Raw genomic sequence first — 57,671 nt, 5'->3', positions numbered from 1 at the left:
GGCACTGAATAAAAAGTACAACTTCAAGGTAAAATCTTACGCAACCACAGACCTGGTTCCCTCACCGGAGTGCTTCCTTTCCCGCACAAAGCCGACTCTGCTGGTAAGCTTCGGCCGTTCCGGAAATTCACCGGAGTCCCTGGGAGCCGTACAGAACGCAGAGGCAGTATGCCAGAACCTGTATCATCTGTTCGTAACCTGCAACCATGAGGGAACACTTTCCAAGCTGGCAAATGACAGACATAACTGCTATGCTATCAACCTGACACCGGAGACCCATGACCAGTCCTTTGCTATGACATCCAGCTTCTCCAATATGTACATGGCTACTTACATGGCATTCAACCTGGATCGTCTGGATGAGATCGCAGAGGCAGTGGAGAAGATCGCAGCAGCAGGCGAAGTATTCCTGGATAAGAACTGGACCATTGCAAAAACTATCGTAGATGAGTTTGATTTCAACCGTATCGTATACCTGGGAACCGCAAGCCTGAAGGGCGTGGCTCAGGAGTCCGCACTGAAGATGCTGGAGCTGACAGCAGGTGATGTGGCAACCATGTACGACACACCGCTTGGATTCCGCCATGGTCCCAAGTCCATCATTGATGATCGTACTCTGACTGTTGTTTACCTGAGCGATGACAAATATCAGAGAAATTATGAGATTGACCTTATTAAGGAAATGAGTCCCCAGAGAAAGAAGAACCGTATCGTAGCAGTGATGAATACACCTTGCAAAGAAGTGGAGGGTCTGGTAGACTATACAGTAGAGATGAATATCGGACAGAATCTTGAGAATGTATTGCTTGGTTTCAACTACGTTACATTTGCGCAGACTGTAGCAGTGCTCAAGTCTCTGTCCCTGGGTATCACTCCGGATAATCCCTGCCCCACAGGCGAAGTAAATCGTGTAGTAAAAGGCGTAACCTTGTATCCCTACACTGCAAAATAAAACCTATTTGGAGGAAAAGAACATGGTAGGATTACTGATTACCGGCCACGGCCATTTTGCCACGGGACTGGGTTCCAGTCTTCGACTGATTACCGGCAATACAGAGAACATCGAGTATGTGGATTTTGAGGCAGACCACTCCACAGAGACACTGGCGCACAATCTGAATCAGGCTTTCGATAAGCTGAAGAACTGCGACGGCGTACTGGTACTTTCAGACCTGGCAGGAGGATCCCCCTTCAAGACGGCGGTAGAGTGTAAGTTCGCAAGACCGGAGCAGGCTATCGAAGTCATCGCAGGCTCTAACCTGCCGATGCTGATCGAAGGCTCCATGTCCATGGGTATCTATGAGAATCCGCTGGATATGGCAGAGGCGCTGATTCCGACCGGAAAGGATTACATCATCCGGTTTGAACTGGCCGAGCATAACGACGACACAGAAGAGGATGGTATTTAAGTATGAGTATTAACTGGGAAGTAATCGGATGGACCTGCGTTACACTGGCATTTATCATGGGCGTGATCGCTCTGGTGCTGGCAATCATTTCTGCAAGAAACGTAAAGAAACGCCGCGGAGAACTGCAGGAAGTGCACACGGATCTGAAGATCGGCAGCCAGGTGATGTTTGCCGGCGGTATCTACGGCAAGGTAGTAGGAATCGAGGACGAGACAGTCAATGTCGAGGTAGCAAAGGGAACCGTCATCAAGATTTCCCGGTATGCGATCCAGTCTCTTGAAAACTAAAGAATAAAAAAGCAGGCGGTGTTCCGGTAAAAAGGAACATCGCCTGTTTTTTTATATTCTTTTTGTGAAAAATCAGGTTTTATAAATGGTTTTGGCGTATTCGCTGGGGGCCATATTATACTTTTGGGTAAAAGCCCGGGAAAAATAATGGATGGAATTAAAGCCCAGCATCAGCGCGATTTCACTGATGGTGTAGCGGTTCTCGCAGATCATCTGCCGGCTCTTTTCCAGCTTCAGCTCATTGATATATTTTTTAGGCGGCATGTCCATATTTTCCTTGAAGAGAATCTGCAGGGAAGAACGGGACATGGAGAATTTCTGGCAGATCTCCGCGATGGTGATGGGCTCATAGATGGTCTCGTCGATATAGGCCAGAATCCGCTCCAGCAGCTCGTCCTCGTAGTGCTGGCGTGCCGTGGTTACAGGCTTTTCCGACTTTCTGCCGATAAATTCCGACTGGAGCAGGCGGATGACCGTCTCCTGCAGCAGGCAGAGCATCAGGCTATTCATATAGGGAATCTCGGAGGTACTCTCGGAGACAAAGGCCTTGATCAGAGTATAAATCTTCTTGTCATAAGTAAAGACCTTGTTCAGAAGCAGTTCGTAGTGGCTGCTCTCCACATCGTAGACCACAGTTTCCATGTCGAAAATGATGGTTACATAGGAGCAGGAGTCGCCCTTGGCGATATTCTGTGTGTGGAACTGGCCGGGACCGTAGATCATCAGCTCCTTTTCCTTTATGGTGTAGCATGTTCCTTCCACATCAGTCAGGAGCTGTCCCCGATCCACATAAGTCAGTTCGAAATAATTATGGGATTCGCCGTTGAAAACATAGCCGGAGTTCCGAATATTATAGTAATAACCCAGAATCTCGCTGATTCGGATACGGGGCAGAATCCGCCGGAACATGTAGGCAGGAGTCAGCGCGTCCAGAGAATAATTATAATCGGAAATGGTAATCAGTTTGCAGGTAATATTGGAAGTAACTGCAACCAGATTAAAGTAAAGTCCGGGCTTCAGCTTTACATACCGGTGGATAGCAAAGGCCTCCAGTTTATTCACATCCAGAGACTCGCCCACCACCAAGGCAGCCATGCCGCTCTGCATTTCCAGGCGCACTTCGCAGTCGAAATGATAGAGCTGATTGATGCTTCGTTTGGCAATCATATGCCAGTCACGGCAGATCATGCCGGTCTTTTCCAGAGAGACAGGCTTGTCGTAAACAGATCCGAACCGTTCAAATTCGAGACTCGATGTCTTTAATTGCATATTTTACCTCCATATATGGATCTTATTATAGCTTTTTTTGTTAGAAATGTCCAGAAAAGTGTGATCCAAAAATAAAAAAAGAATAAAAAACATAAAAACAAACTAAAAACCACACGGATTCAACTAAAAACTACAAATACAAAAAGTATAAAAAGACGTATAATAAAAACACCTTGAAGGGGATTTTCGGGGTACATCATAATCAAGGAGGGGATGAAAATGCCCAATATCGTATTAACGAGAATTGACAACCGTCTGGTTCACGGACAGGTTGCCACACAGTGGTGCGGAACCATCGGAGCAAACTTAATCCTGGTAGCCAACGATGAAGTGGCTGGAAACAAGCTTCGTCAGGGCCTGATGGATATGGCAGCTCCGGCATATGCTTCCATGCGTTACTGGACCATTGAAAAAACCATCTCTACTATTCACAAAGCATCCGATAAGCAGCTGATTTTCATTGTATGTGAGAATCCGCAGGATGTACTGAAGCTGGTAGAAGGTGGTGTGCCGATTAAGAAGGTAAACATCGGCAACATGCACATGGCAGAAGGCAAGCGTCAGGTTGCAGGCTCTGTAGCCGTAGATGACGCAGATGTAGCTGCATTTGCAAAGCTTCGCGATCTGGGAGTGGAACTGGAGATTCGCCGTGTTCCGACCGAGGCAGCGGAGAACATTGAGAAGCTGTTCAAGTAAGTTACGATTCCTTATGAGGGGGAATATAAAACAGCTTTATACTATTGGAAAGGAGATTATATAAATCATGAGTTTTAATGCAATTCAGATTTTACTGGTTGCTGTTTGGTCCTTCATCGTGGCCATCGACCAGTTTGACTTATTGGAATCTCTGTACCAGCCTATCGTAACCGGAGCAGTCATCGGAGCAATCCTTGGTGACCTGCAGACAGGACTTATCGTAGGTGGTACTTATCAGCTGATGACCATCGGTAACATGCCCGTCGGAGGAGCTCAGCCCCCCAACGCCGTAATCGGTGGAATCATGGCTACCGTATTTGCTATTTCTTCTGGTCTTGATACCAGCGCAGCAGTTGGACTTGCTGTTCCCTTCGCTCTGATTGGACAGTACATGGTAACTCTGCTGTTCACCGTTATGTCTCCGCTGATGTCTTCTGCAGACAAGATGGCTGAGAAGGCTGATACAAAGGGTATCGTTCGTCTGAACTACCTGGCTATGGGCGCTCTGGGACTTCTGTTCGCTATCGTTTGTGTAGCTGGTCTGCTCGGCGGAAGCGCACTTGGCGAGACACTGACAGCTATTTCTGATAAGTATGCTTGGATCATGACAGGTCTTAGCACCGCTGGTGGAATGATGCGTTTCGTTGGATTTGCTATTCTGCTTCGTATCATGCTTTCCAACGACCTGTGGGGAATTTACTTTGCAGGTTTCACACTTGCTACTATCATCGGCTACATTCCGGACCTGAGCGGTTCTGCTCTGCTTCTGGTAGCTTTTGTTGGTATCGCAATTGCACTGTACGACTTCCAGACTCGCGTTGCTATTAAGCAGAACGCTGGAAATGGTGGAAACGGAGGTGAAGAGGATGGCATCTAATGCTACAACTTACAAGGATTTAACACCGGCTCAGCCGCTTGACAAAAAAACTCTTAATAAAATGGTATGGCGTTCTCTGAATCTGCAGGCTTCTTTCAACTATGAGAGAATGCAGGCAGCAGGATGGCTTTACTGTATCCTTCCGGGACTGGAGAAAATCCATACCGATAAGGATGACCTTTCAGCTTCTATGCAGCACAACCTGGAGTTCTTCAATACTCATCCGTTCCTGGTAACATTCGTAATGGGTATTGTACTTTCTCTGGAGCAGCAGAAGGCAGACATCAACATGATTCGTTCCGTACGTGTTGCAGCTATGGGACCCCTGGGTGGTATCGGTGACGCTCTGTTCTGGTTCACTCTGGTTCCGATTACAGCAGGTATTACAGCGAACATGGCTATCAACGGTTCTATTGCAGGACCTATCCTGTTCCTGTTAATCTTTAACATTGTTCAGATGGCTCTGCGTTTCTTCCTGATGAACTGGTCCTATGAACTTGGTTCTAAGGCTATTGAGATTCTGACCGCTAACGCAAAAGAGTTCATTCGTGCAGCATCTATGCTGGGTGTATTCGTAGTTGGTGCTCTGACATCTAACTACGGTGGAACAACTGTTGCCCTGACCATCGAGAACGGCGATAGCCCCATCGTTATCCAGAGTATTCTGGATGGCATCCTGCCGAAGCTGATTCCGCTTGGCATTACTCTTGGCCTGTACTTCCTGATTAAGAAGAAGGGCTGGACTCCGGTGGCTTGTATCGGACTTCTGCTGGTAGTAGGTATTCTGGGAGCGTTCATCGGACTCTTCTAAGGAATACAAATTACATAGTGGCTTATGCTTCTCGTAAGAGAGTGAAATAGGCAACGGTTATGATAACCTGAAATCCCAGGAGGGACGCTGTTTTCCGGCTTTGGCCGGGAGACGGCGTCCTTTCTTCCTGTAAAACAACGAAAAACCCTCCGGCTGCTGCACGGAGGGTTTTGATTTTACCCGTTATTCCTGGCCGTCCCAGCAATAGGTGCAGAGCCGGCTCTTGTCCAGTCCGGTGGCTTCTATCATGTCGTCCAGGCGGTTGAAGCGGAGGCTGGTGAAGTTCAGCTGTCTGCGGATCTCTTCCAGCATGGCTTCGTAACGGCCGGTCTCAGGGTCGGCGTATTCTTTCAGGATCTCGTCGGTGACATGGCCATTTTCCAGCTTTTCAATGACACGGCGGGAGATCAGCTCCATTTCCGAGGTGGAGCGGGAGAAGTTCAGATATTTGCAGCCGTAGAGAATGGGCGGACATGCAGGACGGATATGGACTTCTTTGGCTCCGCTGTGGTACAGAAATTCGGTGGTTTCTCCCAGCTGGGTGCCGCGGACGATGGAGTCGTCGATGAGCAGCAGGCTCTTGCCCTCGATGAGATCATGCACAGGAATCAGCTTCATTTTAGCAATGAGATTCCGCTTGCTCTGGATGGTGGGCATAAAAGAACGGGGCCAGGTGGGGGTGTACTTAATAAAGGGGCGGGAGAAGGGAATTCCCGAAGCATTGGAGTAGCCGATGGCTGCTGCCAGGCCGGAATCGGGAACGCCTGCCACGGTGTCCGGCTTCACGTTATCCCGCTTTGCCATGAGCTCGCCGCTGCGATAACGCATTTTCTCCACGCTTAAGCCTTCGTAGGTGCTGGATGGGTAACCGTAGTAGACCCACAGGAAGGTACAGATCTTCATGTCCTTTCCGGGGGTGATCAGGGTTTTATAGCCTTCGGGGGTGATCACGTCCACCTCGCCGGGACCAAGGACGTGTTCGGTGTCGTAGCCCAGATTCAGATAAGCGAAGTCCTCGAAGGACACACAGTAGGCGTCCTCTTTCTTTCCGATGACCAGAGGTGTCCGTCCCAGACGGTCGCGGGCAGCATAGATTCCTTTGGGTGTCAGGAGCAAAAAAGTTAAGGAACCATCAATGCTCTCCTGGGCGTAGCGGATGCCGTCGATGAGGTTCAGCTTCTGGTTAATGAGTGCTGCCACCAGCTCGGTGGGGTTGATATCGCCGCCGCTCATTTCCAGAAAATGCGCGTTTCCCCGGTCGAAAATCTGCTTTGTCAGCTCCTGGGCGTTATTGATGCGGCCCACGGTGGTGATGGCGAAGGTACCGTGATGGGAGCGCACCAGCAGTGGCTGGGGCTCGTAGTCCGAGATACAGCCGATGCCCAAGTTTCCCTTCATCTCCTGCATATCCCGGTCAAATTTAGTACGGAACGGGGTGTTCTCGATATTGTGAATGGCACGGTCAAAGCCGTTCTCTCCGTAGACGGCCATGCCGCCACGGCGTGTTCCCAGGTGGGAATGATAATCTGTTCCGAAAAACAGGTCAAACAAACAGTCGCTCTTGGAAGCGACACCAAAAAATCCTCCCATAGACTCTCCCTTTTTCTTCTTTAAAATATAGTAAAAATGATGTGTCTTTCTCTATAACGGTAGCACAGATCCGGCGAGAAGTCCAGAAGGAAGAGGAAAAATGCCGTAAATGTCAGTATATGAAGAAAAACCCTGTATTTACACTTTTTTTTCAATTTTTGCATTGATGAAAATACAATTTTGTAGTATACTAAGCTCGATCCTAAAAATATCATGTAAAGTGAGGAGATAATCATGGCATTAGTTACAACAACAGAGATGTTTAAGAAAGCCTATGAGGGCGGTTACGCTATCGGTGCTTTCAACGTAAACAACATGGAGATCGTTCAGGCTATTACTGAAGCAGCTGGAGAGCTGAAGTCCCCGGTTATTCTGCAGGTTTCCGCAGGCGCAAGAAAGTATGCAAACGCTACTTATCTGAGAAAGCTTGTTGAGGCAGCAGTGATCGAGAATCCGGATATTCCCATCGCTCTTCATCTGGATCACGGCGCAGACTTCGATATCTGCAAGTCCTGCGTAGACGGCGGATTTACTTCCGTTATGATCGATGCTTCCAAGTATCCGTTCCAGGAGAACATCGAGATCACAAAGAAGGTTGTTGAGTATGCACATGCTCACGGCGTAGTAGTAGAGGCAGAGCTTGGTAAGCTGGCTGGTATCGAGGATGATGTAAAGGTTTCCGCTGAGGATTCTTCTTATACACAGCCGGAAGAGGTTGAGGAGTTCGTTGACAAGACTGGTGTTGACTCTCTGGCAATCGCTATCGGTACAAGCCACGGTGCATTCAAGTTCAAGCCGGGCACAAAGCCGCAGCTTCGTTTCGACATCCTGCATGAGATCGAGAAGAAGATCCCGGGATTCCCGATCGTTCTTCATGGCGCTTCCAGCGTACCGCAGGAGTATGTAAAGATCATCAACGAGCATGGCGGAGCTCTGAAGGACGCTATCGGTGTTCCGGAAGATCAGCTGCGTGAGGCTGCAAGATCTGCAGTTTGCAAGATCAACATCGACTCTGACCTTCGTCTGGGCCTGACAGCAGGTATCCGTCAGGTAATGTCCGAGCATCCGGACTACTTCGATCCGAGACAGTATCTGACCGTAGCTCGTCAGAACGTAAAGGATGTTGTAGCTCACAAGATCCAGGACGTACTGGGAAGTGCAGGAAAGGCTTAAGTCTTATCGACGAAACCGTATATTTTGGAAAACCGCAGAGGAATCTGCGGTTTTCTTTATATCAGGGAAAATCCGCCGCTCAGTGGAAGAAAACAGACTACACTGCGGCCGGACAGGGAGGAAAAGATGTATCAGCGCATCCGAGGTGGAATCCTATTATTGATAAAGGATATTCGAAGTCTTTTACCGGCCATGGCAGGCGTGGCAGTCTACTGGATCGTGACTCATCTTCTGTTTAACCGGTTCTGTCCTACGCAGATTCTTTTTAACTTTCCCTGTCCGGGCTGCGGGATGACCCGCGCTCTGATGCTGGTGCTGTCGGGACAGTTCGGGGAAGCCTGGCGGCTGCAGCCGCCGGTGTACGGGTGGATTCTGGGCGGCGCGGGCTTCTGTGTGGATCGGTATCTGATTCATGTGGAAAAAAGAAGCGCCGGAGCGGCAAAGCTGTGGATAGTCTATTTTGTTCTGCTGCTGCTGTGGGGTATGGCGCTTTATGGCCTGCGGCTGTTCACCGGAATTCCGGTGGAGCTGATGGATCCGGGACGGACGCTGTACAGGCTTCTGACAAAAGTTTAATATTTTCTGAAGAGCGTTGCGCGGGAATACAGATGATGATAAACTAAAAGCGGGTTTTATAGTAGCTCATTATAATTTTATTAACCATGAGGAGGAGCATCGTATGGATGAAATGTACAACGGAAACGATCAGAACGGAATGGGAGATTCCTATCAGCAGCCTGTTCAGGAGCAGCTTCAGTATCAGTATCAGCAGCCCCAGACGGATCTGGAGGAACCGGTAAGCATGGGAGAGTGGCTGATTACCATGCTGATTCTTATGATTCCCTGTGTGAATCTTGTGATGATGTTTGTATGGGCCTTCAGCAGTAAGGAGAAAAAGAGTAAGTCCAATTATTTCAAGGCGTCTCTGATTTTCGCGGCAGTGATTCTGGTTCTGTATATCATTATTATTGCGATTTTTGGAGCAGCCTTTGCAAGCGCCATATCAGGGGCGGCTTACTACTAAGGAGCGGAGCTGGGAGTCCATTTTCCCAGACGGTATGCCCGCCAGGAGATAAGAAAGTTCAGGAGCCAGCCCAGCGGAATGGCATACCAGACATAGGCGGGACCGAGGCGCGGAGCCGTCAGGGCGGCGAAGGCCACCCGGAAGGTGAGATTGACCAGGTTTGCCAGGGTGAAAGACCCCATATCAGCAGCACCCCGGAGAATCCCGTCGGTGCAGAGCTTCAGGCCCAGCAGGGCAAAGAAAAAGCCCAGGAACCGCAGATATCCCACGCCGGTGGAAAGAGCGGCGGAGGTTCCTTCGGATCCGAGAAAACAGCGGATCAGGAAGGGCGCAAAAAATTCCAGAAAGAGACAGAGGAGTACGGCGATGCCGGCTGTCAGGCGCAGAGACGCGTGATAGCCTTGCCGTACTCTTTTTTTCGCGCGATCCAGGGAATCCGGGTCTGGTTCCGGCTGACCGGAACGGGAGACAGAGCCGGGAGCAGACAGGGCAGCGCCCAGATTCTGGGCTGTGTAGGAAGACATGGCTGTTCCCAGGGCGGACAGAGGGACGATGCAGAGACTCTCCACCCGGGAAGCAGCAGAGTATCCGGCCAATACCTGGGCTCCGAAAGGATTGATAACGGACTGGGTCAAAAGAGTCCCGATGGAGACGGTGGACTGTTGAAAGATAGAGGGCAGAGCCACTTTGCAGATTTCCTGAAATTCTCCGGGACTGAACAGAGGAAGGGGACCGACGACGTCCCGGGTGCAGGAGCGGAGCACCTGCAGAAAGAGAAGAAAGGACAGCAGGACAGAGAATCCCTGGGAAAACAGGGTTGCCCAGGCAGCTCCGGCGACGCCCAGGTGAAAACCGCAGACCAGCGTCAGATCCAGGGTAATATTCAGAAGAGAAGAAAAGAGCAGCAGGTACAGCGGAATCCGGGAGCGGCCCAGGGCATGGAACAGAGCGGAGAGCACATTATAAAGAAAGAGAAAGGGCAGTCCCAGAAAATAAATCTGCAGGTAAGAGGCCGCCATGGGAAGCAGCTCAGGAGGCGTCCGAAGCAGCTCCAGGAGGCTCCGATGCAGGAAAAAGCCCACTACAGACAGAAACAGACTGAGATTCAGAAAGGAAAGCAGAATTGTGGAGACCGTCAGGCGCATGCGTCCGTATTCCCGGGCGCCGAACCAGCGGCCCACCAGAACCGCTGAGCCTGTACCGCCGCCGATGGCGATACAGATAAATACATGGGTCAGAGCTCCGGAAGCGCCCACTGCAGCCAGGGCATTTTCACTGACAAAACGCCCCAGGATGACGGAATCTGCGATGGTATAGAACTGCTGAAACAGATTTCCAAGCATAATGGGCAGGGAAAAGGCGCAGATGGCGGAGATGGGGCGATCCGTAATAAGATATTCCCGGCTGCGCGTCCGGGATGAAGTGCGGTTTTTCATAGGGCAGCTTCCTTTCCGGGGAGGTTTGAATACTATAAAGAAACTGTAATAATTCCGGTGATATTATGTCTGCATGGATATGGGAAATGCTGATACTGGTGACGGCGTTGTCTGTGGATACCTTTGCCGCCGGTTTTGTATATGGAGTAAGCGGAGTGAAGGTTCCCGGGGTATCGGTCTGGATTCTGACCGGGGTGTCGGGACTTCTGTTTGTGGCGGCTCTGTTTGTGGGCGGAGCGGCAGGCAGGCTGCTGCCTGAACATCTGGCCCGGGTGGGAGGATGTCTGTTTCTGACTGTTCTTGGGCTCTGGAAGCTGGCGGCTCCCTTCGGCCGCAGGGAAGCGGAGCGGGCGGACAGAAACCAGGATCGACGGGTTTCTCCGGCGGAGGCCGCCGTCCTGGGGGCGATGCTTTCCGCCGATGGCCTGGCGGCCGGAGTGGGATCAGGCTTTCTTTCCGGAAAAATAAGCTTTCTCCGGGTGGGCGCCTTTGGCCTGGGGAGCTCCGTGGCGGCCGGGATGGGTGCCTTCCTTTTGGGAAAATGGTGCGGTCGTAGTCTGTCCTGTCGCTTTCAGACGAACCTGTGCTGGATCAGCGGTGCGCTTCTGCTGCTTCTGGCTGTGATAAAGCTGTTTTAAAGGGTAGACGGAACAGCAGAAGCTCATGGGCCAGCAGGGGCGTGGCAGAGAGCAGAATGAGCCGTCCCCATTCTGCTATGGAAAGACGGCAGGTGCCAAAGGCGGTCACAAAGCAGGGAATTTCCGTGACCAGTACCTGCAGGCTGATGCCGATACAAAAGGCTGTCACCATGAGCCCATTGGTAAAGGGAGGTGTTCGGAAAATACTGGTTTCCACATCCCGCATGCCGATGGCGTGGAAGAGCTGGGAGATACCCAGAACTGTAAAAGCATAGGTCTGACAGCGGGTCAGCAGCTCCGGCGACTGCAGAAGAAGCCGCAGGTGGCTCGGCGTCAGCGGAAGTTCCCGGGACAACAGCAGAGAAACAGGAAGCTGCAGAAAGGCTGCGGTACTGATCAAAGCGATTAAAAAGCCGTAGAGCAGGGTACAGGCCAGGCCGCCCCCGGCAAAAAGATTCTCATTTCGGGGACGGGGCGGCCGGTGCATAAAATGTTCCGGGTCGCCCGGATCCACGCCCAGAGCCAGAGCGGGCAGAGAATCCGTGATCAGGTTAATCCACAGGATATGGGCGGGCTTCAGGGGAGAACCAAAGTTCAGTAAAATGGCGGTCAGCATGGTCAGAATCTCTCCGAAATTGGAGGAGAGCAGAAAAAGGACTGCCTTTTTAATATTTTCATAAATACCGCGGCCTTCGGCAATAGCCCGGGTGATGGTTGCGAAGTTGTCGTCGGTCAGGATGAGATCGGCGGCATTCTTGGCCACATCGGTTCCGGTGATGCCCATGGCTACGCCCACATCAGCTGCCTTCAGAGAGGGAGCGTCATTGACGCCGTCTCCGGTCATGGCCACGATCTCCCCGGCGGCTTTCAGCGCGCGGACGATGCGGACCTTATGCTCGGGGGACACCTGGGCGAAGACCTTCAAATGACGGACAGCATGAGAAAACTCTTTATCGGAAAGGACGTCGATGCCGGGCCCGCTGATACAGTCTGAGGGACGGGAGGCAATCCCAAGCTCCCGGGCAATGACCAGGGCTGTGTCGCTGCGGTCTCCGGTGATCATTAGGGTGCGGACACCTGCCTGGCGAAAGGACTCTACAGCTCTGGCAGCTTCCGGGCGTACGGGATCCATCATTCCGGCCAGCCCCAGAAAGGTCAGATTCTGTTCCGAGGGCCGGGTATCCCCGGTACGCATGGCCAGAGCCAGCACTCGGAGGGCCCGGGCAGAGAGTGTGTAGAGTGCCTCTTCAATGCGTCGTCTGCCGGATAGGCTGAGAGGACGGATCTGACCCATTTCCCAGATGGTATTGCAGCGCTTCAGGATCACATCCGGGGAACCCTTGGTATAGGAAATAGTGCCGTCGTTCTTTTTATGAAGAGTGGTCATCATTTTGCGGCCGGAATCAAAGGCCAGCTCGCCGATGCGGGGGCGTGTCTGTTCCAGCCCGGGGCGTGTCAACTCATAGCGACGGGCCAGATCCAGGAGAGCCAGCTCCGTGGGGTCACCAATACGGCTGTCCCCGTCGGAGACAGCGTCATTGCAGAGGGTAAAGCCCTCCAGAAAGACCTGACTGCGTTCTGGATCCAGTCGGGAGGCCTCCCGGAACTGGCCGTCGGTCCAGCAGGCTGTGACGGTCATGCGGTTCTGGGTCAGGGTGCCGGTCTTGTCAGAGCAGACCACACTGACACAGCCCAGAGTCTCCACACTGGGGAGCCGCTTGACGATGGTATTGACCTTTACCATCCTGGAGACACTGAGGGCCAGTACCATGGTCACAACTGTGGGAAGCCCTTCGGGAACGGCAGCCACAGCCAGGGAAATGGCCGTAATCAGCATTTCCATCAGATCCCGTTTCTGGAGAACGGCGATAACAAAAAGAAGGGCGCAGAGGATCACGGAAAGGATCCCCAGGATGCGGCCCAGGTCAGCCAGACGCCGCTGGAGAGGTGTGGTTTCGCTGGGAGCTTCACTGATAAGACCGGCGATCCGGCCGATTTCCGTATCCATACCGATGGCGGTGACGATCCCTTCGCCCCGACCATAGGTGACGGAGGTGGACATAAAGGCCTGATTGTGGTCTTTTAGATCCTTTTCCACGGGCATGGATTCCCCGGTCAGGGCTGATTCCTCCACCTTCAGGCTGCTGACGGAAATCAGTCGGAGATCCGCGGGAACCTGCCGCCCGGCGTCCAGGCAGACCACATCCCCGGGAATCAGATCTCGGGCGGGGATCTCATGCAGGTGCCCGTTTTCCCGGATGAGAGCCGTGGGACTGGTCAGTTGCTTCAGTGCGTCCAGGGCCCGCTGGGCCTTTCCCTGCTGAATCATGCCCACCGTGCTGTTCAGAAGAATGACCACGCCAATGATGGCTGCATCGTAGACTTCCCCCAGAAGCAGGGAAACGGCCGCGGCCATCATCAGAATAAAGATCAGGGGATCGTTCAGCTGTTCCAGAAAGATCTCCACAGGCGTCTTCCGGCGGCCTTCTATCAGAACATTTTGTCCGCGCGCAGGTGCAGCGGAGCTGGCAGAATATTTCATAGGGCAAGCATCCTTTCCTGTTTGTCTTAGGATATGAAAAAAAGGACAAAGGTATACCTAATTTCGGGGGTTGTCAAGGGTGGGGTGATCGCCTATAATGTAATAGAAACAGTTCAGGCATACTGCTGTGCAGCCAGATTTTATGCTTGCGTAAGAATCTGGCTGCACAGCAGTATGCACTAAGCGCCACGATATGAGCAAAAATAAGCTGTATAGCAGCGGAGTGCTCCGCATATATGCGCGAAATTACGCGAAAGCGGTAACGTTTTTTTGCAAAGGCGCGACTGAACGTACGTCATAATAAAAACAGGAGGATATACGGATTGAACAGAGAAATGGTTATCGTTCTCGACTTCGGCGGCCAGTACAATCAGCTGGTGGCGCGCCGTGTCAGAGAATGTAATGTATACTGCGAAATTTACTCTTACAAGACCGATATCGAGAAGATCAAATCCATGAATCCCAAGGGAATCATCCTGACGGGAGGACCGAACAGCTGCTACGAGCCGGATTCACCGACTTACACGGACGAGCTGTTCAAGCTTGGTATTCCGGTTCTGGGTCTGTGCTACGGCGCTCAGCTCATGAGCCATGTGCTCGGCGGCAAGGTAGAGCGCGCGGACGTAAGAGAGTACGGTAAGACCGAGGTACTCATCGATAAGGCAGCATCTAAGGTATTTGAGGGCGTGAGCCCGAAGACCATCTGCTGGATGAGCCATTTTGACTATATCTCAAAGGTGGCGCCCGGCTTCGAAATCACAGCCCATACCGCAGACTGCCCGGTGGCAGCCGCTGAAAACGAAGCTGAGAAGCTCTACGCCATCCAGTTCCACCCGGAGGTACTGCATACCGCCGAAGGCACAAAGATGATCAACAACTTTGTAAAGAATGTCTGCCAGTGTGCAGGCGACTGGAAGATGGATGCCTTTGTAGAGAACACGATTCAGGATATTCGCGTGAAGGTCGGCGACGGCCGCGTACTGCTGGCTCTGTCCGGCGGCGTGGATTCCTCCGTGGCAGCAGGACTTCTGTCCAGAGCCATCGGCAAGCAGCTGACCTGCGTGTTCGTGGATCACGGTCTTCTTCGTAAAAATGAGGGAGACGAGGTAGAGCAGATTTTTGGCCCCAACGGCCAGTTTGATCTGAACTTTATCCGTGTCAATGCCCAGGAGCGCTACTACAACAAGCTGGCAGGTGTGACCGAGCCGGAGGCAAAGCGTAAGATTATCGGCGAGGAATTCATCCGTATTTTCGAGGAAGAGGCGAAGAAGATCGGAGCTGTGGACTTCCTGGCCCAGGGAACCATCTACCCGGACGTGGTAGAGAGCGGTCTCGGCGGAGAATCCGCCGTCATCAAGTCCCACCACAATGTGGGCGGGCTTCCGGATTTCGTTGATTTCAAGGAAATCATCGAGCCCTTGCGCGACCTGTTCAAGGACGAGGTCCGCAAAGCGGGTCTGGAGCTTGGCCTTCCGGAGAGCCTGGTATTCCGTCAGCCCTTCCCGGGTCCCGGTCTGGGTATCCGTATCATCGGCGAGGTCAACGCCGAGAAGGTACGTATCGTCCAGGACGCTGACTTCATCTACCGGGATGAGGTAGATAAGGCGGCTGCGGCCTACAAGAAGGAGCATGGTGAGAACCCGAAGTGGTTGCCGAATCAGTACTTCGCGGCTCTGACCAATATGCGTTCCGTAGGCGTTATGGGTGACGAGAGAACCTATGATTATGCCGTAGCGTTAAGAGCGGTGAATACCATTGATTTTATGACCGCAGAAGCAGCGGAGATTCCCTTCGCAGTGCTGCAGAGCGTCATGAGCAGAATTATCAATGAAGTGCGGGGAGTGAACAGAGTATTCTATGATCTGACCAGCAAGCCGCCCGGGACGATCGAGTTTGAATAAATCGAGTTGCTTAAAAAAGCCAGTGTTTATGCGGGTTTCAGCGATTTCGATTAGTCTTTTGATAACAAATTGATAACAGTCATAGCAAGTGCCATTATTCTTGTTATCCAGTGGTTTATGGGTAACGGAACAATTAACAGGTGGCTTGCAGACTAAAGTTCGGAGCTTGGCTCTGAACAAATTCCATATTATAAACTAAGCCCTTAGCTGTGGTTAATAACCATAGTTAAGGGCTTTTTTGTCGTTGCCAAAGCATCTGTAGGGAGCTGCCAGTGGCAGGTCCTGTAGGTGCTTATTTATCTTTCAAGTGGTCTTTGAATGCTTCCACGAGAGCGTCACTTAATTCCTGTGATGGAACTTTTGCCCAACGCTGTGTGGTGTCGAACTCTGGATAATGGTAACGCCAGTTATCGTATTCTTCTCTGTTGATTTCTTCGGAAGATAGCTTGTCTGCCTGTTCTTTCCAAGCATACAGCATTTTGAGGAGTTCATATGCTTCTCTGCCTTTGTCCTTGTTGACCTTTAAGCATACCTCTCCGTCTGCTTCACTGACAGTAAGACCGTAAATATCTTCAAGGGTAAACAGAGTGTGCATAAGACCGATATAGCTGTCTATGTCAGGAACATCAAGAGCCTGTGGAGAAACATCAAGCACCTGTGCCAATGCATTTGTAAGGTCTGCTTTCGGTTTGCGTGTACCAGTTTCGTACTGTGCCAAACGCACATCAGCACTCTTTTCTGGAAAACCGATTGCTGTACCGAGATACTTTTGTGTCATACCACGCATTAGTCTGAAAAAATGTATTCTTTCGCTGATAGCCATAATGATACGCTCCTTTTATATTTAGTGAAATAAGTATAGCAGAAATGTTTAGTGGAAGTCAAGAAAAACCGAAACAAAAATGTTTAATATTTTCTTTGCAACCACTTGACAATAGCAAATATGTTTAGTAAAATAAATTACGAATTAAACAAATATGCTTAATGCGACAACTGAATGACCGTCCGAAAAGCCAAACCGCCAAGACCTCGTCGGAGCAAGTTCCGTATCGTTCGCTTGTGTGCAAGCACAAAAGCTCATTCGCTGCACTGCTCCTCCTCTTCCCCAAAAGTCTCCGACTTTTCGGGAACCCCTATACGAGCGAGCGCCTGATGTACTGCGGTGCATTGGGACAGCACAGCGCCTGCCGACAAGCAGGAGTGCCTGTTGGAACTTTAACACGGAGAAAGCGGCAAGCAAAAAATTATTTTAAGAAAGGAAGAAAAAGGATATGGAAAACAGATTTATCCGAGCCGAAGATGTGGCTCAGGAACTAAACGTATCAAAACCTTATGCATATAAACTCATCAGACAATTAAATGAGGAATTGAAAGCAAAGGGCTTTATTACGATTGCAGGGCGTGTAAATCGCCAGTATTTTTACGAAAGGCTCTACGGAGCAGGAAAGGGGGAAATGTAAATGCCGGTATTTAAGAATGAAGATAACGGTACTTGGTATGTGATGGCAAGGTATGTGAACTGGAAAGGGGAACGCAAGCAGAAATGCAAGCGTGGCTTTGCTACCAAACGAGAAGCACAGGAATGGGAAAGAATGTTCAAATTGCAGACTTCTTCAGACCTTGATATGAGTTTTGAAGCCTTTACGGAGCTTTATATCAATGATGTGAAGAACCGTTTGAAGGAAAACACGTGGCTTACCAAAGAGCATATCATACGCACAAAGATACTTCCGTATTTCGGGAAACTGAAAATCAGCGAGATTTCCACAAAGGAGATTATTACTTGGCAGAATGAAATGCTTGCCTATCGTGATGAGAAGAAAAAGCCTTATTCACAGACGTATCTGAAAACGCTGCACAATCAGTTGTCCGCCATTTTCAATCACGCTGTCCGCTACTATGAACTGCGTTCCAATCCTGCGGCAAAGGTGGGAAATATGGGACGTGAGGAACACAAGGAAATGCTGTTCTGGACAAAGGAAGAATACAAGAAATTCTCTTTTGAGATGATGGACAAGCCTGTTTCCTTTTATGCGTTTGAAATGCTTTACTGGTGCGGTATCCGAGAGGGCGAGCTGTTAGCTTTGACTCCGGCAGATTTCAACTTTGATAAGGAAACAGTCACAATCAATAAATCCTATCAGCGTTTGAAAGGGCAGGATGTGATTACTTCTCCGAAAACGAAAAAGAGCAACCGCACGATTAAAATGCCGAAGTTTCTGTGTGAGGAAATGAAAGAATATCTCGGTATGCTTTACGGATTGAAGAAGAAAGACCGTATCTTTACGGTGACGAAAAGCTATCTTCATCACGAGATGGACAGAGGGGCAAAGGCGGCAGGCGTGAAGCGTATCCGCATTCACGATCTCCGTCACAGCCACATTTCACTCTTGATTGATATGGGCTTTTCTGCGGTGGCGATTGCTGACCGAGTTGGTCACGAAAGTATTGATATTACTTATCAGTACGCACACCTCTTTCCGTCAAAGCAGATTGAGATGGCAGAAAAATTAGATGATTTAGGGAAAGGAGATTTTGAAAATGTCAGCTAAGAACAGAGATAACAAAAATCGTTGGAGGAATATCACAGTAGGGTTTCGAGTATCGCCCGAAGAAAACGAACTCATTAACAGAGCTGTAGCTCTATCAGGATTGCCAAAACAGGAGTATTGTTACCGCCGTTGCTTAAATCAGGATGTGGTGGTACAGGGCAATCCGAGAGTGTATAAGGCGTTGAAAACGGAATTTGCCACAGTCCTTGCGGAACTGAAAAGGATTGAAGCAGGAAAAGGTGTGGATGATGAACTGCTGAGTGTAATAGAACTGATTTCCATTATTCTCGGCGGTTTGAAAGGAGAGGATGCGAATGGAGAATAAAAAAGAAATGACTATTCCAAATGTATCTGCGGCAACAGATGCGGAACAGTCACTTTCCAAATGTACTGACAATAGTATAGTCAATCAGGATACGGATTTCAAGGGGTACGAGCAATCTTTTGAAGAAATGCAAAGGGAAATACTCAGACAGTTAGACCCTTCCTATCTGAAAACAGTATCAATGACAACGCTGTATGATACGGTGTTTGAGGTTCAGACACCACTTATCGACGGTCTGCTCCAAAGGGGAACTTACCTTTTCGTAGGTTCCCCGAAAGTGGGAAAGAGCTTTATGATGGCACAGCTTGCCTATCATATCAGCACAGGCACACCGCTTTGGGAGTATAAGGTGCGTAAGGCAACGGTGCTTTATTTTGCCCTTGAAGATGATTACCCACGTTTGCAGAAGCGATTGTTTCAGATGTTCGGTGCAAAGGAGACAGGCAATCTGTATTTCGCAACGGAATGTAAAACGGTCAATGGCGGACTGGAAGAACAGATAAGAGGGTTTATGAGGGAACACCCAGACACAGGCTTGATTATCATAGACACCTTAAAGCGTGTGCGTGAAGCAGGCGGAGCAGATTACAGCTACGCAAGTGATTATGATGTTGTGGCAAGGCTGAAAGCGTTGGCAGACAGTTACAAGGTTTCAATGCTTATTGTTCATCATACACGCAAACAAAAATCGGAAGATATATTCGATATGATTTCAGGCACGAATGGTCTGATGGGTGCGGCAGACGGTGCATTTGTTCTCAGTAAGGACAAGCGTACTTCCAACAATGCCACACTTGATGTTGCTGGCAGAGACCAGCAGGATATGAAAATCCATCTTGTAAGGGACAGCGAGCGATTGGTGTGGAACTTTGCAAAATCGGAAACGGAGATGTGGAAAGAACCGCCCGAACCTCTGCTTGAGAAGATAGCGGATACGCTCTTTTCGGAAAGTGACAGATGGGAAGGAACTGCTTCGGAACTTTGCGAAAGGCTTGCGGTGGATATAAAGCCGAATGTACTTTCTTTAAGGCTCAGTATCAACGCAAGCAGGCTGTTTCGTGATTACGGTATCCGTTATCAGAACAGCCGCACACACGACGGAAGAAAGGTTTCACTTTGGAAAGAAACCGAGCAGACGGCGTGACAAACGGTGTCAAAGGTGTCAATGTTTTTGAGAGCAGCACGCTGTGAAAAACATTGTCACCATCGTCACACTTTGACACCGGATAAAGTTTAGGGGAGTGTGCAGAGAGTGCCTTTTCAAAGGCGGCTCTTTGGTCTCGCCTGCTGGCTCGGTCGGTTCGCAGGCGTGTGTGCCACCGGCACACGCTCACCCCTCGGAGAGCCTTCGGAGAACGCAAAACCTGTTTACAGGTCGCATTTTTGATGGGTGTACCCGTCAAAAGTGCTTTTGCGTTACTTTTGACAAAAGTAACAAAACCTGAGAATGTTGAAATTTACAGATGGGAGATGAAAAAATGCAGAGAACGATAAGTGCAATGGTCGGTAAAGGCTCGGTCAATCACAATAGCCGAAAGTTCCGAGCAGAAAATGTAGACGGAACTCGTACTCATCTCAATATCGACTACTGCAATGAAAATATAAAGACAGTTTATCACGAATTGTTTGATGAAGCATTGGAAAGATACAATGCCAAGCAGATAAGGTCAGACCGAAAGATAAAAGATTATTATGAAAAAATCCGAAGTTCCAAGCAGGAAAAACCGTTCCACGAAATCATTTTACAGGTGGGCGGTAAGGGAAATATGAACGCCGATACGGAAAACGGAGAACTGGCAAAGCAGATTTTAGATGAATACTATCAGGGTTTTCAGGAGCGAAATCCACAGCTTCGGGTGTTCTCGGCTCATCTGCATATGGATGAAGCTACACCACATCTGCACATAGATTTTGTACCTTTTACCACAGGCAGCAAGCGTGGACTTGATACAAGAGTGTCACTAAAGCAGGCTCTTGCAACGCAAGGTTTTAAGGGCGGCAGTCGTGGCGATACGGAGTGGTCGCAATGGATACAGTCCGAAAAAGAACAGCTTGCGGCGGTGATGGAACGTTATGGGATTGAGTGGGAACATTTAGGCACACACGAAAAACATCTTTCTGTTTTGGATTATAAAAAGCAGGAAAGAGAAAAAGAAGTGGCGGCATTAGGTGCGAAAATCGAGCAGAAACAGATTGAATTTGATGTGTTGTCGGAACGAGTATTGAACTATGATAAGGCAAAAGACGAGCTGTCAAATCTTGAAATAGAGCTTGATACTGCACCGAAATATCAGTTGCCAGAACCAGAGAAATTTATGACTGCAAAGGCATATAAAACCAAAATGGCAGAGCCGGTTGTAAGGAAATTGAAGCAACTTGTCAAAACGGTGCTTGCCCGCTGCTTTGAGGGGTGGGACAACTATCATAGGCTGAATACAGCGAATGCACAGTTATACCGCACCAATCAGCGTTTGGAGAAAGTCAATGAAAGATTGACCGAAGAAAACAAAATCCTAAAAGCAGAAAATAAAGATTACAGCCTGCTCCGTAAGGTTTTTGGTCGCAAACAGATAGATGATTTGTTGGAGCAGGCAAGAACAGTTAAAGGTCGCAAGCGTGATAATACACGATCACGATAGACAAAAATCACAGGAGGAAAAGGAAAATGACAAAGACAATTTTTGAAGAAATGGGCGGAACTTATAGACAGGTGGGTGATTATTTATTGCCGAACATCACAGTACCAGCCGAAGAAGAAATAGAGCCGATTGGTTTATGGGGGAAACGACATGCAAGGCATTTAAAGGAACACTATAAAGTGTTATATATGAACCTGCTGACAAGCGGAAAGCTGCATAGTTATCTTGCAGAAGTCGATAAGCAAGCAGAGGATATGTTTCTTCGACTGGTAAAGGAATATGCCGACAGACAAGATGTGACGGAACAATTAAAGAAAGATAATCCCTACGAATGGATTGGAAGAATGAATAATATTCAGGCTTGTGTGAGGGAAGTTGTAGGAACGGAGTTGATTTACACATAAGCGTTTTACGGTATGGTGCTCCTGCGTTTGCTGGAGTGCTGTGGTTGTGGTTGTAAAGAGGTTGTGAAAGATTGAATTTCGTAATGGTTGGATGTATAATTAGGAAGTGAAAATTTTAATTTGCACTTCCATAAGGTGAAATGTATTGACAAAAAAAATACAGTATGATAGTATTGCCATTAGAAGAAAGAAAGGCACATTTTGTGTAAGGTGAGGAAATGATTAATAGATAATTTGATTTAAGTAAGACACATATAGTTATTGAGCCTGTAGAGAATAGGTTTGTTTTGTGTACGCTTAAGTTGGATTATCGCAAGAGGCATTTCCTTTGTTTTCCTTTTGGAAAAGAAATAAGGGGCTATTTAGCGAGTCTATTTTTGCGTATGCAAAAAAGACTCGTTTTTGTGTGTTCAAAATAATAATTGGCTCAGACTTCGAAAAGGAGAAACTTTAATGTTGCAGATAAAAAAATTAAATTTAACACATAAAAAAGACCTGAGAATAATTCTTAATGATTTCAACCTTGTGCTAAATGATGGAGATAAGGCAGTTATTATTGGAGAAGAGGGAAATGGGAAATCGACATTAATGAAGTGGATATACAATCCGTCGCTTGTAGAAAACTATATAGAAGCAGATGGGGAAAGGATAATGGGACACGAACGTCTTGGTTATCTTCCGCAGGAGATGCTCGATGAAGATAAGGAAAAAACAATATACGAATATTTTTCTGAAGAGGAAATATTCTGGGAGAAAACGCCTAAAGAATTGTCTGTTATTGCGGGAAAATTTGGAATGAAAAATGATTTTTTCTACAGTAACCAGACAATGGGTAGTCTTTCAGGAGGCGAAAAAGTCAAGACACAACTTATGAGGCTTTTCATTCGCGATGTTTCTGTGCTGTTGTTGGACGAACCTTCCAATGACATCGACATTGCGACGCTTACATTACTGGAAAAAATCATAAATGACTGGAAGCACATTGTGCTTTTTATTTCACACGATGAAACGCTGATAGAGCGTACTGCCAACATGGTGATACATATCGAGCAGATTATACGAAAAACAAAGGCGAGATATACCGTGGCAAAGCTTCCCTATAGACGCTATGTGGAAGAACGGCTTCATAAATTTGAAATCCAAAAACAGCGGGCACTGAGTGACCGTAGGGAGAAAAAGATTCGCGATGAAAAATATCAAAGAGTTATGCAGAGTGTACAAGGTGCATTAAGAAGTTGTACCAGACAAGCACCGTCTGTTGCCAAAAACTTAAAGGACAAAATGCATACGGTTAAGGCAATGGAACGAAGATTTGAAAAAGAAGATGAAAATATGACTCAGATGCCGGAACAGGAAGAAGCAATCTTTGTCAAATTAGGGGATGAAAACTCACACATTCCCGCAGGAAAAACGGTCATAGAATATGAACTTTCAAAGCTTGTGACTCCGGATGGCAAAAGAATTTTAGCAGAAGGAATTCATTTAAAAATAAAAGGTTCAGAAAAAATCTGTATGATAGGAGCCAACGGGGCAGGAAAAACGACTCTTCTAAAAAAGATAGCGGAAGAACTCCTAAATCGGAATGACATTAAAGCAGAATATATGCCTCAAACTTATGAAGACCTGCTGGATTTGGATGTTACACCGGTTGATTACCTTGATAAAACAGGAGATAAAGAAGAGCGTACAAGAATTAGAACATACCTTGGTTCACTTAAATACACACCAGATGAAATGGAGCATCCGATTCGGGAGTTATCAGGCGGACAAAAGGCGAAAGTGCTTCTCTTGAGGATGAGCTTAAGTGGTGCAAATGTTCTTATTCTGGATGAACCGACAAGAAATTTTTCACCATTGTCCGGTCCGGTAATAAGAAAAATGCTCCGAGAATTTCCGGGGGCTGTCATTAGCATTTCTCACGATAGAAAGTATATTGAAGAGGTGTGCGATAAAATATATCAGCTAAATCCTAATGGATTACAGCTAATTGGTGATTGATAACAAAAAGGATGAAAGACTGACAAATTTCAGGCTTTTAGTGAGTTGGAAAGCATACAAAGATTTGAATTTGGAGGATAGATTATGGTACGTACAGAAGATGCATGTGAAATTATAAAATATGCTTTGCAAAACGAAATTAAAGTATATTTAGATGGCGGATGGGGTGTTGATGCACTTCTTAAAAGAGAATCAAGAATACACAATGATATTGATTTGTTTGTTGAACTGAAACATTATCATGATTATATTTATGTGATTAAGCAGCATGGATTTGAGGAAGTAAATACTGATTATACAACGGATGGTCATACTGTCTGGAAAGATGATAAACAAAGAATCATTGATTTACATTGTTTTGAATTTACAGATGACGGAATTGTTTATGAGGGAGATATATTTCCATCAAAAACTTTTTCCGGTATTGGAAAAGTTGGAGATATAACTGTTTCTTGTATTGAACCATTGAGTCAGGTAATGCTTCATTTGGGATATGAACACGATAAAAATGATGTGCATGATGTGATGCTGTTGTGTGAAACATTTCAAATAGCAATACCAGATGAATATAAGGAAAAGTAAAATTTCAGTTTTGTGTTGAATCTCTAAGCAAAATAGCTTATAATTTGACATGCTACATATAGTTATTATCCACAGTTATCGAGTAGGTGTTATCAATGCCGATAACAAAATGATAACATTAGCTCGTATAGGCAGGATAATATGGATATATCAAATAATCAAAAGAACGAGAAACATTACAGAGAATAATTCCTAAACAAAAAGCGTTAGTCTTTGTAGAGTTCGAATAACGGATTAAAATGCCGAAAGCCTGTATTTATGCGGGTTTCCGGCATTTGTTTTATCAAATGGCTCTAGTTTGGCTCTATTTGTGGGCGGAGTAATATATAATTATTGCAGAACAGATGCAAACAGCCATAGCAGAGAACAGCCGGACGGCACTTGACCAGAATGAATATGAAAGAAGATATGCCGACCTTGCAGAAAGGTACAATACCATCAAATCAGAGTATGACAAGATTTCAGAACAGATTGAAAGCAAAAAGGCTCAGAGAGAATTATTCAAGGGATTCATCCGGGCATTGGAAAAGCAGGGTGCTGTGTTAGAAGAATTCGATGAGGGACTTTGGAGCAGTCTGGTGCAGGAAGTGGTGGTAAAGTCAAAGGATGATATACTATTCATCTTTAAGAACGGATTTAAGATAAAGACGAGATAAATTAAATCCTGATTTGACACATATTGTAATAGAAGAAAAAATCCAGAAATTTGATTATAAAAGGTCAGATTCGTCAGTAACCATCGGGCTTGGCGGGTTTGATCTTTTATATTGCAGAAATATGACATAAAATGGATATGCTAATCTGCCGATATAAGGTATAATAGGTGTGTATTATTGAGATTGAAGATATAATACTAGGAGAAATGCCTATGAGAGAATTGAGTAGTATCAGAATATTTCCATTATCTATGTTTGATTTTGAAACAGAATATATTGCAAAGTTAGAGATTGCAAATGGGTTGGAAAGTGGTAATCTTATTTCAAATTTATATTTTAATTCATATTCGATAATGGATGTTTGTAGAAAAAATCTATTTTTGTTTCAGTATAAAGGGAAAATTATAGGAAAGGCGATTGTCGACTTAAAATGGGAAGAAAGAGGATGGGGAAGAGAAGCCTTTTATTACCTAGAGGACATTATGGTCTTTGAAGACCCAATTACAAAATTTGATATTCAGAAAATTTGGAAAGATTTTAAGAAGTTTAACTCTGTTGCACAAAATGTTCCAGAGATGTATATGGATGCAATAAACAAATTATGTGAAGAAAGGGAAAAAGCACACATTCCCATATTGGGAAGTAACGAATCGTTTGTTATTAATAAGGCGGAAGGAAACAGGATTGAGTTTTATACCACAAGATATGAGAGGGTTTTAAAATATAGAGAAGCGGCAATAAAAATACACGGAACGAAATGTCAAATTTGTGGTTTTGATTTTAAGAATAAGTATGGATACATTGGGGAAAATTATATCGAGGTACATCATAAAAAGCCATTATTCTCGCTAGACGAAAAATTGATTCCTAATCCAGAAACGGATCTTGTAACAATATGTTCCAATTGTCATAGGATGATTCATAGAAAGAAAAATGACATAATAACACCAGAGAAACTAAAGAAAATAATAGAAGAGCAAAATATTAATAATATAAAAAGCACGTAAGAGATGTCAGGTGCAGGTGAATATAAAAATTTTATTATAAAAGGTCAGATTCGTCAGTAACCATCGGGCTTGACGGGCTTGATCTTTTATATTGCCAAAATATGACATAAAATGGATATTCGAATCCACCGATATAAAGTATAATAGTCAATGATTGATGGCATAAAATGAAAGGTAAAGAGACAAATGGTTGAAAATATTCTTGGAAAAAATATAAAACATATGAGAACGCTACATGGAGAAACTTTAGATGAATTGGGAAACGTTATTCGTGCATCAAAAAGTACGGTTCAAGGATATGAGAAGGGAAGACGTATACCAGATATTGCTACCATAAAAATAATTGCCGAATATTACGGAAAAACAGTTGATGAGATGATTAATAATAAATTATATGAATATGCAGAATTTGATTCCACTAAAGCAGTAAATATGGATGAAATGATAGATGCATTTTTATATATACTGCCTGTTATTGAGACTGATGAAGCCTGCAAGAACGAATCATTTTTGAAGGGTGTTACTGAAATAAAAAACATGATAGATGCATTTCGACATGGTACAGAAGTACAAGGCTTAATTATTTCAGAAATTGTTGATTACTTTATATCAGCAGTAGAGGATAACGTCATTGAGGCTGCTGCTAATATTATTTGGTGCGTATTTTTCATATGGACACAGCAGTACACAGATTTAGAGAAAATGCGAAAACTTCAAACCCGTATATGTAATGGGGAAACTGACTTAAAAGAGTTAAGATATGAATATCAAAAAGATGCAAAAAAGACATCAGCAAAAAAGAAAGACTTTATTTGTGAAATTGATAATTTGCTAATTGAACTGATTAGTGAACTTAAATTAACTGAGCAATGGTCACAACTTGGTGATTATTATTTAGCATTGAGATATGTTTTAGGATTAATTGATACAGGATATTCGGATGAGATGAACCAAATTATAGGAACGCAGATGCTCATAGCCTTTTCTCAAGTAGGAAATAAATATTCTTTAGATTTTTTTGAAACAAGCGACAGTATGTGATCTTTTTATGTATGCAATTTGCGGACTTTGTTTTGTTGATTACTTTTCTGATTGGGATTATGCTTTTCTTAACAAAACAAGAAAGGTGGTTCATATGAAGGAAGATATTATTAAATTTGGAACACAAGAAGTAGGTAAGGAATTATGCAAAAATGCGAGTATTCATTTTTCACTTGAGGGTTGGCCGTGTGCAGTAGCCTTTATTGGTTTGGGGGTTGCATATGTTATGACTATTAAGATTAAGTGCGATGCACAGACAAAACAGTTAAATAATACTGATGCAAAAAGAATAGAAAAAGTGGCATAAATGTGATGTGTTTTGAGTGTATTTACAAAGGGGGTTCAAATGAACCCCCTTTTGAACACCCCTAGGGAAATAATAGTTAAATTGTATCAAGTTCAGTGTTCCAACGAACCAATACTCCTGTGGGTATTATCCGTATTGTGACATATGCTACTGTACATTATCAAAGAACTAAAATACTAATAAAAAGCATTGTAAGTAATAAAGATGGGTGGCGTTTATGTGTAAGCATAAAGTTCATTTGTATGAAACAAAATCCCGAAGGAATTATATATACTCTTGCATAAGCATTAGTTCTTATGTTAGGATACTATCTAAGGAAAGTACCCATGACAGGGCGTTAAGCGTCCGGGGGGGGACGCTTGTTTAGCGCCGACCGGAGCGGAGCGTAGAGGTAGCCTCCCGAGTTTTATGATACCGGGCAACCGGAATACATAGGAAGGGGTGCTAGGTGCCAGTGGCACCTGTTTAGCACCGACCGAAACGGAGTGTAGACGTGGCGCCGATGACGGCTTATGAGATCATTTCGATTTTTAGCATTGCTGATGTCCTTTGGAAGCTTGATTGTAGCGTTGCTTGCCTTTCTCGATAAGAGAAACGAGAGTATGAGAAAATCTCTGTAAATAAGATTCTTCTATGATAATTAAGAGCGATAAGCTTGTGAATCAGGCTTGTCATTCTTGCTTTATATATAACAGTTGCTTACGGGCATGTCAAGAGCAGGCGGTTTCCCGCCTGTCTTCTTAACCCTTCTTTTGCTTACTCGGGTAAGCGTCCTTCGTACATAATGCCCAGTTCTCCATAAACCTGAGCCCAATCACGGATGGTGGTAGTCCATTTTTTCGTAGCCTCAAAAGTAGCCAGATACAAGGCCTTTAACAGGGCGGTATCGCTTGGAAATACGCTTCTCTGACGGTTCAGCTTCCGGTATGTGGAGTTTAGTGATTCGATCGCATTGGTTGTATAAATGACCTTCCGGACAGTGGTTGAAAATTTAAAAATTGGAGAAACAGCATCCCAGTTGTCTTTCCAGCGTTTCATGGAATTCGGGTATTTCGGAGTCCATTTTTCAGTTACACGTTCCAAGGCAGCCAGAGCCTTCTGCTCATCAGCGGCCTGATAGATGGTTTTTAAATCTGCAGCAAAGGCTTTTCTGTCCTTGTCCGGAACGTATTTCAGGGTGTTTCTTACCTGATGGACAATACACCTCTGGTATTCTGTTTTGGGAAACGCAGCTGAAATCGCTTCTTTAATGCCTGTAAGGCCATCGGCACAGATGATCAGGATATCTTTTACTCCGCGATTTTTCAGTTCGTTCAGGACTGACAGCCAGTATTTCGCACTTTCATTGTCACCAATCGTAATCGTCAGGACTTCCTTTTTCCCCTCCGCATTAATGCCAAGTATAACATAGGCTGCAAGCTTACGAATGACTCCATTATCCCGCACAGAATAGTGGATCGCATCGATGTAAAGGATTGGATATACCTCATCCAATGGGCGGTTCTGCCAATCTTCAATCTGAGGAAGTATCTTATCCGTCACATCGGATATGAAACTTTCTGATGTTTCAAAACCATAGATATCTTCAATCGTTTCCGAGATCTGGCGAGTGGTCATTCCTTTGGCATACATAGAGATGATCTTCTGATCAATATCAGAAATATCTTTCTGACGCTTTTTCACCACCTGTGGTTCAAAGGTCGATTTCCGATCCTGTGGGACCTCGATTTCCATAGAGCCATATCGGCTGTTTACCTGCTTGCGTTTATAACCGTTACGATAATCATCATTGTCAGAACGCTGGGATTTCTCATATCCAAGATGGTCATCCATTTCAGCCTAAATCATTTCTTTAATGGTGCCGCCCAGAAGATCTTTGAGTGCATCCTGGATATCTTCTGCGGTCTCGATATCGTATTCTTCGAGAAGCTGGCGGATGATGTTCCTTTTTCCTTCAGTCATTTCAACTCTGTGAACTGGTTTCTTTTGTTTTGCCATAGTAAAAGGCCCTCCTAATGATATTTATTGTATCATAGAAGGACCTTACTTAGGTTATTTTACAGAAAAAGTTTCATAGGCTCAAAACCATCATTCCGCTCAGACAGATATCAATTTACTGTAGTAATGCCGAACCTGAACTACGATGTCCCTCAAGATGTCCCTCAAGATGTCCCTCAAGATGTCCCTCAAGACAAGTTAGATGTTCAGATTGTGGACTTAATCCGTAAGGACAGAAAAATAAGTACAGAAAAGATGGCAATTGTATTAGGTGTAAGTTCTAAAACAATTAAACGCCATATAAAGAAAATGAATAATGTATGTTATGTTGGACGTGGTTTTAGCGGACACTGGGAAATCACGGATGATGAGTAATTCGTCACAAAAGACAATATGGATGACATTGTTAGCGGATGAGAAAGTGTTTCTTTCAGAAGCAGATAAGCTGTAACAGTGAAAGTTGGTGATATTATGCCTGATAAACTCACGAATAGTAAATTATATTTGTTTTTGTATACAATGAAAGAGTATCAAAGGTTTTCCGGGGAACTCTGTAGTCATGAATTAACAGCTGATTATGATGCTGAATCATATGTTCAGATTAATACCAAATTGATTTTACTACGCAAGTATGGAAGTAAAGGAGAACCTGTATTTATCGAAGAAATCTTGGATGAAATGAAGAAAACATATCCGCATAAAAGCGAAGAGGCAAGCAAGATTTTAAACGAATATCATGAAATCATTAATATGCAAATTGAACAGATATTGGCAGACGGAACAAAACTTAATCTATATCAAACAATAGAGGATGTTATGTATGGTTTATATTTGCATGCGGATGCGAATAGAATTCAAAGATTAGTGCAAACAGATGAACAGTTACGTTTTACCTGTATAAGGAAGTATGTTGAAGACTTTGAAAAAGTGTTATTTAAAATAATCAAATGTCTCAGGGAATGTGGGTTGGATGTAGAAGAAATACATAAAGAACATGCTAGCATAATTGCGTTTGGAAATCAGAGCGAAAGTCAGAATGTTGTTAATTCGCCATTTTGGTCAAATATGTATGGACACGATGCTGATGACGAAGAATTAAAACAGATATATGGACAATTAGTATCTGAGGATATTGAAATTTTAATTCGATGCAATATTTTTTTGGAAGAATTAAAAAAAGACGTTATTTCTGTAGATTTATTGGACAAATTAATTTTTCCATCTACGAAAAAGGATTGGAAAGATTATTCTGAAGCAAGAGAATTCTTTTTAGGAATAAAGAATCCTGGAATTAGTTCCAAGGTACGTTATAATGAACAACATACAATGGCATATGTTAGAATTCATCCTAATGTTGAAGATGCTTTTGTAATAAATTCGCCACATATCATAAAAGATATTTATGAAATATCGTTGGTTAAAGATCATGGTATGGTAGAATGGAAGATATATTCGTTGGGCGGTCACTTAGATTCTTACATAATTGAGAAATAGGAAATATTGATAATGGATTTGAATAAAGTACAAGTGGCTGCATTGCGTTTGATGCAATCAGATGCACGCTTTTTATATACTTTGGTGGATATACATAAAAATGCAGAAAATATAACCAGTAATTACATAATGATGTGTCAACCATATATAGGTATTTTTGTGGATGGAGCTGAGCAATGGTGCAAAAAAGTTGGATTAGTCCCACCTTCTTTTACTGCAGAAGAAAAAGTGTATTATACAGCACTAAGGCAAGGACACAAATTATTTGAAAAGAAGTATTTGGATTATTCTAAGATGCTGAATGAAAAATTCAAAGAGAGTGATAAATATTATTATGATAAAAGAACAACAATAGAGAAAATTCTTGGTTATTATAATGTTGGAACGGACTTGTGCAATGGCGAATTTTGTGGAAATACAATTATATGTGCATTACATACACCCATTAAAACGATTGGAAATGAGCAGGTTGGAAATATGATAAAGGGAATGAGCGTTATAGCGGGGAAGCTATCAGCGTATTTGGGTTGCACTGAGAATTTACCATATAAGTATAATGATTGCTTAAATGTTACTTATAAAGATTTCCATTTTTACAAGGATTGTCCTCTAAAACTGAGGACAAGTTTAGGGTTTGAATTATTCACCATTCTCTGTATTGTAAATTATGTAACAGTATTTATTGAAAAATATTTCATTGAAGAAATACCTCAAAAGTTTAAATTTGCTTATTTGCAGTATTATTACTTGTGTGATTTTATAAAGGAATTTAGCGTGGCAAATAATATTGGAATAGGATTGAATAGTTCCCTGAAAAATAGGGGTATTCGGAACTGTCTTGCACATTACGGTTTAGGTCAGTTTCTGAGTGAAGATGATGTTATTGAGGATGATGTACTAAAAGGATTAACATATAAGGCATTTGGTATGGATTACAATTCAACAAAAGAACACTTATTTGAGTATTTAAGGGAACTGACGGAACAAATTAAATATGTGATTTTTTAGTTATCCTCATTCAACTATAAATGGTGCAATCCTGTTCGAAAAAATGTGCGCTGAGAAAGCTATAGAAACTAATATTATTACAAATGGACGAAAGCTTTCTTTGGGATAGAGGATATTGGAGACATGTGTTGTTTGTTGCTACAGAGAGTAAAACAACTTGAATTTAAAGAAGAAAAACAGAGCTTTTGGAAATTTAATATAGTTATGGTGTGATTGAAAAGGAGAGTTATGTTTTGAATGAATTTGAACAGATATATAATATTAAGATGGAAATTGATCAGAATATAAGTAAGCATAGGTTATTTTTGTTAAGCAAAGAGGATGCTATAAATACTGTATTTGAAAAATTAGGAGTTTTATTTAGACTGATATTATCTGCATCTCATAATAATGTTATGGAATATATCAAGGAAAAAGTAAAAACTAATGCAGTAAATATAAGCGAAATTGACTTTATACAAGAATCTCTAAAATGGATATGCAGATGGTCATCTAAATATTGTGCTGAACAGAGTGAAAATAAAGTAAAAATATCGGCAGAAGAAATTTATGAATTGATGGGGATGGCATATTCATATGAACAATTTTATAGAATGTGGCAATTACATAATAAACAGATTGTAAAATTCAGGCAATTTGGCAATAAGTTAGAGTTTACGTATTGTAACGAAGAAACATATATGGTGCATGTTGCATATGATACATACATTAGAAAACAAGATGAGTATAAAGAACTGCAAAATGTATTAGCTTCTAGTTGTAAAAAAAAGGATTTGGAATTGATCGAACAGGTACATAAATCAGATTTTGAGTTAGGAATAAATTTTATATTTGATGGATTTGATTTAAATGATTATGAAATATTTTCTACAGCATTAAGTAATTATATTATGATGAAAATTACAAATAGTAATCTTATTATTCCAGGGATAGAGGGAATAATCAAGTTAAGAAAGGAAGAGTGGATCGAATTAATTGGTTCATTATGTGATTTGGGAAGGAAAAAAATTGTTAGTATCATTGAGTTCTTCACATATAATTATGAAGATATAAATGCAGATTTATCATTAACATATTTTTTGCCATCTAAAGATAATTTTTTGTTATTATCAGAAGGAATATTTAATATTCAGAGACCGGCGGTGAATGCCTTGAGAATACTTGCTAAAAGACAAAATAAAGCATATGAGAAAGAGCAGAACAGATTTGAAGATATTCAAAAGAAAAAATAATTGATAAAATAAATAGTAAATATTTAGTTGCTAAAAATATAACTAGAGAACAACAAATTAGACCTGGAATGGATGCTATAGTATATGATAAAGAAAAAAAGCATTTACAGGTTATAGAATTGAAATATAAGCTTCCGATTGAATCAACAAGTGATTTAATAAATTTAGATGCTATGCTAAACAAGGCATATAATCAGATAAAAATAGCTGAGGAAATGGTAGAAGAAAACAAAACTTTCATTTTAGAGGAATACTTTGGTGAGAGTTTCAAAGGAATTATTCCTGATTTTGTTGATTATTTTGTTATAACAAATTATTCAGTAGGAACAGGCAGAAACTGTATTTTGCCATCGCCAATTATTTTAGAAAGTCATTATTTAAGTATGATGAAGTTGAATAACGGAATGTATAATGTTCATTATGCTTTGTCTGATAATGGAAAAGGGTATATACAGCATGTTGAAAAAAGATATGCGAGATATTTGTTGAGTGGATATAAAATTATGGTTCCGGAGTATTTATTCAAAATAAATGCCCCAAGGCTATAAATAGCCCTTAGGGAGGGGTTTAACTAAACCAATTCATAGCATCCACATAATCCTGCAATCCGCTTTCCTTCAATGCCAGTTTGGCGTATAGCAGAGGCGTTTCCTCTGCCAGCCAGTATAGATATACAATATCAGTCAGATCATCAAAGATAACGGAGGAATTACATTCCTTGCAAGGGATAACGAGAATGGAGTTCTCTCCAGTATTGACGATAATAGAGTCTGTGGCAGGTTCATACATACCGAACCGGAAATTAAGATTGTTATTCATGGCAGTCTCCTTCCCCCAGATACTTTGCACCATCCAGCAGGTCGATAATAGCTGTTAGCATATTAGTGTATTCGATCTGTAATTCATTAATGGCTTCCGATGAAGGAAGAGTATCGGGAGTGCAGTCTGATGAGGTAAATGCCTTTTGCATTTCAAGTAATTGCAGATAAAATGCATTCACAGTTTGCACCAGAGGATAGATGGTTTCTTTCTTGCCAACAACACAGAGGCGGTTATAGATGCAGGAACGGATGAAGTAATCTTTCTTCATCATTCCGCTGGCAAGAATCAGGGCTTCGATTTGTTTTCGTTCAGCGTCAGTAATTCTAAAGCTGATAGTTGGATTTTTATGTTGATTGCTCATGGTTATGCTCCTTTCGATTTTGCTGTGGCAGCAGGCGTAATAGATAACTTGACAGCCACAGGAATTTATTCGTTGTGAGTAATAAAAAAAGTAGATTATATCAAGCCGATGGAAAACTTTAGGTGCAGATACTGCAACTAATTTGCTACTAAAAGTATTAAAAACAATGTGAAAAGAGCGATATTATGCGAAATAGAAGTGCCCAAAATGCAGGAAATATCAGCATTTATGAGTTGTCGATAAAAACCTCGGGAAGAGTTTGAATAACGGATTAAAATGCCGAAAGCCAGTATTTATGCGGGTTTTCGGCATTTGTTTTATCAAATGGCTCTAGTTTGGCTCTATTTGTGGGGAGAGTAATATATAATAGAATTTATATTTTATATAGTGAATTGAGTTGGGTTAAGTGAATTTCCAAACAGAATGGTTGGATGGCACATGATGAAGAATATGATGCAATTATGGGCGGTATAAAGGACAAAAAAGAAAAGCAAATTTAATAGTAAAAGTTTGGATTTGTTGGCTGTAATTGAAAAAAATATATACTCTTGCAGAAGTATTAGTTCTTATGTTAGGATACTATCTAAGGAAAGTACCCATGACAGGGTGGTAGCCTCCCGAGTTTTATGATACCGGTCTACCGGAATACATAGGAAGGGAGGTGGCGCCGATGACGGCTTATGAGATCATTTCGACTTTCATTGGGATATTAGCATTGCTGATGTCACATCTTAAGACAGGCGGCTGGCCGCCTGTCTTAGACTATGTTTTTACTTATTCTGGAAGTCGTCCTTCGTACATGATACTCAACTCCCCATAGACCTGGCCCCAGTCCCGGATGGTAGTTGTCCATTTCTTAGTAGCCTCGAAAGTGGCCAGATATAAGGCTTTTAACAGCGCTGTATCACTTGGAAATACGCTTCTCTGGCGATTCAGTTTCCGGTATGTGGAGTTCAGTGATTCTATCGCATTTGTTGTATAAATGACCTTCCGGACAGTGGTTGAAAACTTAAAAATTGGAGAAACAGCATCCCAGTTGTCCTTCCAGCGTTTCATGGAATTCGGATATTTCGGACTCCATTTTTCTGTCACACGGTCTAAAGCAGCCAGAGCCTTCTGCTCATCAGCAGCCTGATAGATGGTTTTTAAATCTGTAGCGAAAGCTTTCCTGTCTTTATCCGGAACGTATTTCAGCGTATTTCTTACCTGATGGACAATACACCTCTGATATTCTGTCTTTGGAAATGCCGCCGAAATCGCTTCCTTAATGCCTGTAAGGCCGTCTGCACAGATAATCAGGATATCTTTAACCCCTCGATTTTTTAGTTCATTTAAGACAGAAAGCCAGTATTTCGCACTTTCATTGTCACCAATCGTGATGGTCAATACTTCCTTTTTGCCCTCTGTGTTAATCCCCAGAATTACATAGGCTGCAAGTTTACGAATCACTCCGTTGTCCCGCACAGAATAGTGGATAGCATCAATGTAAAGAATCGGATATACGTCATCCAGCGGCCGATTCTGCCAGTCTTCAATCTGCGGAAGTATCTTATCTGTTACATCAGAAATAAAACTTTCAGACGTTTCAAAGCCATAGATATCTTCAATTGTTTCCGAAATTTGACGTGTAGTCATTCCTTTGGCATACATGGAGATAATCTTCTGGTCAATGTCGGAGATATCTTTCTGCCGTTTTTTGACAACCTGTGGTTCAAAGGTTGATTTTCGATCCTGTGGTACTTCGATTTCCATAGAACCATACCGGCTGTTTACCTGCTTGCGCTTATAGCCGTTTCGATAATCGTCGTTGTCAGAACGCTCGGATTTCTCATATCCGAGATGATCATCCATTTCTGCCTCCATCATTTCCTTGATGGTGCCACCAAGGAGATCTTTAAGAGCATCCTGGATATCTTCAGCAGTCTCAATGTCGTATTCTTCGAGAAGCTGACGAATGATATTTCTTTTTCCATCGGTCATTTGTACTCTGTGTACAGGTTTCTTTTGTCTTGCCATAATAAAAGGCCCTCCTAATGATATTTATTTTATCATAGAAGGACCTTGTGATGGTTATTTTACAGAAAAAGTTTCATAGACTCGCAAGCTGATTTGACCATAAACTTAAAATTTTTACGACTCTTCATTTTAGAGTCCACTCCATTACATATTCTTTTTCGCCAGTGAATTCATCCAGCCGTTCAGACTGAATTGTGAATCCTTCTCTTTGATAAAAAGACATTGCCCTGCCATTTTTCTGATACACGCTTAGCTGTAATCTGACTTTTTTGTTCTTGATATAATCCAGCAAAGCTTTGCCTATACCATGGGACTGCATTTTGCTGGAAACAAAAATACCTTCTATATATTTATCCTGTACACCTACAAAGCCTTGAATTATTTTATTATCTTCATACACATAAACTTCTGCCTGTGGCAGCATTTTCTTCACGGCTTCATAATTACCGATCCAATATTGTTCAGAAATAAAATCATGTGCTTCCAGATTCGTCTTTAACCATATATCCGCAACCCTATTTATATCTACTTTCTGCAGCCTTCTAATCATAACAATTATCCTCCATCAAATTCGTATGCTGCCCATTTCCTTTCGCTAAGGGCGTCGCCCTCTGAGACGTCAGCACATTAGTCGCCCCGCGTACATCCATCCCATTATCATCCGGGGTATGCCAGCCCGATAGATGTAGGGAAAACCGCCTGGTCAGCGGATCTTCCGGTCTTTCCGGTGGTGCTGCATATTGGAGAATAGGAGGCATAAAGTCCTTGAGCGGCGTAAATGCGTCCTCCAGGCCGATGCGCGTTGCCGACCTTGTTATTGAATCCGAGAAATTCCGTATATCTCCACGGTTTCGTGATATTTCCCTCCTCAAACATTTGGAAGTGTCTTTTAAGAGCTTCGCGGTGCGGTTAATGTTGCCGTGCTGATTTACCGGGGGATTGCTGGCCAGATTAAAAAATCCCCTGATGGCAGGTGCGAAGACTGTCATATTTCGTCATTTGAAGACCGCGCTCGGCGCCGATCCAGAGGAATACGGGAAGCCGTTGCGCACATGGGCGTAGATGATACAGCGCCCGCCGCAGTTGTTTCGCCCGGCGGTGGGAATGATTTTGATTTCACGCATGGGATGCAGGACCTTTCTCCGAAAAACATCTAACAGAGAGTATAACATAATCGGAAAAGATTCGCGACAGGAAATCAGAATCCCTGGGAAAAAATATATAATATATTAAACCTATTGACATAGTAGGAATATAAGTATATGATAAAAAAATACAAATTTAAAAGAACGGAACAGGTGAAAAATATGAGCGATATTTCCAGAGAAGAGGCATTTACCTTATTAAAAAAGTACAATCAGGATCCCTTTCACATCCAGCATGCGCTGACCGTAGAAGCCGTGATGAAATGGTACGCGCGGGAGCTGGGCTACGGCGCTGAAGAAGAGCACTGGGGCATTGTAGGTCTGTTGCACGACATTGATTTTGAATTGTATCCGGCGGAGCATTGTCTGAAAGCGCCGGAGCTTCTGCGGGAGGGCGGCGTGTCGGAGGATATTATTCATGCGGTCGTTTCCCATGGTTATGGTATCACCATCGAGTGCGGCGTCACCCTGGATGTGGAGCCGGTACATGAGATGGAAAAGGTGCTGTACGCGGCGGACGAGCTGACCGGTCTTATCTGGGCGGCTGCATTGATGCGTCCTTCTAAGAGTACCAGGGATATGGAATTGAAATCCCTGAAGAAGAAATACAAGAGTAAGGGCTTCGCCGTAGGCTGCTCCAGAGAGGTCATCGAGCGGGGGGCGGAGCAGCTTGGCTGGCCGCTGGAAAAGCTGCTGACCATGACGCTTCAGGCCATGTCCGACAGCGAGGACGAGATCAACCGGGAACTGGAAGCGGAGTAGAAGCCGGATCAGATACAGACATGAGGAGAGCAGGATATGGCATACGCAATTGACACACGATGTATTCACGGAGAGGAACACGGAAATCCGGATTACAATCACGCAATCAGTTATCCGATTTACCAGACGGCTTCCTTTTCCCATCTGACGCCTGGGCACAATCCCAACGGTTTTGATTATTCCCGGGAATCCAATCCCACAAGGGCGTACCTGGAGGAGACGCTAAGTTCTCTGGAGGGCGCTCGGGATACCATTGCTTTTTCATCCGGAATGGCGGCGATTTCCGCAGTGTTTGAGTATTTTCGACCGGGTGACCATATCATCTGCGGGGAAGATCTGTACGGAGGCGCGGTAAGACTCATCGAGCAGGTTTGCCGGAAAAATGGCTACGAGGTGGAATTTGCGGATACCACGGATCCGGATGTGCTGAAAGCGGCATTGAAGGAAAATACGAAGGCAATTTATTTTGAGACGCCGACAAATCCGATGATGCGGATCACGGATATTGCGGCGGTGGCAGAGCTTGCGCATCGGGCGGGGGCGCTGGTGATCGTGGACAATACCTTTATGACGCCTTATTTTCAAAATCCTCTGAAAGAGGGCGCGGATGTGGTCGTACATTCCGGCACCAAATATCTTGCCGGGCATAACGATTCGGTCTGCGGCTTCCTGTGCAGTGGAAGTGCTGAGCTGGCCGACCGGTTCCGGCTTCTGTCGAAGACCACAGGTGCGGCTCTGGGCCCATTTGAAAGCTGGCTTTGCCTGCGGGGACTGAAAACACTGGCCCTCCGTATGGAGCGTCATAAAAGCAACGCGGAGGCGGTCAGCCGGTGGCTGCGGGAGCAGAGTATGGTTACCAATGTGTATTATGCGGGAAGCGGCATGATTTCCTTTACGGTAACGTCTCCGGAAATCGCGGTGGCGATTCTGAAAAATATTCGTCTGATTACCTTTGCAGAAAGCCTGGGCGGAACGGAAAGTCTGTTGACCTATCCGGCAGTGCAGACCCATCCGGATGTGCCTCGGAAACAGAGGGAGAAGCTTGGAATTACCGATACGTTGCTCCGGCTGTCCGTGGGAATCGAGAACCCGGACGATATCATAGCGGATCTGAGACAGGCGTTTGAAAATACGGAAAAGTAAAGGAAAAAAATATGGCGGAGAGAAACCTGAATTTTGATGAAAAAATAAACCGAAAGGGCACGAAATGCCTGAAATATGATTTCGCGGTGAAGCGGGGATATCCCGAGGATGTGCTGCCTTTATGGGTGGCGGATATGGATTTCCGGACCACCTCTTATGTGGAAGACGCGCTTACCGAGCTGGCGCACCATAATATCTATGGCTATACGAATACCCAGATCGGAGACGGTTTTTTCGAGGCCGTGTCAGGCTGGATGAAACGGCACCACGACTGGGAGATCCGGCCGGAATGGCACGTGAAGACGCCGGGCGTGTGCGTGGCTATCGCAAATGCCATTCGGGCAGTGACGGAGCCGGACGACGCTGTGCTGATTAACCAGCCGGTTTATTATCCTTTCAGTAATATTATTCTGCAAAACGGAAGAAAACGGGTCAGCTCCGATCTGGTGTGTGGAGAAGATGGCAGCTATACCATTGATTTTCAGGATTTTGAGCAGAAAATTGTAGAGAATCAGGTGAAGCTTTTCATTCTGTGCAACCCGCACAATCCAGTGGGACGGGTGTGGACGAAGGAGGAGCTGCTGCGCATCGGAACCATTTGTCGGGAGCATCAGGTGCTGGTGTTCAGCGATGAGATTCATTTCGATTTTATCTGGAGCGGGGAGCATCACGTTTTTCAGGAAGTGGATCCCGCCTTCCGGGAGTTTACGATGACGGCGACGGCCCCCAGCAAAACCTTCAATCTGGCCGGGCTGCAGCAGTCGAATATTTTTATTCCCAATGAGAAAATCCGGAAAGCTTTTATCCGTCAGTATCAGGTGTCCGGTCTGGACGAGCCCAATACCTTTGGAATCGCGGCAACACAGGCTGCCTATAATCACGGCGACGAATGGTATGAGGCCATGAAAAAATATGTTTGGGAAAATATCTGTTACGCGAAAGAGTTTATTGATGAGCGTATCCCAGATGTTAAGATGAATCTGCCGGAAGGAACCTATCTGTTCTGGCTGGATTTCCGAAAGCTGGGGCTCAGTGCGGACGAGCTGGAGGATTTGATTATCCACAAAGCCGGTCTGTGGCTGGACAGTGGCCGAATCTTCGGAAAGTCTGGCGAGGGTTTCCAGAGAATCAATGCGGCGTGTCCGAGAAGTACGATTCAGGAGGCGCTGGAGAGGATAGAAAAGGTATTATAGAGAAAAACGCTGAAGAGACGATAAAATCGTATCCCTGTACCTGCTTCGGGACGAAGCTGCCGTTTCCTATACGGCAGAAAAATATGGCTCCAGGCTGCAGACGATGGCGCAGCGGATCAGGGGCGATTCGGCGATGATATAATGAGCGCAAATGAGGAGTAGAGATACATGAACCAGCAATTCATCCAGGCGGTCCAGTTCGACTGGAACCGAATCGATCCGGACAGCTATTTAAACCATATCGAAGCATTTCAAGGCATAGAACGCCTGGATTTTCAAAGTCCGATTACCTTTTTCGTGGGTGAGAACGGCAGTGGAAAGTCCACGCTATTAGAAGCTATTGCGGTGGCCCATGGCTTTAACTCGGAGGGCGGGACGAAAAATTATACCTTTTCTACCCATGATACCCACTCGGAGCTCTGCGACGCTATCCGGCTGATAAAAGGATATCGGAAGGAGAAAATCGGCTACTTTCTGCGGGCGGAAAGCTTCTACAATGTGGCGACCCAGGAAGAATCCTATGCCGATCCGCTGCATCCATCCGCCAGGTATCACGAAAAATCCCACGGTGAGAGCTTTCTGGCGCTGGCCCAGAATTATCTGAGGCCAAATGGCCTGTATCTGTTCGACGAGCCCGAAGCGGCCCTGTCGCCCCAGCGGCAGCTCACACTTTTGATGGAAATACACCGCTGCGCGAAAAGCGGCAGTCAGTTCCTGATCGTGACCCATTCGCCCATACTGCTGGGCATCCCGGGCGCGGATATTTACTGCTTTGACGACGGGGCGATTCATCCCTGCACCTACGAGGAGACCGAGAGCTTTCAGGTCACCGAAATGTTTGTCAACAACCGGGAGGTTCTGTTGCGGAGACTGTTGGGAGAAGAAAATTAAAAGGGTAAGAAAAACCTTATGGAGTTTTAAAATAATAAATGAAACTCTATAAGGTTTTTTTTTACAATTTTCATTGGATAATAAGGATTCTTTTGGTATGATATCTATAAAGGACAATACTCATACGTGGAGGAGAAGAGTATGAATGCAGTATGTCGTGATATCTTTAAAGCAATACATGAAAATAAATGGTTAAGTATCGAGTATAAAAATAAACAGGAAGAAATTACGAAGTACTGGATAGGAATTATTGATGTAAATCCGATAAAGCGGATCCTGCATGTAGAAGGACTCCATTTGGGGCAATTTTCTACAGCGAGGCTTAATATTTATATTGATTCCATAGTATCTTCCAATGTGATAGAAGGGTCTTATTTTGAGGTAAAAGAACGCCTGAAAGAAGATATCCAGTTAAATCAACAAAAATATGAATCATTATTTCATCAGATATCGAATTTGAAAATTTTGAATTATTATATTGATTGTAACAAACTGGATTCCATCCCATACAAAACCGAATACAGTCTAATTGATCATTTTGATGGAGATTGTATCAGGAAAGGAGATTATCATCTGACCCAGGAGCAATTCCGGGAGATTGTAACAAATTTTCAATATGGAAGTGCGAATAACACAAAGAAACGTATCAGACAGATTGCGTTAAATGTATTAAGTGTGCCGATGAAACAGGGATTATATGTTCTTGCATATCGGGAAATGCGTTTGGACGTGGTTAACAGGTGTTTAAAGCCATCGGAAGAAATTACGATTTGTACAGAGTTCACGGTAGATGGAGCGACGCAGAGTATACGAAAGTTTTTAGATGCGGATGATTATGAGCTTTTGAATGAGTTCGAAGAGAATCAAGAAGTTATCAAGGATAGAATTACGGAATGTAATTCACATATTAAAGGCGTAGATGATATGCCGTATTTAATTGCAATTGGACGAGATATTATTCTGGATCTTCAAGAGGAATACAGAGCAATTGATGATATGTTTCAAAGTGGAAAAGTATCGGCGCCAATTAAAGCTTTTTTTGGAAATTTAGTACAGGAGCCCGCAAGCAGAAAAGTCTTTCCGATTGCTTTATTAAATAAGCAGATTAATCTGGATCAATTATTGGCGATTCATAATGCCATGAAGTATCCGTTAGCATATATTCAGGGGCCTCCGGGAACAGGAAAGACAAACACGATTGTAAATACTTTAGTTACAGCTTTCTTTAATGAACAGACGGTGTTGTTTGTATCCTATAATAACCATCCTATTGATGGTGTGTGTGAAAAGCTTCAACATATTTCAAATGGAAAGAGAGGGACGATTCCATTTCCGATTATTCGATTGGGGAGTGATGACAGAGTAGCAGCCGCGTTAGACTATATTAAAAAGCTGTATGAAAACACGAAGAATATTAATATATTTGAGGGAACTCTGGAAAAAAGAAAAACGGACAGAGTTGCGAGAACACGAAGATTGACGGCGTTGCTGCAGGAGTATGAGGAACGGCTGAAATTGCTTGAAACAAAGGAAGCGATTCTCAGTCTGATGGAATCCAATAAGCATTTGACTTTTCAGACACAGTTACAGGGGATTCAATTAGTACAGGTTAACAATAAAATTGAGAAGACGAAAGATTTCACAGATGAAGAAGCGCTTGAGTTAGTATTAGAAGATGAAGAAGCTTTTAAAAGTTATTTATATTATACTTCCGCAAAGTGTATAAAACGTTTGCAGGAACCGAAGAATGCGGATCTTTTGGCTATTGTGAGGATGGAAGATAAGGAGAAAAAGGTTAAGGCCTTTAATAGTTATCTGAGAAAAGATGATAATTTAAAAAAATTTCAAAAGATTTTTCCAATTATTGCCACAACATCGATTTCGGCACACAAAGTGGGAGAACCAGGAGTACATTTTGATATGGTGGTCATGGATGAGGCGAGTCAGGGGAATATTGCCACATCCCTGGTGCCGATCATACGAAGTGAAAGCTTGATGCTTGTGGGAGATCCCCAGCAGTTAAACCCGGTAATTTTACTGAATCCTGTAAATAATCAGAGGCTTCGAAAGATGTATCAGATAACAGATGAATATGATTACATCAAGAACTCCATTTATAAAGTGTTTCTGGCCTGTGATTCTGTTAGCAGAGAAATTCTTTTGAGCCATCATTACAGATGTAATAAGCAGATTATTCAGTTTAACAATAAAAAGTATTATAATGGAAAGTTGAAAATTTGCAGTCAAAGCAAAGAAGACAAACCATTGATTTTCCAGGACGTTCCTGGGAATAGTACTTATTATAAAAATACAGCACCGGCGGAAGCAGATGAGATTGTTCAATATGCGTCATTGCATAAGGATAAGAGTATTGGGGTGATTACTCCATTTGCGAACCAAAAAGAACTGATTAATCAAAAGCTGAGAGACAGCAGTTTAGACAATGTGGTGTGTGGGACAGTTCATGCCTTTCAAGGAGATGAGAAGGATGTTGTATTGTTTTCGCTGGCTCTTACGGATAAGACCAGTCAGGGAACTTATGGCTGGTTGAAAAATAATAAGGAATTACTTAATGTAGCAGTTTCAAGGGCGAAAGATAAGTTGATCATTTTTTCAAGCAGTAAAGAACTAGAGCGGTTGCATAACAATTCAAATGATGATGATCTGTATGAATTGGTTCAGTATGTGAAGCATAATGGAGTGTCAACAGTTACTCCAAAAACAAATGCATCTCGCGCATTGGGAATCAAACCATACAGTACAGAAACAGAGCAGGCTTTCCTGGAAAATTTGAATCATGCACTGGATAATGTTTTGAACACAAATCAAAAATGTGTTGTTCAAAAAGAAGTAAGTATTGCTCACGTATTTCAGGATAATAGTACTTATAATGATTTATTTTATACGGGCCGCTTCGATTTTGTGGTTTATGAGAGACAGCCACGAAGTAAGATAGATATCCCGGTTTTGGCAATCGAGCTGGATGGAAGAGAACATCAGGAAAAAAAGATTGTAATGGAACGCGATAGAAAAAAGGAAGAAATCTGTCGGGAACATGGATTTGAGCTAATCCGTGTCGAAAACACGTATGCCAGAAGGTATCAATATATGAAAAATATCCTGATGCGGTATTTTGCCAGTGTAAAGTAATTTTTGTGCAGACGATCAGAGAAGACAGTTATGAACATAAATCAGGCCAGACGCATTCTCTCCATCACCGCGGAGGAGGACAGGTTGTATTTTTGCTTGATTCCTCTGTTGAAGAAAAAATGACCAGCGTCTGGATGAAGGTAAAGAATGGCAAAGTGCAGCTTGACTTCCATTTGGAAAAGAATGCGGAAACCTATCGGATTCCGAATTGAAATCCGCAGATAGCGGAATTGTTCGGAAAAGCATAAAAAGCGAAAAAACACGAAGGAAAATATGTATGAGAAAAGCATATTATCATCTTCCGGGGCTGTTTGAATTTTACGAGCTGTATCAGGTGTTCCTGCCATTGTATCGGGAACACCGGGAATGGTTCTATGACTGGTGCGGGATAGGATCCATCTATGGCGCTCCGGCGGATTGTATCTGGGGCGGAGGCCGGGCCGGATTCGGGGAGGCAGAGCCGGGGGAGGTACTGGAACTGATGCGGGAATACGGGATTTCAGCCCGGCTGACATTCAGTAATTCGTTGCTTCAGGAAGAGCATCTTTCAGATAAAAAATGCAATGCTCTTTGCACCCTGTTTGAGCAGCAGGGGACAGGGAAAAAGGGCGCAGTGCAAAACGGCGTGATTCTTCATTCGGATTTGCTGCTGAATTATCTGAAGAAAACGTATCCGGGACTTTATTTTGTCTCTTCCACCACGAAGGTTCTGACCGATTTTCAGAAGTGCCGGGAAGAAATCAGGCGGCCGGATTTCTGCTATGTGGTGCCGGACTTCCGGTTGAATCAGCAAATAGAAAAGTGGAAAACGCTGCCGCAGCCGGAGAAAGACAAAGTAGAATTTCTCTGTAACGAATGCTGCTGGTCTGGCTGTCAGGATCGGAAACGCTGCTATGAAGCGGTCAGCCGCAAAAATCTCGGAGAAAATATAGAACACGAATGTCAGGCACCGGACGCAGGGGAAGGTTATCGCTTCTCGAAGGCGATGAAAAATTCCGGCTTTATCGGGATTGATGAAATTCAGGCTGTTTACCTGCCTGTGGGCTTTTCCCAGTTTAAAATCGAAGGCCGTAGTCTGGGCAGCGCCCTGATTCTGGAATTCCTGCTTTATTATATGACGAAGCCGGAATATCAGCTGCAGGTCCGGGAAAAGATTTATCTGGATAATATGTTGGATTTATTTTAAAGGAGCAGAACATGATAAAAGCAATGGTATTTGATGTGGACGACACGCTGTATGATTTGTCGGTGCCTTTTCGGAGGACGGCGGAGGAAGTATTTCCGGGGGAAAAACTGGATTTATACGGAGCTTTTCTGGCCAGCCGGAAATATGGCGATCAGGTTTATGCCCAGTCCTTCCGGGGAGAGATGTCCCTGAGAGACATGTACATTTATCGGTATCAGAATGCCTTTGCAGATTTTGGAAAAAAGATTGATGCAGAGACTGCGTTGAAATTTCAGACGGTGTATGAGAGAAAACAGCAGGAGATCTGTATGACAGAGGGCATGGAGCGGATGCTGGAGTGCCTGGGGAAAAAGGTGAAGCTTGGAATCATCACAAACGGCCCGGGACAGCACCAGTGGGACAAGGTTCACGCCCTGGGAGCGGAACGATGGATCCCGACGGAGCATATTCTTATATCCGGCGAGGAGGGAGTCGCCAAACCGGATAAAGAAATTTTTGAGCGTGCAGAGAAAAGACTGGGCCTCCGGCCGGAGGAGCTCTGCTATGTGGGAGATTCCTACGGAAATGATATTCTGGGAGCGAAGAGAGCAGGCTGGAAAGCGGTCTGGTATAACCACAGAGGCCATCAGACCGGGAAGGAAGTAACACCGGACGCGGTGGTCGATACGGAAACAGAACTGGCAGAGCTACTGGGGCGGATGGCCAATGGGGGCTGAGAAAAAGCAACCTTGTGTTTTCTCCCGCCTTTCTGTATAATGGAACTGAAACGCAGGCGGATAAGGAGGAGTTTTTATGTATTCATTCAACAGCCGCGTCCGCTACAGCGAGGTGGGCGAGGATAAGAAGCTGACATTGAACGGAGTCATCAATTATTTTCAGGACTGCAGTACCTTTCAGTCGGAGATGCTGAATAATGGCGTGGAGCGTCTGGAGCAGCTGCACCGGGTCTGGGTGCTGTCTTCCTGGCAGATCGTGATTGACCGGTATCCGAAGCTTTGCGAGGAGATCGAGATCGGAACCTGGCCCTATTATTTCAAAAATTTTGCAGGCTACCGTAACTTTGTCATGCGGGATAAGGAAGGAAAGCTTATCGCCCATGCCAACAGCCTCTGGAGCTTCTTGGACACGGATACGGGACTTCCCACCCGGGTGCCGGAGGATATCGAGCGGGCTTATGTGTTGGAAGATAAGCTGGATATGAAGTATGCTTCCCGGAAGGTTCCTATGCCGAAAAATGGCGAGACGGGCGAACCCTTCCCGGTGCAGAAGCATCATCTGGATACCAATCATCACGTAAATAACGGTCAGTACATCCAGATGGCACGGGAGTATGTGCCCGAGGATTTTCCCATTCACCAGATGCGGGCCGAGTATAAGAAATCGGCGCTGCTGGGCGACATGATTTACCCGGTGGTAGCCCTGGAGGATGAGCGCTATACCGTGGGCCTGTGCGACGAGCTGGGACGGCCCTACGCAGTCGTGGAATTATCGTAAGAGAGGATAAAAATGATTGAATTAGGAAAAAAACAGGAATTAACCGTAATAAAAAGAGTTGAATTCGGCGTCTACCTCGGCGAGCAGGAGGGAGCGGAGGAGCGCGTACTGCTGCCGAAGAAGCAGGTGCCGGAGGGAACGGAAGTGGGTTCGAAGCTGACAGCCTTTGTATACAAGGATTCCAAGGATCGCCTGATTTCCACTACAAATGAACCGAAGCTGGAGCTGGGCGGCCTGGCTGTTCTGAAGGTGGCTCAGGTGGGGAAAATCGGCGCTTTTCTGGACTGGGGCCTGGAGAAGGATTTATTACTGCCCTTCCGGGAGCAGACCCGGCGGGTACATGAGGGCCAGGAGGTGCTGGTGGCGCTCTACATCGACAAGAGTAGCCGTCTCTGCGCGACCATGAATGTCTATGAATATCTGGAACTTCATTCTCCCTATAAAAAGGACGATCGGGTCAAGGGAACCGTCTATGAAATCAGCGAAGAGTTCGGCGCCTTTGTGGCGGTGGACAACCGCTATTCCGGCCTGATTCCCAGAAAGGATTTCCACGGCGGAGCGAAAATCGGCGATGTGGTGGAGGCCCGGGTCACCGGTGTTCATGAGGACGGCAAGCTGAACTTAAGTCTCAGGGAAAAAGCATACCTGCAGATGGACGCAGACGCAGAAACGGTGCTGAATGTCATCGATGAATTCGATGGCGTCCTGCCTTTTACGGACAAAGCTTCACCGGAAGTCATCGAGCGGGAGCTGCATCTGAGCAAAAATGCGTTCAAAAGAGCCGTAGGCAGACTCTTAAAAGAGGGTAAAATCGAGATAACGGAGAAAAGCATCCGCCGCAAAGTGTAAAAAATGTTAAAATTTATTTAAAAACAAAAATAGTGCTTTCCAAAGTAACTGTTTGCGGTTATAATAGGAGAGAAAAGAAAGGGGTGAATCAGAATGAAAGTACAGAATATTACCGATATCGATAAGTTCTTCAAGGTAGTAGACAGCTGCAAGGGAAAAGTTGAGCTGGTTACAGGCGAGGGAGACAGACTGAACCTGAAGTCAAAGCTTTCCCAGTATGTATCTATGGCGAACATCTTCTCCAACGGAGAGATTCCTGAGCTTGAGATCATCGCATACGAGAAGGAAGACATCGACAAATTAGTTTCATTTATGATTAATGGTTAAAAATTAAAACGAGGTACTTGTTCCGCTGGAACGAATACCTCGTTTTTTTTATGCAATAGGAAATTCCGTCGGAATCTCCTATTACATAAAAGCCCTCCGGGCAGGATTCTATTTTAGTTTTTTAATTTCAATCCGGGCAGTTTTTATGGTATAAAATCAACAGCCCCTTCAACAACAAATCGTCATCCGGAATAATCTCATGCCGACACAAGGGCGTAATCACTCCGGCCAGTCCGCCGGTGGCCACCACTGTACAGGTTTCACCTAACTCCTCGTTGATCCGGTCAATCAGTCCGTCCAGAGCTCCGGCGTTCCCGTAGAGGATGCCGCTCTTCATGGAATCCACCGTATTGCTTCCGATGAGCTTCTTCGGCTTCTCCAGGGAGATATAGGGTAACTGTGCCGCTTTGCCGGAGAGGGCATTCAGGGAGACGGCCACGCCCGGCAGAATCATTTTACCGATGTAGGCCTTGTCCCGGTTGATGACGGAGACTGTGGTGGCGGTGCCCATGTCGATGATAATCTGGGGCACCGGATAGCTGTGGACGCCTGCCACAGCTCCCACGATCAGGTCGCTGCCCTGCTGGGCCGGGTCGTCCACGGCCAGCTTGATGCCGGTTTTGATGCCGGGTCCCACCACCAGCATGCGGGCGCCGGTGAACTTTTCAGCCGCCAGCTTCACCGTATTGGTTACAGAAGGAACCACAGAGGAAAGGATGCCGCCCAGGATCTGGGAGGGCTTTATCTCATGGAGATCCAGCATTTCCCGCATGATGGTGGCGTATTCCAAGGCTGTGGATTCCTGCTCCGTGGAAAAACGCTCCAGAAAGAGAAGCTGGTCTTTATGAAAACAGCCCATGACAATATTCGTATTTCCGATATCGATGGTAAGAATCATGTGTTCCTCCTGAATCCGTTTCGTAAGCCCGTGGCAGCAGGTACTTCAGGCTGTAATATAGGTTTAGTCCCGGTTAATCAGGCCCGCCTTCAGAAGCGCGAAGCCCACCGCTCCGGTGATAATCGTTGATGAAATCATTTCGCACACCGCATTGATTCCCACAAAGCCGCATACGAAAAGAATAATATTTTTACCGCCGATGAGGCCCTGCATATATTCGGTATTGCCGAACAGGACAACCAGTGCGGTCATGAAAAACAGAGTATTTAAAAATGCGGAGAAGAAGCCGGTCACGAAGCAGCCTACGCGTGCGTTGGAAGCCTTCTTTACACCGCGGAAGATATAACCCAGCAGAAGTCCGTCCAGGAGACGGGGAATAAAACGCTGGATAAATGCCAGTACGGGATTGATGCCGAAGAGTACGACACCCATGGAGCTTACACCGCCCACACCAATGCACTGTAAAAAGCTGGTCAGTCCAAATACGGCTCCCGCGGCAGCTCCGCCTGCAGGTCCCAGGGTAATGGCAGCCAGTGCGACAGGGATCACATTGAACGAGATAGCCAGAGGCCCGATGTTCAGGTATCCCAGAGGCGTATAAGCCATCAGAAGTAAGATGCCGGTCAGCAGTCCGAGAACGGTTAGCTGCCGTGTTTTGGTAGATGTTTTCATATTCAATTTTCCTCCTTGTTATTATTCCGCATACGCGGATACAATACAATTACGGGGTAATGATAGCATAGGGAAATCCGTAATTCAAGCAAATAAAAAGTTCGGGGGCCTTTGTATTGAAAAAAATGCGAAATTCCCCTATAATCAAGGGGAATAAACTGGGAGGAAACGCGATGACATTTGATAAGAACACCTTAAAAGGAAAGACCGCGGTGCTGGCGGTGACCGGCAGTATCGCTGCATATAAAATCGTAAATCTGGCGCGGATGCTGAAGAAACTGGGCGCCAATGTACAGGTATTGATGACGAAAAACGCCACGGAATTCATCACACCGCTGACCTTCGAACAGCTTACCGGCAATAAATGCCTCATTGACACCTTTGACCGGAATTTCCAGTACAGCGTGGAGCATGTGGCGCTGGCAAAGCAGGCGGACGTGGTGCTGGTGGCTCCGGCCTCTGCCAACGTGATCGGCAAGATCGCGAACGGCATTGCCGACGATATGCTGACTACTACGGTCATGGCCTGCCCCTGCAAGAAAATCATTTCCCCGGCCATGAACCACAACATGTACCACAACCCCATCGTCCAGGATAATCTGGAGAAGCTGGCCCGCTTCGGCTATGAGATCATTCCGCCGGAGACCGGCATGTTGGCCAATGGGGACAGCGGAGACGGCCGGATGCCAGATGAAAAGCTGTTGTTGGAATATATTCTGAAGGAAATCGCCTGCAAGAAGGATCTGGCAGGGAAGAAGGTGCTGGTGACCGCGGGAGCCACCCGGGAAGCCATCGATCCGGTACGCTTTATCACCAATCATTCTACCGGGAAAATGGGCTTTTCCCTGGCCCACGCAGCCATGCTCCGGGGCGCAGAGGTGACGCTGGTGGCAGCTCATACGGAGGCGGAGGCGCCCCTGCTGGTGAATGTGGTGCGTGTAACTTCAGCACAGGATATGTTCGAGGCCGTGAAAGAGCGTGCGGAGGAGTCTGATGTGATTATCAAGGCCGCTGCAGTGGCGGATTATACGCCGGTGACCGCCGCAGACCATAAGATAAAGAAGGCTGAGGGCGGACTTTCCATCGAGCTGACCAGAACCCGGGACATCCTGAAATATCTGGGTGAGCATAAGCGGGGAGGCCAGGTGCTCTGCGGCTTCGCCATGGAGACGGAAGACCTGTTACAGAACGCGAAGAAGAAGCTGGAAAGTAAGAACTGCGATCTCATCTGCGCCAACAGCCTGAGAAAAGCAGGCGCGGGCTTCGGCGGCGATACCAACTGCGTGACTGTATTGACGAAGGATGGAGAGCGGGAGCTTCCGTTGCTTTCTAAGGAAGAGACAGCCCATGAGATCTTAAACGAGATCTGTAAAAAACTGGGATAAGGAGACTTCATGTCATTTGTACATTTGCACACCCATACAGAATACAGCCTTCTGGATGGGTCCAATAAGATAAAAGAATATGTGGCCCGGGTAAAGGAGCTGGGCATGACTGCGGCGGCCATCACAGACCACGGAGCCATGTTTGGCGTCATCGATTTCTACCGGGCGGCCCGGGCGGAGGGCATCAAGCCGATTCTCGGCTGCGAGGTCTATGTGGCCCCCAACTCCCGTTTCGACAAGGAGACCACCGGCGGCGACGACCGCTATTACCATCTGGTACTGCTGGCTGAAAACAATCAGGGCTACGCCAATCTTATGAAAATCGTGTCCCGGGGCTACGTGGAGGGCTTCTATTATAAGCCCCGTGTGGACATGGAGGTATTGCAGGAGTTCCACGAGGGAATCATCGCCCTGTCCGCCTGCCTGGCGGGCGAGGTGCCCCGGTATATCCAGAAGGGACTCTATGAAGAAGCGAAAAAGTCTGCTTTAAAATATGAAACAGTCTTCGGAAAAGGAAATTATTTCCTGGAGCTGCAGGATCACGGCATTCCGGAACAGAAGACCGTCAATCAGGCGCTGCTGCGTATGAGCCAGGAACTGGATATCCCGCTGGTGGCTACCAACGACTGTCATTATACCTATGCTCAGGACGTGAAGCCCCATGATATCCTCCTCTGTATCCAGACCGGCAAGAAGCTGGCGGACGAGGACCGTATGCGCTACGAGGGCGGCCAGTATTACGTGAAGTCCCCTGAAGAGATGGAGGCTCTGTTCCCCTATGCGAAAGAGGCGCTGGAAAATACAGGGAAAATCGCGAAGCGCTGTAATGTGGAGATTGAATTCGGCGTTACCAAGCTTCCCAAATACGATGTGCCGGAGGGCTATACCTCCTGGGAATATCTGAATAAGCTCTGCTTTGACGGACTGGCAGAACGCTACCCGGACGATGACGGTACCATGCGGGATCGTCTGACCTATGAGCTGGGCGTGATCAAAAATATGGGCTACGTGGATTATTTCCTGATTGTCTGGGACTTTATCCATTATGCCAGGGAGCATGGAATCGCAGTGGGACCGGGACGTGGATCCGCGGCCGGAAGCATTGTTTCCTATACCATGGGGATTACGAACATCGACCCCATGCGCTACCAGCTCCTGTTCGAGCGTTTCCTGAACCCGGAGCGTGTGTCCATGCCCGATATCGACGTGGATTTCTGCTTCGAGCGGCGCCAGGAAGTCATTGACTACGTGGTACGGAAATACGGCAAGGACCGGGTGGTGCAGATCGTCACTTTCGGTACTATGGCTGCCCGGGGTGTCATCCGGGATGTGGGCCGTGTCATGGATCTGCCCTATAATTTCGTGGATTCCATTGCGAAGATGGTGCCACAGGAGCTGAATATCACTCTGGAAAAGGCCCTGAAAATGAATCCGGAGCTCCGGAAAAGCTACGAAAACGACCCCCAGGTTCAGGAGCTGATCGATATGTCCATGCGTCTGGAGGGACTTCCCAGACACACCTCTATGCACGCGGCGGGCGTCGTCATCAGTCAGAAAGCCGTGGACGAATATGTGCCCCTGTCCCGGGCTTCTGACGGCTCCATTACTACTCAGTTTGTCATGACGACCCTGGAGGAGCTGGGCCTGCTGAAGATGGATTTCCTGGGACTGCGTACCCTGACGGTGATCCAGGACGCGGCCCGTATGGCGTCCGAGCGGATCGGACAGACTATCGACATCGATAAAATCAATTATGACGACCCGGCGGTCTATGCTTCCCTGGGAACCGGCAAGACTGACGGCGTGTTCCAGCTGGAAAGCAGCGGCATGAAGGGATTCATGAAGGAGCTGAAGCCAAAGAGCATGGAGGACGTCATCGCTGGTATCTCCCTGTACCGCCCGGGCCCCATGGATTTCATTCCCCAGTATATCAAGGGCAAGGATCACCCGGAGAGCATCACCTACGACTGCTCCCAGCTGGAGGAGATCCTGAAGCCCACCTACGGCTGTATCGTTTACCAGGAGCAGGTTATGCAGATCGTGCAGAAGCTGGCCGGCTATACTCTGGGACGAAGCGATCTGGTGCGCCGCGCCATGTCCAAGAAAAAGGCGGCGGTGATGGAGAAGGAGCGTCAGAATTTCGTCTTCGGAAACCCGGAGGAGGGCGTGCCCGGCTGTATTGCTAATGGCATTCCCGAGCAGACAGCCCAGAAGATCTATGATGAAATGATTGATTTTGCCAAGTACGCCTTTAACAAGTCCCACGCGGCGGCTTACGCGGTGGTGGCCTATCAGACGGCCTGGCTGAAATACTATTATCCGGTGGAATTCATGGCAGCGCTGATGACCTCGGTCATTGATAATTCGGGCAAGGTATCCGAGTACATCCTGACCTGCAGACAGATGGGCATCGACATCCTGCCTCCGGATATCAACGAGGGAGAGGCCCGGTTTTCCGTATCCGACGGCGCCATCCGCTTTGCGCTCTGTGCCATTAAGAGCATCGGCCGTCCGGTGGTGGATGCCATTATTGAGGAGCGCAGACTGGGCGGACAGTTCAAGAGCCTGACAGACTTCATCGAACGTATGGGCGGCAAGGATGTGAACAAGCGGGCGGTGGAGAATCTGATCAAAGCCGGAGCCATGGACAGCCTGGGCGGCAATCGGCAGCAGTTTATTCTGGCCTATGCAGGCATCATGGACAGCGTGGCCCAGAGCCAGAAGACCATGATGACCGGCCAGCTTTCCCTGTTCGACCTGGTGGGCGAGGAGGAAAAGGCCAGCTTCCGGGCCAAGCTGCCGGACGTGGAGGAGTATTCCAAGGAGCTTCTGCTTTCCTTTGAAAAAGAGGTGCTGGGCGTCTATGTCAGCGGCCATCCTCTGGAGGAATACGAGGACCGCTGGAAGAAAAACATCACGGCGGTGACTACGGATTTCCAACTGGATGAGGAGACCGGAAACAGCAAGGTCTACGATGGCCAGCCGGTGGTCGTGGGCGGCATGATTACCGGAAAGACTATCAAATATACGAAGAATAACAAGGTCATGGCATTCCTTCAGATAGAGGATCTGCTGGGAACCGTGGAGGTGGTGGTGTTCCCCAACGTATACGAGAAGAATTCTCAGAGCCTTACGGAGGATGCCAAGATCTTCATCAGCGGCCACGTGGACGCAGGAGACGACCGGGCGGCCAAGCTGATCTGTGACCGGATCATTCCCTTTGACGCGGGAAAGAGGGAGCTGTGGATCCAGTTTCCCGATCAGGCGTCCTGCCTGGCCCGGGAGCCGGAACTTCTGAATATGCTGGCAGACAGCGACGGCAGGGATCCGGTGGTACTCTACGCGGCGGCGGAGAAGCGTGTGAAGCGTCTGCCAGCCGGAAAAAATGTGAACGCGGACCCGGATCTGGTGGCAAAGGTGGAGCAAAGCTTCGGTAAAGGAAATGTAAAAGTTGTGGAGAAACGTATTGAAAATATCAGTCGAATGAAGTAGAATCGTAACTAAATCAGGATTACAGAAAGGTGCCCGGAGCAGAAAACCGGACAGACACGAGGAGGAATCATCATGGCAAAAGAGATCAAAACCATCGGAGTACTGACAAGCGGCGGAGACGCGCCGGGAATGAATGCGGCTGTGCGGGCCGTGGTACGGAAGGCTTTGGTAAACGGCAAGCAGGTAAAGGGAATTCTGAAGGGCTATACGGGACTTCTGGATGAAGAGATTATCGATCTGTCTGCAAATGATGTGTCCAATACCATCGAGCGGGGCGGCACCATGCTGTTCACCTCCCGCTGCAAGGAATTCATGACCGAGGAAGGACAGAAGAGGGGCGCGGAGATCTGCAGAAAGCACGGTATTGACGGTATCGTGGTCATCGGCGGAGACGGTTCCTTCCGGGGAGCCCAGAAGCTGGCGGCCCTGGGTATCAATACCATCGGAGTGCCGGGAACCATCGACCTGGATATCTCCTGTACCGAGTACACCATCGGCTTTGACACTGCTGTAAATACGGCTATGGAAGCCATTGATAAGGTGCGTGATACATCCACCTCCCATGAGCGCTGCAGTATCATCGAGGTCATGGGCCGGAACGCAGGATACATTGCCCTGTGGTGTGGTATCGCCAATGGAGCGGAGGACATTCTGCTTCCGGAGAACTACGACTACGATGAGCAGAAGATCATTAACAATATCATTGCCAACCGAAAGCGGGGCAAGAAGCATCATATCATCGTAAATGCCGAGGGCGTGGGACATTCCACCAGTATGGCCCGACGGATTGAGGCAGCCACCGGCATTGAGACCAGGGCCACCATTCTGGGCCACATGCAGCGAGGCGGAAGTCCTACCTGCAAGGATCGTGTATACGCATCCATGATGGGAGCCATGGCGGCAGACCTGCTCTGCGACGGCAAGACTAACCGGGTAGTGGGATACCAGCACGGCCGGTTCCAGGATTTCGATATCGACGAGGCCCTTGCCATGGTAAAGGGTATCGACCCGTATCAGTATCAGGTGGCGAAGGATCTGTCCAAGCACTGTTAGGAGTTTACAGGATATGATTACAAGTACGGCGAACCAGCAGGTAAAACTGCTGGTTCAGTTGAATAAAAAGAGAAAGCTCCGGGACGAGCGGGGCGTCTTTGTGGTGGAAGGGCCGAAAATGTTTTGGGAGGCGCCGAAAGAGCGCATTGAAAAGGCATATTTTTCGGAGACTTTCTTTGAGAAACATAAGGAGATGCTGACAAAGCAGATTCAGGCAGAGGGACTGGAGTATGAGATAATACAGGATCACATCTTCAAGGCAGCCAGCGATACCCAGACGCCCCAGGGCGTACTCTGCATCGTGCGGCAGCAGGCCAGCGACCTTTCAGAGCTTCTGAAGAGGGAAAAACCGTTGCTGCTGCTCCTGGAAAATCTGCAGGATCCAGGGAATCTGGGAACGATCTTAAGAACCGCGGAGGGCGCGGGAGTCACCGGTGTCATCTTAAGTAAGGGCTGCGTGGATCTCTATAATCCCAAGACCATCCGTTCTACCATGGGTTCCGTGTACCGGGTTCCGACCCTGTATACAGAGAACCTCTGTGAGACGGTGGAGCTTCTGAAAGCCCATGGAATCCGTTCCTATGCGGCCCACCTGAAGGGTGTGAATTTCTACGATCAGGAGAATTACCGGGACGGTACGGCCTTCCTCATCGGAAATGAGGGCAACGGCCTGACTGATGAGCTGACGGAACAGGCGGACACGCTGATCCGGATTCCTATGGAAGGGAAGCTTGAGTCCCTGAACGCGGGCGTGGCTTCGGCTATTCTGATGTATGAGGCATATCGACAGAGACGATAGAAGAGTCTAAAAAGAGACGAGTTCTGCGGAACCCGTCTCCTACTGTTTTATAATCTAATTATGAGGCCTGAATATTGGATAAAGCTGATTTCAGGGTTGTATACTTCTTCTCCGGCACAGGAAGTATGGTTCCGTCTGTGAGCTCCAGCTCAAAGCGGCGGATCCGGGTGATGTAACTCAGATTTACCACATAGCTCTGATGGCAGCGCAGAAAGTGGTCCGGCAGCCGTTTTTCGATATCAGAAAGGGCGTCTGTGACCTCGATATTGCGCTCCAGCGTATGGAGAATCGTGTGATGGGAGTGGGTCTCCGCGTAAAGAAGATTGGACGGCCGCAGATAAACCAGGGAGTGGTCAGCGCAGTGAAAGGACATCCTGAGAGAACGTTGTTCTCCTGCCAGGATCATGGTGGGGAAAGTCTCCTGGAAATGTATGGGGTAGATGGTATCCCGGTCATCATAGGCGATACTGTTGGAAATATAACAGATCCGGATACGGGGGGCGTTATTTTCCATGCACCAGGTAAATTGGACCCGCTGATGGACCTGGTTGGAGCTTCCGTCGGGCCAGATGGTGTCCACCCGGAAAAAGACCATGATTTCGCAGACCTGACGGCTTCCTACGGTCAGCGGAAGAATGGTCAGATCGTGGAGACAAAACCGAAGCTCATGATTTTCCTGGGCAAAGGCTTCCAGAATGGCTTTTCTGGTGCGGAGTATCTGCTTCTGGGCAGGGCCGATCCAGAGGGCGTCCTCATGAAAGGCTTCCAGGAAGGGCGTAATGTTGTTCTGATAGTATTCTGTGATGATATAGGCGGTATGTTCGGCCACCTTGGATATATTCATGAAAGGCCTCCTTGCGGCAAATTTGATACAAGTGATATTTTCCGAAAAACAAGTGATATAAGATTATTATATTGTATTTTTCACCAAGAGACAATATATTAATGAATAACACTTGATGAGAGCGGTGCTCTTATATTCTCCGAAAGACGGCTGTCCCGCGCAGGGGCAGCCGTCTTTCGTTTGCGCGCCATGGGTGCGCTCCAACGGGTGGAAAGTCCCGGAGTTACCAGTTTATGTTTCGCTTTTTCAGGCGCAGATATACGTACTCCCGGAAAAGGGTGTACAAAACGGAG

At 46.0% G+C, this 57,671-nt stretch carries 55 protein-coding genes and 1 pseudogene (2 of these 56 only partly in view); 42 read left to right on the top strand and 14 right to left on the bottom strand.

The features are described 5' to 3' along the window. The 3 genes in view from H8S44_RS01385 to yajC are tightly spaced (at most 22 nt apart) and all read left to right on the top strand, a layout consistent with a single transcriptional unit that may run on beyond the window. Positions 1–952: the 3' portion of an SIS domain-containing protein gene (locus H8S44_RS01385; RefSeq protein ID WP_186872844.1), read on the top strand. The gene continues 227 nt to the left of window position 1, outside the view; the window shows 952 of its 1,179 coding nt (coding positions 228–1,179); its start codon lies off the left edge, out of view; its stop codon occupies positions 950–952. Between the two features lie 22 nt (positions 953–974). Continuing rightward, entirely contained in the window at positions 975–1,409 is a 435-nt protein-coding gene (locus tag H8S44_RS01380; protein ID WP_186872845.1) for a PTS sugar transporter subunit IIA domain-containing protein, read from the top strand. 2 nt (positions 1,410–1,411) lie between these two features. Further along, complete coding sequence (gene yajC, locus H8S44_RS01375) at positions 1,412–1,696, top strand: preprotein translocase subunit YajC (RefSeq protein WP_186872846.1); 285 nt, start codon at positions 1,412–1,414, stop codon at positions 1,694–1,696. Between the two features lie 72 nt (positions 1,697–1,768). Here yajC and H8S44_RS01370 read toward each other — a convergent pair whose 3' ends face one another. Continuing rightward, the gene (locus H8S44_RS01370; RefSeq protein ID WP_186872847.1) at positions 1,769–2,965 is read right to left on the bottom strand and encodes a helix-turn-helix transcriptional regulator; all 1,197 of its coding nucleotides are present in this window, start codon (positions 2,963–2,965) and stop codon (positions 1,769–1,771) included. A gap of 219 nt (positions 2,966–3,184) precedes the next feature. Here H8S44_RS01370 and agaV point away from each other — a divergent pair, with 219 nt between their 5' ends. From agaV to H8S44_RS01355, 3 genes are all read left to right on the top strand, one after another. Further along, on the top strand, positions 3,185–3,661 hold the full coding sequence (agaV, locus tag H8S44_RS01365) for a PTS N-acetylgalactosamine transporter subunit IIB (RefSeq protein WP_186872848.1): 477 nt from the start codon (positions 3,185–3,187) through the stop codon (positions 3,659–3,661). Positions 3,662–3,728: 67 nt separating this feature from the next. Then, complete coding sequence (locus tag H8S44_RS01360) at positions 3,729–4,538, top strand: PTS mannose/fructose/sorbose/N-acetylgalactosamine transporter subunit IIC (protein WP_186872849.1); 810 nt, start codon at positions 3,729–3,731, stop codon at positions 4,536–4,538. Further along, positions 4,528–5,349 carry a PTS system mannose/fructose/sorbose family transporter subunit IID gene (locus H8S44_RS01355; RefSeq protein ID WP_186997520.1) on the top strand — a complete coding sequence of 274 codons (822 nt, stop codon included), beginning with the start codon at positions 4,528–4,530 and terminating at the stop codon, positions 5,347–5,349. The genes H8S44_RS01360 and H8S44_RS01355 overlap by 11 nt, the downstream gene beginning before the upstream one ends. A 183-nt stretch (positions 5,350–5,532) precedes the next feature. On the opposite strand, the gene H8S44_RS01350 is transcribed toward H8S44_RS01355, so the two are convergent. Then, complete coding sequence (locus tag H8S44_RS01350) at positions 5,533–6,939, bottom strand: amidophosphoribosyltransferase (protein ID WP_186872851.1); 1,407 nt, start codon at positions 6,937–6,939, stop codon at positions 5,533–5,535. Positions 6,940–7,173: 234 nt separating this feature from the next. Here H8S44_RS01350 and fba point away from each other — a divergent pair, with 234 nt between their 5' ends. The 3 genes from fba (at position 7,174) to H8S44_RS16275 (ending at position 9,136) form a co-directional block, all read left to right on the top strand. Next, positions 7,174–8,112 (top strand): class II fructose-1,6-bisphosphate aldolase, encoded by a 939-nt coding sequence (gene fba, locus H8S44_RS01345; RefSeq protein WP_186872852.1) that lies wholly within the window; start codon positions 7,174–7,176, stop codon positions 8,110–8,112. A gap of 126 nt (positions 8,113–8,238) precedes the next feature. Next, on the top strand, positions 8,239–8,688 hold the full coding sequence (locus H8S44_RS01340) for a DUF2752 domain-containing protein (RefSeq protein ID WP_186872853.1): 450 nt from the start codon (positions 8,239–8,241) through the stop codon (positions 8,686–8,688). Between the two features lie 103 nt (positions 8,689–8,791). Next, a complete protein-coding gene (locus H8S44_RS16275; protein ID WP_243167439.1) occupies positions 8,792–9,136 on the top strand; it encodes a hypothetical protein in 345 nt (114 codons plus the stop codon). Here the strand turns inward: H8S44_RS16275 and H8S44_RS01330 are convergent. Beyond that, positions 9,133–10,572, bottom strand: coding sequence for an MATE family efflux transporter (locus tag H8S44_RS01330; RefSeq protein WP_186872854.1), 1,440 nt, complete (start codon positions 10,570–10,572; stop codon positions 9,133–9,135). The two genes, H8S44_RS16275 and H8S44_RS01330, sit on opposite strands and share 4 nt — an antisense overlap. 65 nt (positions 10,573–10,637) lie before the next feature. Between H8S44_RS01330 and H8S44_RS01325 the strand changes: the two genes are divergently transcribed. After that, positions 10,638–11,210, top strand: a complete 573-nt coding sequence (locus H8S44_RS01325) for an MntP/YtaF family protein (RefSeq protein ID WP_186872855.1) — start codon at positions 10,638–10,640, stop codon at positions 11,208–11,210. Here H8S44_RS01325 and H8S44_RS01320 read toward each other — a convergent pair. Continuing rightward, positions 11,164–13,752 carry a cation-translocating P-type ATPase gene (locus H8S44_RS01320; RefSeq protein ID WP_186872856.1) on the bottom strand — a complete coding sequence of 863 codons (2,589 nt, stop codon included), beginning with the start codon at positions 13,750–13,752 and terminating at the stop codon, positions 11,164–11,166. The two genes, H8S44_RS01325 and H8S44_RS01320, sit on opposite strands and share 47 nt — an antisense overlap. Before the next feature lie 323 nt (positions 13,753–14,075). Here H8S44_RS01320 and guaA point away from each other — a divergent pair, with 323 nt between their 5' ends. Continuing rightward, a complete protein-coding gene (gene guaA / locus H8S44_RS01315) occupies positions 14,076–15,653 on the top strand; it encodes a glutamine-hydrolyzing GMP synthase (RefSeq protein WP_186872857.1) in 1,578 nt (525 codons plus the stop codon). Between the two features lie 292 nt (positions 15,654–15,945). Here the strand turns inward: guaA and H8S44_RS01310 are convergent, their stop codons facing one another. Continuing rightward, the gene (locus H8S44_RS01310; protein WP_009247529.1) at positions 15,946–16,476 is read right to left on the bottom strand and encodes a helix-turn-helix domain-containing protein; all 531 of its coding nucleotides are present in this window, start codon (positions 16,474–16,476) and stop codon (positions 15,946–15,948) included. 448 nt (positions 16,477–16,924) lie between these two features. Here H8S44_RS01310 and H8S44_RS01305 point away from each other — a divergent pair, with 448 nt between their 5' ends. The 12 genes from H8S44_RS01305 to H8S44_RS01250 all read left to right on the top strand — a co-directional run bounded on the left by H8S44_RS01305 (position 16,925) and on the right by H8S44_RS01250 (position 27,164). Continuing rightward, complete coding sequence (locus H8S44_RS01305; RefSeq protein WP_009247528.1) at positions 16,925–17,113, top strand: helix-turn-helix domain-containing protein; 189 nt, start codon at positions 16,925–16,927, stop codon at positions 17,111–17,113. Continuing rightward, positions 17,114–18,205 (top strand): site-specific integrase, encoded by a 1,092-nt coding sequence (locus H8S44_RS01300; RefSeq protein WP_009247527.1) that lies wholly within the window; start codon positions 17,114–17,116, stop codon positions 18,203–18,205. It abuts the gene before it with no gap. Next, positions 18,195–18,530 carry a plasmid mobilization protein gene (locus H8S44_RS01295; RefSeq protein WP_009247526.1) on the top strand — a complete coding sequence of 112 codons (336 nt, stop codon included), beginning with the start codon at positions 18,195–18,197 and terminating at the stop codon, positions 18,528–18,530. Before H8S44_RS01300 ends, H8S44_RS01295 begins: the two co-directional genes overlap by 11 nt. After that, positions 18,520–19,674 carry an AAA family ATPase gene (locus tag H8S44_RS01290; protein ID WP_009247525.1) on the top strand — a complete coding sequence of 385 codons (1,155 nt, stop codon included), beginning with the start codon at positions 18,520–18,522 and terminating at the stop codon, positions 19,672–19,674. The genes H8S44_RS01295 and H8S44_RS01290 overlap by 11 nt, the downstream gene beginning before the upstream one ends. Positions 19,675–20,029: 355 nt before the next feature. Continuing rightward, complete coding sequence (locus tag H8S44_RS01285) at positions 20,030–21,169, top strand: plasmid recombination protein (RefSeq protein ID WP_019190307.1); 1,140 nt, start codon at positions 20,030–20,032, stop codon at positions 21,167–21,169. 26 nt (positions 21,170–21,195) lie between these two features. Further along, positions 21,196–21,573, top strand: coding sequence for a TnpV protein (locus H8S44_RS01280; RefSeq protein ID WP_009247523.1), 378 nt, complete (start codon positions 21,196–21,198; stop codon positions 21,571–21,573). Between the two features lie 453 nt (positions 21,574–22,026). Continuing rightward, a complete protein-coding gene (locus H8S44_RS01275) occupies positions 22,027–23,571 on the top strand; it encodes an ATP-binding cassette domain-containing protein (RefSeq protein WP_009247522.1) in 1,545 nt (514 codons plus the stop codon). 84 nt (positions 23,572–23,655) lie between these two features. Then, positions 23,656–24,153: a nucleotidyltransferase domain-containing protein gene (locus H8S44_RS01270; RefSeq protein WP_009247521.1), complete on the top strand. Its 498-nt coding sequence runs from the start codon at positions 23,656–23,658 to the stop codon at positions 24,151–24,153. Between the two features lie 344 nt (positions 24,154–24,497). Continuing rightward, positions 24,498–24,809 (top strand): hypothetical protein, encoded by a 312-nt coding sequence (locus H8S44_RS01265; protein WP_186872858.1) that lies wholly within the window; start codon positions 24,498–24,500, stop codon positions 24,807–24,809. A 212-nt stretch (positions 24,810–25,021) separates the two neighbouring features. Further along, positions 25,022–25,816 (top strand): HNH endonuclease, encoded by a 795-nt coding sequence (locus H8S44_RS01260; protein WP_186872859.1) that lies wholly within the window; start codon positions 25,022–25,024, stop codon positions 25,814–25,816. 186 nt (positions 25,817–26,002) lie between these two features. Continuing rightward, complete coding sequence (locus tag H8S44_RS01255) at positions 26,003–26,857, top strand: helix-turn-helix domain-containing protein (RefSeq protein WP_186872860.1); 855 nt, start codon at positions 26,003–26,005, stop codon at positions 26,855–26,857. Positions 26,858–26,951: 94 nt separating this feature from the next. Further along, positions 26,952–27,164: a hypothetical protein gene (locus H8S44_RS01250; protein WP_186872861.1), complete on the top strand. Its 213-nt coding sequence runs from the start codon at positions 26,952–26,954 to the stop codon at positions 27,162–27,164. A gap of 756 nt (positions 27,165–27,920) precedes the next feature. Here the strand turns inward: H8S44_RS01250 and H8S44_RS01245 are convergent. Then, positions 27,921–29,162, bottom strand: a pseudogene (locus H8S44_RS01245) (IS256 family transposase). 126 nt (positions 29,163–29,288) lie between these two features. On the opposite strand from H8S44_RS01245, the gene H8S44_RS16955 reads away from it, so the two are divergent. From H8S44_RS16955 to H8S44_RS01220, 5 genes are all read left to right on the top strand, one after another. Then, positions 29,289–29,537 carry an AsnC family protein gene (locus H8S44_RS16955; RefSeq protein ID WP_186872862.1) on the top strand — a complete coding sequence of 83 codons (249 nt, stop codon included), beginning with the start codon at positions 29,289–29,291 and terminating at the stop codon, positions 29,535–29,537. Between the two features lie 78 nt (positions 29,538–29,615). Beyond that, positions 29,616–30,656 (top strand): hypothetical protein, encoded by a 1,041-nt coding sequence (locus H8S44_RS01235; RefSeq protein ID WP_186872863.1) that lies wholly within the window; start codon positions 29,616–29,618, stop codon positions 30,654–30,656. Between the two features lie 12 nt (positions 30,657–30,668). Continuing rightward, positions 30,669–31,664, top strand: a complete 996-nt coding sequence (locus H8S44_RS01230; RefSeq protein WP_186872864.1) for a hypothetical protein — start codon at positions 30,669–30,671, stop codon at positions 31,662–31,664. Positions 31,665–31,897: 233 nt separating this feature from the next. Continuing rightward, positions 31,898–32,896, top strand: a complete 999-nt coding sequence (locus H8S44_RS01225; RefSeq protein WP_186872865.1) for a hypothetical protein — start codon at positions 31,898–31,900, stop codon at positions 32,894–32,896. A gap of 68 nt (positions 32,897–32,964) precedes the next feature. Further along, positions 32,965–33,444, top strand: coding sequence for a hypothetical protein (locus tag H8S44_RS01220; protein WP_186872866.1), 480 nt, complete (start codon positions 32,965–32,967; stop codon positions 33,442–33,444). A 19-nt stretch (positions 33,445–33,463) separates the two neighbouring features. On the opposite strand, the gene H8S44_RS01215 is transcribed toward H8S44_RS01220, so the two are convergent. The 4 genes from H8S44_RS01215 to H8S44_RS01200 form a co-directional block, all read right to left on the bottom strand. Then, complete coding sequence (locus H8S44_RS01215; RefSeq protein ID WP_186872867.1) at positions 33,464–33,715, bottom strand: hypothetical protein; 252 nt, start codon at positions 33,713–33,715, stop codon at positions 33,464–33,466. Beyond that, complete coding sequence (locus tag H8S44_RS01210) at positions 33,708–34,079, bottom strand: plasmid mobilization protein (RefSeq protein WP_186872868.1); 372 nt, start codon at positions 34,077–34,079, stop codon at positions 33,708–33,710. Before H8S44_RS01210 ends, H8S44_RS01215 begins: the two co-directional genes overlap by 8 nt. Before the next feature lie 774 nt (positions 34,080–34,853). Next, entirely contained in the window at positions 34,854–36,095 is a 1,242-nt protein-coding gene (locus tag H8S44_RS01205; RefSeq protein ID WP_117467627.1) for an IS256 family transposase, read from the bottom strand. A 124-nt stretch (positions 36,096–36,219) separates the two neighbouring features. Then, positions 36,220–36,645 (bottom strand): N-acetyltransferase, encoded by a 426-nt coding sequence (locus H8S44_RS01200; protein WP_186872869.1) that lies wholly within the window; start codon positions 36,643–36,645, stop codon positions 36,220–36,222. Between the two features lie 757 nt (positions 36,646–37,402). Between H8S44_RS01200 and H8S44_RS01195 the strand changes: the two genes are divergently transcribed. From H8S44_RS01195 to H8S44_RS01150, 10 genes are all read left to right on the top strand, one after another. Next, entirely contained in the window at positions 37,403–38,002 is a 600-nt protein-coding gene (locus H8S44_RS01195; RefSeq protein WP_186873018.1) for an HD domain-containing protein, read from the top strand. A gap of 36 nt (positions 38,003–38,038) precedes the next feature. After that, positions 38,039–39,145 (top strand): trans-sulfuration enzyme family protein, encoded by a 1,107-nt coding sequence (locus tag H8S44_RS01190; RefSeq protein WP_186872870.1) that lies wholly within the window; start codon positions 38,039–38,041, stop codon positions 39,143–39,145. A gap of 11 nt (positions 39,146–39,156) precedes the next feature. Next, the gene (locus H8S44_RS01185) at positions 39,157–40,338 is read left to right on the top strand and encodes a MalY/PatB family protein (protein WP_186872871.1); all 1,182 of its coding nucleotides are present in this window, start codon (positions 39,157–39,159) and stop codon (positions 40,336–40,338) included. Between the two features lie 168 nt (positions 40,339–40,506). Continuing rightward, a complete protein-coding gene (locus H8S44_RS01180; RefSeq protein ID WP_186872872.1) occupies positions 40,507–41,229 on the top strand; it encodes an AAA family ATPase in 723 nt (240 codons plus the stop codon). 141 nt (positions 41,230–41,370) lie between these two features. Next, positions 41,371–44,379, top strand: a complete 3,009-nt coding sequence (locus tag H8S44_RS01175; protein ID WP_186872873.1) for an AAA domain-containing protein — start codon at positions 41,371–41,373, stop codon at positions 44,377–44,379. 277 nt (positions 44,380–44,656) lie between these two features. After that, positions 44,657–45,565, top strand: coding sequence for a hypothetical protein (locus tag H8S44_RS01170; protein WP_186872874.1), 909 nt, complete (start codon positions 44,657–44,659; stop codon positions 45,563–45,565). Between the two features lie 11 nt (positions 45,566–45,576). Beyond that, entirely contained in the window at positions 45,577–46,281 is a 705-nt protein-coding gene (locus tag H8S44_RS01165) for an HAD family hydrolase (RefSeq protein WP_186872875.1), read from the top strand. Between the two features lie 76 nt (positions 46,282–46,357). Continuing rightward, on the top strand, positions 46,358–47,059 hold the full coding sequence (locus H8S44_RS01160; RefSeq protein WP_186872876.1) for an acyl-[acyl-carrier-protein] thioesterase: 702 nt from the start codon (positions 46,358–46,360) through the stop codon (positions 47,057–47,059). Between the two features lie 12 nt (positions 47,060–47,071). Further along, positions 47,072–47,908, top strand: a complete 837-nt coding sequence (locus H8S44_RS01155) for a CvfB family protein (protein WP_186872877.1) — start codon at positions 47,072–47,074, stop codon at positions 47,906–47,908. Between the two features lie 93 nt (positions 47,909–48,001). Then, a complete protein-coding gene (locus H8S44_RS01150; RefSeq protein ID WP_087163641.1) occupies positions 48,002–48,235 on the top strand; it encodes a polya polymerase in 234 nt (77 codons plus the stop codon). A gap of 127 nt (positions 48,236–48,362) precedes the next feature. Here the strand turns inward: H8S44_RS01150 and H8S44_RS01145 are convergent, their stop codons facing one another. Continuing rightward, positions 48,363–49,133: a type III pantothenate kinase gene (locus tag H8S44_RS01145; RefSeq protein ID WP_186872878.1), complete on the bottom strand. Its 771-nt coding sequence runs from the start codon at positions 49,131–49,133 to the stop codon at positions 48,363–48,365. Positions 49,134–49,196: 63 nt separating this feature from the next. Continuing rightward, a complete protein-coding gene (locus H8S44_RS01140) occupies positions 49,197–49,805 on the bottom strand; it encodes an ECF transporter S component (RefSeq protein ID WP_186872879.1) in 609 nt (202 codons plus the stop codon). A 173-nt stretch (positions 49,806–49,978) separates the two neighbouring features. Here H8S44_RS01140 and coaBC point away from each other — a divergent pair, with 173 nt between their 5' ends. The 4 genes from coaBC to H8S44_RS01120 all read left to right on the top strand — a co-directional run bounded on the left by coaBC (position 49,979) and on the right by H8S44_RS01120 (position 56,534). Continuing rightward, positions 49,979–51,190: a bifunctional phosphopantothenoylcysteine decarboxylase/phosphopantothenate--cysteine ligase CoaBC gene (gene coaBC, locus H8S44_RS01135; RefSeq protein WP_186872880.1), complete on the top strand. Its 1,212-nt coding sequence runs from the start codon at positions 49,979–49,981 to the stop codon at positions 51,188–51,190. Between the two features lie 9 nt (positions 51,191–51,199). Then, a complete protein-coding gene (locus H8S44_RS01130; RefSeq protein WP_186872881.1) occupies positions 51,200–54,682 on the top strand; it encodes a DNA polymerase III subunit alpha in 3,483 nt (1,160 codons plus the stop codon). 72 nt (positions 54,683–54,754) lie between these two features. Beyond that, a complete protein-coding gene (gene pfkA / locus H8S44_RS01125; protein ID WP_186872882.1) occupies positions 54,755–55,735 on the top strand; it encodes a 6-phosphofructokinase in 981 nt (326 codons plus the stop codon). 13 nt (positions 55,736–55,748) lie between these two features. After that, positions 55,749–56,534 (top strand): TrmH family RNA methyltransferase, encoded by a 786-nt coding sequence (locus H8S44_RS01120; RefSeq protein ID WP_186872883.1) that lies wholly within the window; start codon positions 55,749–55,751, stop codon positions 56,532–56,534. 58 nt (positions 56,535–56,592) lie between these two features. On the opposite strand, the gene H8S44_RS01115 is transcribed toward H8S44_RS01120, so the two are convergent. Both H8S44_RS01115 and H8S44_RS01110 read right to left on the bottom strand, forming a co-directional pair. Beyond that, entirely contained in the window at positions 56,593–57,378 is a 786-nt protein-coding gene (locus tag H8S44_RS01115; protein WP_186872884.1) for a LytTR family DNA-binding domain-containing protein, read from the bottom strand. 223 nt (positions 57,379–57,601) lie between these two features. After that, a protein-coding gene (locus H8S44_RS01110; RefSeq protein ID WP_186872885.1) for an AI-2E family transporter crosses the window boundary here: on the bottom strand, positions 57,602–57,671 show its end. Its footprint extends 1,079 nt past the window's final position; the window shows 70 of its 1,149 coding nt (coding positions 1,080–1,149); the start codon falls outside the window, past its right edge — the gene reads right to left on this strand; its stop codon occupies positions 57,602–57,604.

This window comes from Anaerosacchariphilus hominis, from assembly GCF_014290175.1.
Lineage (GTDB): Bacteria > Bacillota > Clostridia > Lachnospirales > Lachnospiraceae > Laedolimicola > Laedolimicola hominis.
The sequence above is the reverse complement of the archived record's forward strand: the minus strand, read 5'-3'. Positions and strand labels throughout refer to the sequence as shown.

Coding starts and splice junctions, on each gene's coding strand:
- H8S44_RS01130 (WP_186872881.1), top strand. CDS start 51,200: ATGTCATTTGTACATTTGCACACCCATACAGAATACAGCCTTCTGGAT.
- pfkA (WP_186872882.1), top strand. CDS start 54,755: ATGGCAAAAGAGATCAAAACCATCGGAGTACTGACAAGCGGCGGAGAC.
- H8S44_RS01325 (WP_186872855.1), top strand. CDS start 10,638: ATGTCTGCATGGATATGGGAAATGCTGATACTGGTGACGGCGTTGTCT.
- H8S44_RS01210 (WP_186872868.1), bottom strand. CDS start 34,079: ATGAGCAATCAACATAAAAATCCAACTATCAGCTTTAGAATTACTGAC.
- H8S44_RS01275 (WP_009247522.1), top strand. CDS start 22,027: ATGTTGCAGATAAAAAAATTAAATTTAACACATAAAAAAGACCTGAGA.
- H8S44_RS01185 (WP_186872871.1), top strand. CDS start 39,157: ATGGCGGAGAGAAACCTGAATTTTGATGAAAAAATAAACCGAAAGGGC.
- H8S44_RS01380 (WP_186872845.1), top strand. CDS start 975: ATGGTAGGATTACTGATTACCGGCCACGGCCATTTTGCCACGGGACTG.
- H8S44_RS01320 (WP_186872856.1), bottom strand. CDS start 13,752: ATGAAATATTCTGCCAGCTCCGCTGCACCTGCGCGCGGACAAAATGTT.
- H8S44_RS01215 (WP_186872867.1), bottom strand. CDS start 33,715: ATGAATAACAATCTTAATTTCCGGTTCGGTATGTATGAACCTGCCACA.
- H8S44_RS01295 (WP_009247526.1), top strand. CDS start 18,195: ATGTCAGCTAAGAACAGAGATAACAAAAATCGTTGGAGGAATATCACA.
- H8S44_RS01190 (WP_186872870.1), top strand. CDS start 38,039: ATGGCATACGCAATTGACACACGATGTATTCACGGAGAGGAACACGGA.
- H8S44_RS01180 (WP_186872872.1), top strand. CDS start 40,507: ATGAACCAGCAATTCATCCAGGCGGTCCAGTTCGACTGGAACCGAATC.
- H8S44_RS16955 (WP_186872862.1), top strand. CDS start 29,289: ATGCCGAACCTGAACTACGATGTCCCTCAAGATGTCCCTCAAGATGTC.
- H8S44_RS01220 (WP_186872866.1), top strand. CDS start 32,965: ATGGATGCTATAGTATATGATAAAGAAAAAAAGCATTTACAGGTTATA.
- H8S44_RS01265 (WP_186872858.1), top strand. CDS start 24,498: ATGCAAACAGCCATAGCAGAGAACAGCCGGACGGCACTTGACCAGAAT.
- H8S44_RS01230 (WP_186872864.1), top strand. CDS start 30,669: ATGGATTTGAATAAAGTACAAGTGGCTGCATTGCGTTTGATGCAATCA.
- H8S44_RS01330 (WP_186872854.1), bottom strand. CDS start 10,572: ATGAAAAACCGCACTTCATCCCGGACGCGCAGCCGGGAATATCTTATT.
- agaV (WP_186872848.1), top strand. CDS start 3,185: ATGCCCAATATCGTATTAACGAGAATTGACAACCGTCTGGTTCACGGA.
- H8S44_RS01305 (WP_009247528.1), top strand. CDS start 16,925: ATGGAAAACAGATTTATCCGAGCCGAAGATGTGGCTCAGGAACTAAAC.
- yajC (WP_186872846.1), top strand. CDS start 1,412: ATGAGTATTAACTGGGAAGTAATCGGATGGACCTGCGTTACACTGGCA.
- H8S44_RS01270 (WP_009247521.1), top strand. CDS start 23,656: ATGGTACGTACAGAAGATGCATGTGAAATTATAAAATATGCTTTGCAA.
- H8S44_RS01155 (WP_186872877.1), top strand. CDS start 47,072: ATGATTGAATTAGGAAAAAAACAGGAATTAACCGTAATAAAAAGAGTT.
- H8S44_RS01175 (WP_186872873.1), top strand. CDS start 41,371: ATGAATGCAGTATGTCGTGATATCTTTAAAGCAATACATGAAAATAAA.
- H8S44_RS01205 (WP_117467627.1), bottom strand. CDS start 36,095: ATGGCAAGACAAAAGAAACCTGTACACAGAGTACAAATGACCGATGGA.
- coaBC (WP_186872880.1), top strand. CDS start 49,979: ATGACATTTGATAAGAACACCTTAAAAGGAAAGACCGCGGTGCTGGCG.
- H8S44_RS01195 (WP_186873018.1), top strand. CDS start 37,403: ATGAGCGATATTTCCAGAGAAGAGGCATTTACCTTATTAAAAAAGTAC.
- H8S44_RS01115 (WP_186872884.1), bottom strand. CDS start 57,378: ATGAATATATCCAAGGTGGCCGAACATACCGCCTATATCATCACAGAA.
- H8S44_RS01370 (WP_186872847.1), bottom strand. CDS start 2,965: ATGCAATTAAAGACATCGAGTCTCGAATTTGAACGGTTCGGATCTGTT.
- H8S44_RS01360 (WP_186872849.1), top strand. CDS start 3,729: ATGAGTTTTAATGCAATTCAGATTTTACTGGTTGCTGTTTGGTCCTTC.
- fba (WP_186872852.1), top strand. CDS start 7,174: ATGGCATTAGTTACAACAACAGAGATGTTTAAGAAAGCCTATGAGGGC.
- H8S44_RS01200 (WP_186872869.1), bottom strand. CDS start 36,645: ATGATTAGAAGGCTGCAGAAAGTAGATATAAATAGGGTTGCGGATATA.
- H8S44_RS01355 (WP_186997520.1), top strand. CDS start 4,528: ATGGCATCTAATGCTACAACTTACAAGGATTTAACACCGGCTCAGCCG.
- H8S44_RS01250 (WP_186872861.1), top strand. CDS start 26,952: ATGAAGGAAGATATTATTAAATTTGGAACACAAGAAGTAGGTAAGGAA.
- H8S44_RS01290 (WP_009247525.1), top strand. CDS start 18,520: ATGGAGAATAAAAAAGAAATGACTATTCCAAATGTATCTGCGGCAACA.
- H8S44_RS01140 (WP_186872879.1), bottom strand. CDS start 49,805: ATGAAAACATCTACCAAAACACGGCAGCTAACCGTTCTCGGACTGCTG.
- H8S44_RS01300 (WP_009247527.1), top strand. CDS start 17,114: ATGCCGGTATTTAAGAATGAAGATAACGGTACTTGGTATGTGATGGCA.
- H8S44_RS01150 (WP_087163641.1), top strand. CDS start 48,002: ATGAAAGTACAGAATATTACCGATATCGATAAGTTCTTCAAGGTAGTA.
- H8S44_RS01165 (WP_186872875.1), top strand. CDS start 45,577: ATGATAAAAGCAATGGTATTTGATGTGGACGACACGCTGTATGATTTG.
- H8S44_RS01350 (WP_186872851.1), bottom strand. CDS start 6,939: ATGGGAGGATTTTTTGGTGTCGCTTCCAAGAGCGACTGTTTGTTTGAC.
- H8S44_RS01260 (WP_186872859.1), top strand. CDS start 25,022: ATGAGAGAATTGAGTAGTATCAGAATATTTCCATTATCTATGTTTGAT.
- H8S44_RS16275 (WP_243167439.1), top strand. CDS start 8,792: ATGGATGAAATGTACAACGGAAACGATCAGAACGGAATGGGAGATTCC.
- H8S44_RS01120 (WP_186872883.1), top strand. CDS start 55,749: ATGATTACAAGTACGGCGAACCAGCAGGTAAAACTGCTGGTTCAGTTG.
- H8S44_RS01310 (WP_009247529.1), bottom strand. CDS start 16,476: ATGGCTATCAGCGAAAGAATACATTTTTTCAGACTAATGCGTGGTATG.
- H8S44_RS01145 (WP_186872878.1), bottom strand. CDS start 49,133: ATGATTCTTACCATCGATATCGGAAATACGAATATTGTCATGGGCTGT.
- H8S44_RS01340 (WP_186872853.1), top strand. CDS start 8,239: ATGTATCAGCGCATCCGAGGTGGAATCCTATTATTGATAAAGGATATT.
- H8S44_RS01160 (WP_186872876.1), top strand. CDS start 46,358: ATGTATTCATTCAACAGCCGCGTCCGCTACAGCGAGGTGGGCGAGGAT.
- H8S44_RS01285 (WP_019190307.1), top strand. CDS start 20,030: ATGGTCGGTAAAGGCTCGGTCAATCACAATAGCCGAAAGTTCCGAGCA.
- H8S44_RS01280 (WP_009247523.1), top strand. CDS start 21,196: ATGACAAAGACAATTTTTGAAGAAATGGGCGGAACTTATAGACAGGTG.
- H8S44_RS01170 (WP_186872874.1), top strand. CDS start 44,657: ATGAGAAAAGCATATTATCATCTTCCGGGGCTGTTTGAATTTTACGAG.
- H8S44_RS01255 (WP_186872860.1), top strand. CDS start 26,003: ATGGTTGAAAATATTCTTGGAAAAAATATAAAACATATGAGAACGCTA.